This is a genomic window from Puniceicoccales bacterium (genome assembly GCA_031255005.1).
GTDB lineage: Bacteria > Verrucomicrobiota > Verrucomicrobiia > Opitutales > LL51 > JAIRTH01.
Window position 1 is genome coordinate 1 of the sequence record JAIRTH010000001.1, and the last position, 57,671, is coordinate 57,671.

Below are 57,671 nucleotides of genomic sequence, written 5' to 3' on the forward strand. Positions count from 1 at the left end.
GTAGTAGTAGTAGGGGCTGTGAATATGTTAATAAGTGTGAATTTATGAGTATATTAGCGGGGTTTAAAGGAAAGTTTTTGTTAATAACTATGTTAATAACTATGTGAATAGTGTGTGAACAAATGTGAATAAGTCAAAGTTATTCACAGGTTATTCACAGGTTATTCACAGGTCACCGTGAATAAGTGGATTAAGTTTTGTTTGATGTTTTTTATTTTTAGGTCAAATTGTGTGATATTGGGTTAGAAAGCTACAATCTATTTTTGAATAATTTTAATAATATTTTTACAAAAAAATATTGATCTTCGTTTTTATCTGTAGGTTTTCACGATGCCTTCGATCATTTTTGTCCATCCATCGACCAGTACGAACAGCATCAATTTGAATGGCAGAGAAATTGTCATCGGCGAGACCATCATCATACCCATGGCCAACAGGATGTTAGAGACAATCATGTCTATGGCAATGAACGGCAAATAGAGAAGAAAACCAATTTGGAAGGCGTCGGTGAGTTCTGAGACCACAAAGGCTGGGATTAGGACGATTAGATTGCCTTCTTCCAGTCCACTTTGCATTTCCTTAGGCCAAATTTCTTTAGCTGTATTGAGAAAAAATGCTCGACCTCTGGATTTTGTATGTCTTTTCAAGAACTTTTTTAATGGTCCGCAAGCCTTTGTCAGAGGGTCCTTTAGCGCTGCCAGGTTGTTCATATTGAATTCCATGGTTTTGGTCAGCTCGAAGGTATCCTGAATGACCGGATACATTATGTAAATTGTCAACATTATGGCGATGCCATTAAGTACCATATTTGGAGGTACTTGCTGTACGCCAAGTGCATTTCGGATGAGGGTTAGTACCACGACTATTTTGACAAAGGACGAGATCAATAGCAACACGAATGGTGCCATGGTCAGTGTTGTCAATATGATGGCTACGGTGGTTGGATCGAAGGTGATGCTGTTCATTTGTCAAAAATTTCTAATATTCTAACACCGGTTTTTCCACTAACATTCACCAGTTCGCCGCTGCCGATAGGGGTGCCATTGGCACAGATGGTAACCGGGCTTTCCGCTGGATTGTCACAGGAAAAAACGTAGCCTTTGTCGATGGTTTCCAATTCACTGATCGGTATTTTTTGGTCAAAGATTTCAAAGGTTAGGGTTACCTGATGCTTTGGTTTTTTTCCATGATATTCTTGAACTTCTTCTAATGTAGATAGTTCTGTGTCGCTCGGATTCACATGTTTGGTTTGTCTATTTTCGTCATCAATGGAAGGGGCGACAGCATGGTCTGGTTTAGCTACGGTTTCGGGCATGATTTCCGTCAGGCTGGTATCGTTTTGGCTTTTAATTTTCTCAATATTTTGTTCGATTTCTTCCAAAGAAGACGCTGATGGATTTTGGCCTGGTATTGATTGAATTGCTTCGGAGGTTTGAGATTGGCCAGAGTCTTCCGGGCTAGGCACTTGCGTGGCATCGGAAGGCGGATTGGAATTGGCTCCGTGCTCGGCTTCGGAGGTTTGAGATTGGCCAGGGTCTTCCGGGCTAGGCACTTGCGTGGCATCGGAAGGCGGATTCTTAGGCTGGTTTTGGTTTTCCATAGTATTTGCAGATTTATGTTTTTTTTTTTCAGACAACTCTGGTAGGTTACTAATAATTGGGGCAGAAGCGGATGTTTGTGGCTCATCATCCACAGCTTCGTCAAGTTTCACGGATTGTTCCGACGGAGGCAATGGTGTTTCTGGCGCTGGGTTTTCTTCGGGATTAGCCTGGAAAGCTTCGTTGACGAGATCATCTATGGTAGTGGTATCTATGTACTCGATATCATCTTCCTCGGTTTCTTCTATTTGGTTTTGCTCATCCATGGTATCGTGTTCCTAGAAAATAGGTTTTCTGTTGGCTATTACCTTTCCGTCGGCTATGGTAGCTGTAATCCCAAGGCCTTTGATCGGAATAGCTTGGCCGGAGTTTAGGTGATTAATTTCTATAAAAATTATATCGTTCTGATTAATGCTCGAATATTCCTCGTTTGTTAAGTATGTTCGGCCCACTTCGATGGAATACTCCAATGGCACCGAATTTAGTTTATGTATTTTTTTCGGCATGGTTTCCATGATCTTCTTTCGAATAAAACTCATTATCCCTGGCGTACCGGAAATATAGAGATTTGTTGCGAACGAATCATCATTGGTTTTGAAGTACATACAGATCTCATCTGGTGTCACCGCCGGATGATGCACCTTCGAAACCTTTGATAAAGTGATATGGTACCTGAAAAATGATTCGGCTTTGTTCAAGATTTCGCTGACAGCAGCTTCGATGACCAAGAGATGGATTTCTTCGGAAAGGGAATTAAGGTCAACTTCATTACTAAAGCCGTTTGATAACATAAACAACTGAGGAAAGTTACAGAACGATATACCCAGGTCCTCCATGCCTATGGACAGATCAAGCCGGACGCATTCACTGGCCACCTCGGTGGGTGTAGTTAGTCCAAAGGAAAAGACATTCCCTCCACAGAAAATTTGCCATTCCCTTTGTTTTGCGTATAACTCATTGAAAGAAAGGACGTTACTTTCTATGTCCTTAGTCATCAACACATCCATCCCCATAGCTAGATTAGTAATACTATTATTTATTTGAAGCTAAACAAGAAAAATAGATTATTAGATTTGGGGTAGAGTAAGTTTATATTTCCTGGCCGATTTCGTGTAGCATATCCATAAACCATTGATTGGTAACATCGAATGGCTTTCCACCTTTGATTCGTGAAAATTCTATGCAGCGTAATTCATTGCCATTTTGTTCATCAAATCCGACGACACCTGATTTGCGCTCGATGGCGCATCGTATTGCAACATCAACACTATCAGAGATTATCGACAGATCCCTTGGGTTTGCTGGTGCTGACCGAGCGAAGTAGCCACTTTTTTGAACGACGGTTTTTTCAGCGCCTATAAGTTTCGAAAATTCTGATGCAAGCCATTGGCCTGGATTGACTTGATCGAGCTTAACGTGCCCAAAGGCATCTCTTATCACACTGGTACCAGATTTTTCAAGTGCTTCGATGATGGTTTCGAGGCAAGCACCTTCACTTAGAAATATATTTGCGCTATCTATTTCGTCCATAATCCTGCGAAGTCTTGCAGCTTCTTTTTCTATATCTACTTGAAATTCAGGTAGATAAATGCCATGAATATCTAGCTTCTTGATGGATAATCCTGCCTCTGGCACAAATTTTTTAGCTTTAAGCGATTGCCTGTAGAGGTCGGCGGTTTTGGCAGCAAGCCATCCGCAGTGGCGTCCCATGACTTCGTGAACTATTAATATTCTTGGACTTGCGGTACATTCGTAGACCACGTTTGCAAAAAATTTTGCGCCTTGCTCGGCGGCGGTTAACGCACCTAGACTTTGAGAAATTGGGTAGACATCATTGTCTATGGTTTTTGGTAACCCTATTACTGTCAAAGAATAACCATTTTTTTTCAAAAATTCCGATAGATCCGCAGCTGCAGTGTTTGTGTCGTCTCCACCAAGGGTGTGCAATATATCTATTTTATCTGCAACTAGTTGCTGTGCGGCAACCTGTTGTGGGTTTTGACCAGTTGACACATAACCTCTTTTTAGACAATCATCTATATTTGTTAATTTAACTCGGCTATTTCCAAGAGCGCTGCCTCCATGGCCGATCAATATTTCGGCATTTTCGCGAATAGCTTGAGTCACAACTATCTTATCACCAAGAAGAAGGCCTTTATACCCATTTTTATACAGGACAATTTCAGCATCCGGAGCAATTTCAGTGTATTTTTTTATTAAATTCCCGACAGTGGCTGACAAACATGGGGCAAGCCCACCAGCAGTTAAAATCCCAACAATCATGATTAAACTCTAGGCAAATATGAACGGATAGTAAAGCATAAAACTAACAGATCCAACAACTTAACGCAATTGAGGCCAAAATATTTTCAACAATAACCTAGGTCATGGCCCTGGAAATTCATGGCCCTGGAAATAAAACTTCTGGCGACTAGCAGATCATAGCGAAACGTAACTTCAACAAAAGCCAAGGAATAGGGTGGTCAAAACATCAATCTAATACACACATCTCCGCAGGCCAAACATTTGGTCGTTTTGAGCGAGGAAGAAAAAATCAAACCACAAGCTATGCAACGAACAACATGACGCTTTGATTTACTTATGGTTGGATTACAGATATCGGAAATCGCCCAATAAAAAAATAGGGCAAAAACCAAAACAGCTATAAAAAAAACGACTATATAACATACGACCATTTTTAGGAATTGGTTTGCATTGCCGTTGCTACATCAGTGTCATCATCAACAGTGTTTTTGATCTCATCTTCCTTTGGTGTGCCGGCCAATGCCTCCGTTCCTTCCTTTTTTTCGGAAAATTTGTCAGTGGACGAACGTTTGCGTCGCCTTGAACTTTGTTTTTTATAGCCGCGATCGGCCGCATTTACCTGTTCTATTATAGCCATTTTGGCATCATCTCCTCGACGAGGCAATAGTTTATAGATCCTTGTATATCCGCCGTTTCTATTCAAAAACTCATTAACCTTTTCGTCAAACAATCTACCTATGGCATTGGTGTCGCGCACGCGGGATATGGCTAGTCTGCGTAAGTGTAACTTAACCGCTTGATCTGAAGCTACATTAGCATGTTTCGCCAATGTTATTATTTTTTCTGCAAAGGGACGCAACGCCTTAGCTTTAGCCAGGGTTGTCGTTATTTTTCCATGGGTGAAAAAAGCGCTAGCCAAATTTGCCATAAGAGCTTTTCTGTGTTCTTTCTTTCTTCCTAATAAGTACTTATGTTTACCATGACGCATTTAAGCCTCCTATTTTACATTAATATCTGAGTGGATGATCAAGTAACCTTTCGTCAATTTTCATTCCGAGAGATAGGCCTAATTCTTCCAATTTATTCTTAATCTCATTGAGAGATTTTTTTCCGAAGTTCCTGTAGCGCAACATTTCGGCTTCGCTTTTTAGAGCCAACTCGCCAACACAGGTAATGTTTGCATTATTCAGGCAATTTGCTGCTCGAACCGATAATTCTATTTCGTTGACACTCATGTTCAAAAGTATGCGTAATTTATTTTGCTCTTCGGTCGTTTCTTTGGTCACCACATTAAACTCTATTATGTCATCAGTTATCGTGTCGAAAACATCCAAGTGTTGCTTCATTATGGCAACGGAATCTTTTAGAGCTTCATCCGGCGAAATTCTTCCATCGGTCCAAATCTCTAAAACTAGTTTATCAAAATCAGTCATGTGTCCAACCCGAGTGTCTTCAACCGAATATTTCGCCAGCTTTACTGGACTAAAAAGTGAATCAATCGGAATGATGCCAATGTCCTGGTCTTGTTTTTTATTGTCATCGGCAATGGAATAACCTCGCCCAGTTTTGACCTCTATGTTCATATGCAGCTTGCGCTTATCATTAATCGTACATATGATCTGATCGAGATTTATAACCACAACCTCTGGAGGACAAACTATGTCTGATGCTAACACAGGCCCTTCTTTGTCAACATTTATATATAGCGGTGCAGGATTAGTTGTCGTGCTTTTGAGCAGTACTTTCTTCAAATTAAGCACGATATCGATCACATCTTCCACCACGCCAGGTATGCTCTGATATTCATGCCGAACGCCATCTATTCTTATCGAAGAAATGGCAGTGCCTTCAATGGAGCTTAAGAGTATCCGCCTCAAAGAGTTACCTATACTGTGGCCGTAACCAGACTCGAATGGCTCAGCCACATACATGGAGTAGGTATCAGTGGCCGTGTCATCAATTTTGTCCAATTTTTTCGGTAATTCAAATTTTCCTAAACGCTTAATCATAAATGTAAAAAATAAAAACTATCTACTATAAAACTCAACTATTAACTGGCCATTTATTTTTTTATCTAACTCTTCCGGTGATGGATCGCGCTCAACTTTTCCATTGAGCATAGTTCTATCCTGAGATAACCATGCTGGTATCATTCTATAGGTGGAATCAATAAGACTTTGAGTCGCATATCTTTTTGATGGTGATGAATTTCTGACACCAACAGCATCTCCTGTCTTGCATATATAGCTGGCAATATCAACGCATTTTCCATTAACAGTAATATGACGATGGGATACGAATTGTCGTGCAGCTCGTCTAGTTTTGGCTAAACCTAATAGATAAACAATACTATCTAACCTCATCTCTAGCAAGCGCATGAAGCATTCACTTGTGATGCCAGGCAACCCTTTGGCCATATTGAAAAAAAGCCTAAACTGCTTTTCTGTTAATCCGTACATGAATCGCAATTTTTGTTTTTCATTCAAGCCAAGAGAGTACTCGGACATTTTACGGCGTAACCGCGGCCCATGCATACCAGGCAAATACGGTTTACGTTCAACGGCTCTACATGCAGGAAATATTTCCTGATTGAAACGCCTATTTATTCTTGCTTTAGGACCAGTATAACGAGACATAACTACTTCTTTCCATTGCACTTAATTACACGCGTCTGCGCTTCGGCGGACGACAACCATTATGAGGGACCGGCGTATTATCAAGAATATTGCCCACAACCAATCCAAGGGATTGTAATGTTCTTATGGCCGAATCTCGCCCCATGCCTGGTCCTTTAACTTTCACATCAACTTCTTTAAATCCGTGCGATATAGCAACTTTACCAGCATCCTGGGTTACAATCTGTGCCGCATAGGGAGTGGATTTCCTTGAACCTTTGAAATTGCATTTTCCGGAACTTGACCAAGATATTACATTGCCATTAATGTCCGAAAAACAAACTTTAGTATTATTGAATGTGGCTAATATGCGGCAGAGTCCTTTGGTGATATTTCTGCTATTTTTTGCGCGGCGAACCTTAACTTCACCTGCATTGCCACCAAGAATGGTCGAAATAGACTCATCTGATTTTGAGTCCACATCAACCGTTTGGTCATCCTTTTTTTCTATTTCATCGCTCATATTATAAACCTACTTTTTATTACGCACAACACCAATCGTTTTTCTCGACCCTTTTCTTGTCCTTGCATTGGTCGATGTTCTTTGGCCGCGCACCGGAAGTCCGCGGTAATGTCGCAACCCTCGATAGCACTTAATTGCTTGCAGTCGTTTAAGATTTGCGACAATCTCCCTTCGCAAATCACCTTCAATTTTCCAACCATTTTCGACGATGGCCGACGATATTTTATTAATATCTTCTTCGCTCAATTCGCCAGAACGCATATTCGGATTAAGGCCAGTTTGCTCGACGATCAAATCCGCCCTAGTCGGCCCGATGCCATATATATAGCGCAGGGCAAAGGGAAGTTTTTTATTATTGGGTATATCTATTCCTAATAAACGCGGCATAATTTTACTTTCTCATGAACCAATTCTCTACACTTTTATTTCTAAAAATCATTTTTTTACTAAAGTCAAGATCTCTGGTTCATTATTTGTGATTAAAATTGTATGTTCCCAGTGAGCAGCCACAGATCCATCGACAGTTTTTATTGTCCAACCATCATCGGCCGTAAATATATGTGGTTGACCAAGAGTGAGCATCGGCTCTATGGCGATGGTCATGCCTTCTCTCAGCATTGGACCGATGTTTGGCTTTCCATAGTTAGGGACCTGCGGTTCTTCATGCATTTCTCTACCAACGCCATGGCCAACGAGTTCTTTGACGATACCATGGCCATGTATGTCAGCGCAACATTGAATTGCATAGGAAATATCGCCAATGTGATTGCCGGAAACCGCAGCGTCTATGCCTGCTTGAAGGGCCAATTTCGTTGCATTTACTAAATCTTTGGCTTTTTTATCGACATTACCCACCAGTACAGTCTGTGTATTATCTCCAACAAATCCGTCATAAGATGTTGCAATATCGATACTTATCACGTCACCATCTTTTAAAATAATCTCATCCGATGGAATTCCATGCACAACCACGTCATTTATGGAAAAACAGGCATAACCTGGAAACTCTTTATTGCCATTTTTGTAATGATAGGTGGTGCTGATTGCCTTGTGTTTTTTCATGGATTTACAGGTTAATTCGTTGAGTTCTGCTGTCGAAATGCCAATTTTTACCTGAGAAACCACCTCATCTAAAATTTCTGCTGCAACTTGTCCAGCTTTTCTCATTTTCAGTATATCAGATTTAGTTTTTATATTTATCATGGATAACACTCCTATCCCTTTCTAAGAAAGAGTGATACGAGACCTGCAAGGAGTAATACGCCGATGGCTATCCAAAATTTTTTAGTCCTTGAAGCAAAATCAGTTACATCCCGGAATGTGCCCTGTTCTCCGCCGGATGGCAACGCTCTCGTCTTGATCTTTCCTTTCGCCCAAAATCCATCATAGTTTCTTTCTATTAAATGTACCTCCATTTGTTTCATCGTTTCCAATATGACGCCAACAGAAATCAATGTTCCGGTTCCGCCAAAAAACATGGCGATCGAGTAGGGGATACCAAAGGAGAAATACAATAGATCCGGTAGTAAAGCTATTATGGTCAAGAAGATAGCGCCTGCCAAAGTAAGCCGCGTCATCACAAAATCCAAAAATTCTGCCGTTGCTGGCCCAGGGCGAATTCCTGGAATATAGCCACTATTTCTCTTTAAATCATCGGCTACTTGGGTTGGTTTAAACATTATCGAGACCCAGAAGTAGCTGAAAGCCAATATCAATGTGCCGTATATGGTATAATATACATAGGAACCATGGGACAGAATATAGGCCAGTTTTTGGAAAAATGAAATTCCTGTGGCACCGCCGATGTAGGCAAGTACTTGCTGTGGAAACATTAGTATTGTGCTCGCGAATATTACTGGCATAACTCCAGCATAGTTAACTTTCAATGGCAAAACCGACGCTTGTCCACCAATAACTTTCCTACCAATTACTTGTTTTGCATATTGTATTGGAATTTTTCTTACGGCTTGGGTAACGGCCACCATACTGCTCACCACCATAAGGAGTAAAATCGTCATCATAACCAGCTGAGGGAATCCCAAAAGAGAGCCTTCGGTGCCAAGTGGACTGTAAAGCATTTCAAATAAACGAGATATGGCCTTTGGCAAGGAAGATAAAATACCAACGGTTATCAATATCGAGACACCATTTCCTATACCAAATTGTGTGATTCTTTCTCCGAACCATGTTAAAATCATTGTGCCAGCAGTCAAAAATATTGTTGATGTCACAAAAAACATGCCTCTATGCATCACAACTATGTCGCCATACACCTCCTTATCAAACCCGATGAATAATTTTTCAGGATAATTTGCCAGGGCGAGAACTAAAAGCATGCCCTGGATTACACAAATTAACACGGTTAAATATCTGGTGTATTGAGCTATTCTTTGACGACCGCCATGTTCTCTTTGAATCCTGGCGAGCGTAGGTGCAACAGCCGTAAGAAGTTGCAGAATTATGGATGCACTTATATATGGCATAACACCTAGCCCAAAGATCGCTCCTTTCAAAAAAGCGCCACCAGTGAACATATCGTAGAGACCGACCAATCCACCCGAAGCGCTACGTTGGGCAAGAAAAAAATCATACAAAGGTTTAGGATCTAAGCCAGGAAGCGGAATGTTAGCGCCAATTCTGGCAACAAAAACCATAGATAAAGTGAAGATTATTTTCTTCCTCAATTCTGGAATTTTGATACAATTTATAAACGCTAATAACATGTAATAGTACCCATTTAATTTTCAACACCCGTAGCAGAATTTAACCTAACCACAGTTCCTCCGAGAGCTAGAATTTTTTTCTCCGCTGCAGCAGAAAAAAAATCAACTTTTACGGTGACTTTTCTTTCAAGTTCCCCTGCTCCAAGCACTTTTACGACAGCATCTGGTTTATTTATGAGGCCATATTTGAATAATATTTCTTTATCGATCACGTCCTCAATAATCCGCGCTAGTCCTGAAATATTTACAATGGCAATATTTGTTTTGAACAGAAAATTTTTAAACCCACGCTTCGGCAGTCTTCTATAATAAGGTATTCCACAACAGCAAGGTGCTGGTGAATAACCAGATCTCGCTTTGCCCCCCTTGTGCCCTCGACCGCTGGTCCCGCCTCTTCCACTGCTATCACCACGCCCTCTTCTTCGAGTGTGATCGCTGTTCCCAATTTTAACTAAATTATGCAATTTCATAACTAACCAAAAATAAATTAACAATCGCCATCGGCATGACGTATGGCCATAACTTCTTCTCGTGTACGGAGTTGCGAAAGCGCATCCAATGTTGCCCTGACCATGGCAAATGGATTATTTGATCCCATGGATTTTGTGAGTATATCTGTCACTCCAAGAACTTCCAGCACGGCACGCACACCTCCGCCAGCTATAATCCCAGTACCAGGTGCCGCCGGACGTAGCAAAACTCTACCTCCATCTGCAACACCAACAGCTATATGCGGAACGGTTGAATTACAAATGGAATAGGATCTTATATTTTTTTTAGCTTGGTCAATGGCCTTGCGAACGGCATCTGGTGTTTCTTTTGCTTTGCCGACGCCAATGCCAACGCGACCGGCCTTATCGCCGATCACTGCCAATGCAGAAAATCCAAATCTGCGGCCACCTGTAACTACTTTCGCGCAACGGTTTATGCGTACAACCTTATCAACAAATGGAGTCTCGGAACTCTCTTTTTCTCTGCTAGCTGCGCTATTTCTTAATCTCCTTCTTCCACGAAAATCAGCACCACCTCCAGAAAAACTTCTATCGCTACTCATAATGTCCTAAAAGCTTAATCCAGATTCCCTTGCTGCATTCGCAAATGATGCAATTACCCCATGATATTTTTTTGTACTTCGGTCAAACACAACCTGTTTTATGCCATAAGATAGGACGTGTTTTCCGAATTCAATGCCAAATTCACTGGCCCCATTGACGTTTGGTTTAATTTTTTTGTCCCTCAATGGCAATGCTAGGGTGGACAGCGCAGCAATGGTCAGACCTGTATCATCATCTATGCATTGGGCATAGACATGTTTAGTGCTGAAATGAACAGATAACCTTGGCCTATCTCCGGTACCATGAATCCGCCGCCTAATCCTAAGCCTTCGCCTTTCACTGGATTTCTTTTTATCTTTGTAATTCATAAATAAAACAAACAAATATTCTAAGATGCCTTTTTTCCTTCTTTTCGCCGAACATGCTCGCCGACAATCCTAACCCCTTTTCCTTTATAAGGTTCCACCGGATAAAAATGTTTTATATCCGAAGCCACTTGCCCAACCATATGTTTATCTGGACCCTCAACCAAAATTTTTGTGTTTTCTTGAACAACAATTTTTATTCCTTCTGGTATTTTGTAACGTATTGGATGTGAATAACCTAACGATAAATCCAGCAAATTGCCTGAAACAGCTGCTTTGAAGCCAACTCCATTTATTTCAAGATTTTTTGAAAAACATTTTTGAACTCCAATTACCATCGAATTTATAATCGATCTGACGGTACCATACATGGCTGCCGAATGGGAATTATTATCTTTGCGTGACACAGAAATGATTCCATCAGAAATGCTTATTTTAACCGATTTATCGAACTTTTTGCTGAGATTTCCACAGGGACCACTAACATTAATCACATCTCCATCTAAGGTAATCGTAACGGAAGCGGGTATCTCTATGGGTAATTTTCCAATTCTACTCATAACATATTCTCCTACCAGACTTTACATAATAATTCACCACCCACATTCATCCTGATAGCATCACGATTAGACATTATGCCTTTGGAGGTGCTAAGTATGGATAATCCAAGTCCGCTTATGACCGGAGGTATGGATTTTGCGCCAAAATAAATTCTACACCCAGGTTTACTGCAACGAGTAAGTTCAACTATTGCAGGCCTATTATTGACATATTTAATAAAAATTTTCAACAATGGAAAATTTTTTTCGATATCAATTTTGGAATAATCGGCAACATAACCATTGGCTTTTAGTATAGAAGCTATGGACTCTCTCATTTTAGAGTACGAAAGAATACAAGTCTCTTTGCCAGCAGAACTTGCATTTCTTATCGCGGTTAAAAAATCTCCTACAGTATCCATCAGATTGCAAATTAAATTACCAAGATGCCTTGACCAATCCCGGAATCAGTCCAGACAAAGCAAATTCTCTCAATTTAAGCCTCGAGATGCCAAATCTACCATGAAATGCACGGGGTCTTCCGGTTATGCAGCATCTATTTCTCAATCGCACCAATGATGAATTCCTTGGAAGCCTGTTTAAGTTGTACAAGGTCTTAAAAAACATATCATCATCTACATCGGGATTGCTGAGTATTTTTTTATATTCTTTTCTCTTCGCCGCGAACTTTGCAACGAGAGCCATCCTTTTTTCATTTCTTTTTATTACTGAAATTTTCGCCATAATATTACTAGGAATTAATTTTTTTCTTAAAGGGCATGCCCAGCATCCTGAGAAGATCCCATCCTTCATCGTCGGTTTTCGCCGTTGTGACAAATGATATATCCATTCCTATGGTTTTTTTCTCGCGGTCAACACTAATTTCAGGAAATATGGTATGATCGGTTACCCCAATGGTATAATTCCCGCGGCCATCCATTTTGTTTGAAACACCACGAAAATCTCTGACGATAGGAAGCGCGATACATGTAAATCTCAAGAAAAAATCGTACATGGCATCACCACGCAACGTAACTTTTATGCCATTTGGTACGCCCTTTCTAAGTTTGAAATTAGAAATACTTTTCTTAGCAGCAACCACCACAGGTTTTTGGCAGGTTATCAATCCTATATCTCTCGTAAGATCTTCAATGTAAGACTTATCGCAGCTTGAGTTTATTGCAGAATTTACGACAATTTTTTCAAGCTTTGGCACATCATGACGATTGCGATATCCGCGAACCTTCTCAAGCTCAGGAGCAATCGATTTAAGATACAAATCCTTTAATGCAGATCTAACTTTCATAACCATAACTATTATAGCACAACAACATAGAAATTAACCTTACGAAGCGTCTTTTGCTCTCTTTGAATCGTATTTCGAGGCCAACATAACATTGGAATAATGAATCGATGACTCGATTTTAATTTCACCACCCTCTGGATTGGACTGGCTCTTTTTTATGAATTGTCTTCGCAATGCAACTCCTTCCACTACAACACGACATGAATTTCGCAAAACACTAATTATTCGACCACGTTTGCCTTTATTAGTGCCCGAAATAACAACCACATCATCACCTTTTTTTATTGAATATTTCATATTACCTCCGGAGACAGCGACACTATTTTCATGAAATTTTTTTGTCTTAATTCTCGAGCCACTGGCCCAAAAATTCTAGTTCCAGACGGATTGTTTTTGTCATCTATTATCACGCAGGCATTGCTATCGAAGCGCAAATAGCTGCCATCTTCACGTCTTATCGGATAGGCTGTTCTAACTATAACTGCCTTAGCCACAGTACCTTTCTTCACGGATGCTTCCGGTATACTATCTTTTATGGCGACCACAATGACATCGCCAACCGAAGCAGTCCTTTTGTTCTGTCCGAGGCGTCGAATCATCATTGCCTTTTTGGCTCCGGTATTATCCGCTACATCTAATATGCTCTGTTGCTGTAACATATAAATCTCCTCTTATATTTATTACAAAACTGGTGCCTTTTTTACCGTGTTGACAAATCGCCAACGCTTCAATTTGCTTAATGGTCGCGTCTCTACTATTTCAACTTCATCGCCCAAAGAGCATTCATTGTTTTGATCATGGACATATACAAGTGTCCTTCGCCTAACTTCTTTTTTATAAAGAATATGTGGAATTTTATAGGAATAGGAAACTTTGATGGTTTTGTCACCACAACGTCCGATCACAACCCCGACCAATCTCTTTCTTGCATTTTTTCTACTATTATTACCGCTCTCCGACATATTACAATCCTAACATGTTAGTGTTTGACAAAACTTGCAAGCCTTTTGTCTCAAAAAAGTTTCAATTTTTGCAATTTCTTTTCTTGTTTTGGTGATAGAAGCAGAATTTTCCAACTGAGCCGATGATTTTTTCAATCGCAGCTGGAACAGTTCTTCATGCATTTTTTCCAATTTTTTCCTGAGATCAATAATAGAAAGCTCACTATAATCAATTTTATCAGTCATTTATATTCCTCCAAACTTTCACGACTAATGAATCTACAATGGATCGGCAATTTGCAATCAGCCAACCTAAGTGCTTCACGTGCTAATGTTAATGAAACGCCAGCCAATTCAAATAATATTACTCCTGGTTTTACCGCGGATGCCCAATATTCAACAGGACCTTTTCCTTTGCCCATGCGTGTTTCGGCTGGCTTTTTAGTTATTGGTTTATGTGGAAAAACTCTGACCCATAATTTGCCTTTTCTTTTTAAATGCCGAGATATGGAAACCCTCGCTGCTTCTATCTGAGACGCAGTCATACTGCATCGTTCGAGTGCTTGAATTCCAAAATCGCCAAAGGCCAAAGAATCGCCACCTTTGGTTTTCCCACGGTTTCTCCCTTTTTGTACCTTTCTATATTTGGTTCTTGCTGGTGATAATTTGCTCATTTTCTACAATTTTTATACCTTTAATTCGTCATTACGACAAATCCAACATTTAATTCCAACCTTACCATAAACTGTTCCGGCTTCGGAAAAACCGTAGTCTATATTTTCCTTAAGAGTATGCAATGGAACACGTCCGGCTCTCTGAGATTCGGTTCTAGCTATTTCAGCGCCGCCCAAACGTCCGGCACATTGAAGCCTAATTCCATCAGCTCCCAAGCCAATGGCAGTCTGAACTGCTTTTTTCATTGCCCTCCGAAATGATACGCGACGCTCCAATTGAATTGCGATATTCTCTGCCACTAATTGAGCCACCAGGTCAGGTCTTTTAATTTCTTGAATATCAACGATTGCTTCCCGGCCGGTCAATGTTTTCAAATCATCACACAATTTATCGAGCTCCTGGCCCTTTCGACCTATCACAAGGCCTGGCCGTGATGTAAATATTTTGACCCGTGCGCGATTTCCTGCCCGTTCTATGGATATCTGAGAACAAGCTGCCGGCCCTAACTTCTCCTTAAGAAATGATCTTATTTTAAAATCTTCATGTAATAGCTTTGGAAAATCTTTTTTGGTCGCATACCAATGCGAACCCCAATTTCTCCTAACTAATAAACGCAAACCAACTGGATTAACCTTTTGTCCCATAGCTACTTAATAAATTACTTGTTATCCCTTTTCATTTCAAATTATCAGTAAGAATCACTTTTATGTGGCTGGTTCGTTTTCTTATTGGATGAGCCGATCCTCTGGCCGCAGGAATGGATCTGTGAAGCGAAAACCCTTGTTCTGCAATGGCATCTTTGACATAGAGCGAAGCTGAACCTACATTTTTGCATTCAGCATTTGCCATGGCACTGGCCAAAGTTTTCGCCAATAAATAAGCAGATTTTTTGTTTATAAGTTTCAGCAGTTGCAAAGCTTTTTCCGCGGGCATGCCTACTACAGAACGGGCAACTGTATGCACCTTCTTCGGCGACATTCTTGCATATTTTATTACAGATCTTATTTCCATATCAAAAAAATAACTAACTATTTCTGAGTGTGAGGGTTGTGTGTTTTAAATGTGCGAGTAGGGGAGAATTCACCGAGTTTGTGACCTACCATATTTTCTGTTATGTGAACATCAACGAAAATTTTACCATTGTGAACTTGAAAATTTAAACCAACAAAATCGGGTGTAATAGTGGACCGTCGAGACCAAGTTTTTATCGGTTTCCTACTATCCGAACTGGCCGCAATATCCACTCGATCCAATAGCCCAGGGTCGACAAAAAATCCTTTTTTAGAAGAACGTGCCATACAATTAACCTTTTTTCACCTTTCTACCATTTCGCCTAACTATAATCATAGCATTGGTTGGTTTTGATTTTTTCCTGGTGGGCAATCCCTTAGCCAATTGTGCCCAGGGAGAAGTTGGATGTCTTCCGCCGGATGAACGACCTTCGCCACCACCCATTGGATGATCCACTGGATTCATTGCAACACCACGAACTCTTGGTCTACGTCCGAGCCAACGATTTCTGCCAGCTTTCCCAAGAGATTGCTTAAAGTGTTCGCCATTACCAACTTCGCCTATGGTCGCACGACATTTAGGATTCAATAATCTTATTTCACCGCTGGGCATTTTGACCGTTGCAAACTTACCGTCCATGGCAACCAATGTGGCCCGAGTACCGGCGCTACGAGCTAAAACCGCCCCACAGCCAGGATGTAATTCAATACAATGGATAGGAATGCCAAGCGGCATCATATTCAACGGCAACGACATACCAACACTGAAATTATCCGTTGAAGAATTTAAGCTGATCACCTTCGTGCCAATTCCAGTGTCACGAGGGCACGGAATGTAGCGTTTTTCTCCATCGCCATAAATCACCAATGCAACATCGGCTGACCTATTGGGATCATATTCAATCCTGGAAATGGTTCCAGATACATCGAGTTTATCTCTTTTAAAATCAATGACTCTATAGAGTTTTTTATGCCCGCCGCCTCGCCTGCGCGATGTTATTCTGCCATAACAATTTCTGCCACTGCTGCGAATTTTACTGACAATAAGTCTACGCTCAGGTCTATTTTTATGCAACTGGCGTCTACTCAGGTGCAAAAATCTTTGACCTGGCGTCCTTGGATTATGTTGAATAATGCTCATCTACTAAAAATTTTAAAATCAAACAACCTCTATTTTCTGTTCTTTTTTAATGCCGACTATCGCAAGCTTTTTGCAACTCGTTCTGCCATAGCACCCGCGTCGCGATCTATCTCTTTTCAATTTTCCACGCCTAATAATCGTATTGATGCTAACAACATCCACCCCAAAGGCTTTTTCAATGGCATGCTTAATAGACATCTTGTTTGCGCCTCGATGAACCTCAAATGCATATTGATTTAACATAGATGATAGACCTGTAAACTTTTCTGTACAGTAGATACGAGTCAAAATTTTGTCAATAAAAATCATAATTATTTATATTCCTGCTCTGTTTATTAAAACCTCAAAAGCTGCCTCTGAAACTAAATAGTGATCATAACGTACTAAATCCAAGGCGTTTACATAAGCTGCAGTCATCCTATATATTCTGGTGCAATTTCGTGAAGCTAAAATAAATTCCTTAGAAAATTCTGTATCTATGACGAGAATTTTATCATCATTTGGTGGATAAATTTTGTTTATAAATTCTATCAGTGCTCTAGATTTTGCATTTATTTGCGGAAATGCCTCTATGGCAGACAGTTCTGATGATAATACTCCATCGTATATGGTGCGACCCAGAGCCAATCTTTTCACTTTTTTGTTTATTTTTTTGTAATAACTGCGCGGATGTGGCCCAAAAACAATACCACCGCCGCTCCATAGAGGACTTCTAATCGACCCATGCCTAGCGTTGCCGGTGCCTTTCTGTCTATAAGGTTTTTTGCCACTGCCACTTACGGTTGAATGTGTCTTGGTTGAAGCATTGCCCTGCCTTTTATTAGAAAGAAAAACATCCAGAACAAATTTCACAGCATTGATGCCACGATCACCATCAAATGCCGTCAACTCAGCTATTTCCTTTTCGTTAGACAACTCTCCTGAAGAATTATAAATCCTTAATTTCATATCAGCAATCCTCTCAATCTTTTTTGCCACATTTCGCTTTTTGTGACTTGCGTATGGCAACTAAACAATCATTGGCACCGGGGACGCCACCTTTCACTAAAATAATACCACGATCCTGTTTTAAATCAACGATTTCGAGATTTTGAATCGTTATCCTATCGCAACCGGCATGACCGGGCATCTTTCGGCCTTTATATACATGTCCAGGCCATTGCCGTTGTCCATAGGATCCACCTCGTCTATGAAACATCGAACCATGCGACGCTGGTCCACCAGAAAAACCATATCGCTTCATAACTCCTTGAAATCCACGGCCTTTTGATGTTCCTATCACATCAACTTTTTCACCTTTGGAAAAAATTGACATATCTATGATATCTCCAATTTGATAAGCCGAATCGCCATTCGTTCTGAATTCACAAATAACACTACCGACGCTTAAATTATTTTTAGAAAAATGTCCGAGCAATGGTTTTGTGATATTCGATTGTTTTTTTTGCTCAAAAGCTATCTGAATGGCAGAATATCCATCCCTTATCTCGGTTTTTATCTGACTTACATAACATGGTCCGGCCTGAATAACCGTTACAGGAATAAGCTTCCCAGATTCGATGAATACCTGGGTCATTCCGATCTTTCTACCTAAAATTAATGTTTTATCCTTCATTTTTCTAAGAGGTAAGCGACAATTTACGCTAGGTTATTGCACTTCTTTTAACGAATGATCAATTGTCAAGAAAATAAAAAATTTTAAAAATCCCATATTATGCTTTAATACTTATCTCAACCCCTGCAGGTAAATTCAATTTTTTTAACGAATCTATAGTATTGCTTGTCGGTTCATGAATCTCGATCATCCTATCATGCGTACATAATTCATATTGATCCATTGATTTTTTGTCTTTATGGGGAGATCTATTAACCGTAAAGCGTTCTTTTCGCGTAGGTAATGGAACGGGGCCCACCACCCTTGCACCGGAACGTTTAGCAGTGTCAACAATTTCTGCCGATGACAAATCAACCAATCTATAATCAAAACTTTTCAATTTTATCCTAATTCTATGAGCCATAAAACTACCCTAAGCACGTGCGACGGCACGTATGGAATTTTCAACTATTTGCTGGAGCGAATTCGCAGGAACTTGCTCAAAATGCGACGGTGTCATGGAATAACTTGCACGCCCTTTGGTTAATGAACGAATATCTGTCGCATATCCGAACATGGTTTCAAGGGGAACAAAAGCGATCACACTAGCAAAAGCCCCCCTCGTTTCCATACTTTGAATTTGCCCACGACGCCTATTTATATCACCCATTATATCTCCTTGATATTCATCTGGTGTAGATATTTCGACCTTCATTATTGGTTCAAGCAATATGGGTGATGCCTTTTTCATCGCCTCTTTAAAGGCAAAAATGCCGGCCATCCTAAACGCCATTTCCGAAGAATCAACTTCATGAAAACTTCCATCAATTATTCTTACCTTAAAATCTATCACTTGGTATCCAGCCACCACACCATTCTTCGATCCTTCAATTATGCCATCCTGAGTCGGCTTTATATATTCCTTTGGAATAGCACCACCAACTATTTCATTGATAATTTCAATGCCTTCGCCTCGAGAAGTAGGTTCAATCTTAACAATTGCATGGCCATATTGACCGCGCCCGCCGGACTGTCTTATAAATTTACCTTCGCCGGTGGCTTCTGCTGAAATGGTTTCTTTATAGGCAATTTGCGGTCGACCAGAGGTCACATTGACGCCAAATTCCCGAAACAATCTGTCGCATATTATTTCGAGATGTAACTCACCCATGCCGGCTATTATCATCTGCCCTGTTTCGGTATTTGTAGAAACCTTAAACGTTGGATCTTCCTCAGCTAAATTTTGCAGTGCTGTGGACAATTTTTCCCTATCATCTTTTGCCTTCGGTTCGATGGACATACTTATCACTGGCTCGGGAAATGTGGGCGGTTCTAAAATTACTTCCGCATCCCGTGTACACAAAGTGTCGCCGGTGACAATGCCCTTGATGCCTATGAGAGCGCAAATATCGCCAGAATAGGCCACACTTATATCTTCGCGAGAATCAGCTTTCATGATCATTAACCTGCTGACCCTTTCGGTTTTGCCAGTGCGCGGATTGTAAACACTATCTCCTTTTTTAAGCTGACCGGCATATACTCTACAAAAAATAAGCTTTCCCACGTAGGGATCCGACATCAATTTGAAAGCCAATACCGCTGGATTTGCGCTATCATCGGGAGCAATTCCAATTTCAGAACCATCATCATTAAATGCCTTCATTGGTGGCAAATCCAATGGAGATGGCAAATATTCCACCACGGCATCGAGCAAAAACTGAACCCCTTTTTTCTTAAATGAACTGCCCGGTATAACTCCTATAAAATCCATCGATAGAGTAGCTTTTCTTATGGCAATGCGTATTTCATCGATTGATAACTCTTTGCCTTCTAAGTATTTTTCTGCAATTGTGTCATCGTAATCAGCTATGGCTTCGATTAATGCCTCTCTATGTTTTTTTGCTTCATTTAGATATTCGGCCGGTATTTCAATCGTATCATACTTAGTCCCAAGCTCATCGGATTCATCGTATACATAGGCCTTCATTTTTACCAAATCGATGAGGCCACGAAAATTTTCTTCTTGACCAAAATTCAAATATAGCGGATGGGCATTGCCACCAAGTTTGGTTCTTATATCTTCAACAGCACCGAGAAAATCTGCGCCGGTACGATCCATTTTATTTATGAACGCTATTCTTGGGACATTATACTTATCCATTTGCCTCCAAACGGTTTCCGATTGTGGTTGAACGCCGGCCACGGCACAAAATACAGCCACAGCTCCATCTAGTACCCGCAACGACCTTTCCACTTCGGCCGTAAAATCTACGTGACCAGGTGTATCGATAATATTTATTTGATGCTTTATTCCAGAAAAATTACCTTCATTTGTTTTCCATGAACAACTTATGGCAGCGGAAGTTATGGTTATTCCTCGTTCTCTTTCTTGTTCCATCCAATCGGTAACCGCGGTACCATCGTGAACTTCTCCCATTTTATGGACCACCCCGGTGTAATATAATATCCTTTCGGTGGTGGTGGTTTTTCCGGCATCTATATGAGCGGCTATGCCAATATTTCTAGTATATTCCAGCGGCGTGCTACGATCTGGAGAGTTTACCGACGAAATCTTTTTACGATCTGAAGGATTTATTGACGAAATCTTTTTAATGGCCATAATGAAAATATACAAATTTACCAGACTAGATGCGCAAAAGCCCGATTTGCTTGAGCCATTTTGTGCATTTCTGTCTTTTTTTTGACCACCGCGCCGATATTATTATAGGCATCAACTATTTCCTGGCCAAGAGCGTTGCGCATGCATTGGCCTTTTCTGCCATTCGCCATTTTGACCATCCATCTAAATACAAGACTTTGCTGCCGCACATAAGGTACTTCCATGGGAACTTGATAGGTGGCGCCGCCTATTCGACGACTCTTTACCTCAAGCTTTGGCCTAGCATTTTCAATGGCTCCCATCAGTAATTCTATGGGATCACCTTTGCTAAGTTGTTCACTGGCATACTCTATTGCCCCGTATACTATGGAGCAGGCAAGAGATTTCTTGCCACGCTCCATTACTATATTAACCAACTGACCTACCAATTGGCTATTAAACCTAGGATCCTTCGCTATTTCTCGCTTCTCTGCTCTTCTGCGCCTTGACATACCTACCTCCGCATCTCCGTTGATTACTTTTTATTAGCCTTTGGTCTTTTGACTCCATATTTGGATCTGCTGCGACGACGTTTTTCAACTCCCGTACAATCAAGTGCTCCACGAACCACGTGATACCTAACTCCAGGTAGATCTTTTACCCTTCCTCCGCGAACTAGAACGACGCTATGCTCTTGCAAACTATGTCCTTCATCAGGAATATAGGCAACTATCTCCATTTTGTTAGTTAATCGAACCTTAGTAACCTTACGAATGGCCGAATTTGGTTTTTTTGGTGTGCGCGTCATAACCTGTATACAAACACCACGCCGAAACGGATTACTCCTCAGCGCCGGAGCTTTTGATTTTACTAAACTACTAACCCTTGGGTTATTTATTAACTGATTAATTGTAGGCATCGAAACACTAATTTATTATTGTTATTAAACGAATCCGAGTAGAGGTAGAATTAAAAAACTGTGTGAATGCAAGCATTTATTTATAAAATTACACAATTTATATATATCACACATGAGTTGCGGTTAAATTTTCAATAACTTCTGGAACGAAATTATTGCCTTTAACTTCCTGTTTTTTATCATCTAAGTATATTATTTTCAGCTTTCTATATTTCGGCAATCCGGTACCAGCTGGTATCAAATGGCCCATTATAACATTTTCTTTAAATCCTTTCAATTCATCGACCTTGCACATGGTGGCTGCATCGGTCAAAACCCTCGTGGTTTCCTGAAATGAGGCTGCCGATATGAAGCTTTCTGTTTCCAACGAAGCCTTTGTCACTCCTAACAACACCGGATCTGCTTCAGCTGGTTTGCCTCCGGCTTCAATTATCTCATTATTCCGTTCCATAAACTCATCTTTATCAATCTGTTCGCCCCAGAAGAAATCTGAATCGCCAGGATCTGTGACCCGAACCTTTCGCAACATCCTTGCAACAATGAGTTCAATATGCTTGTCATTGATTGTAACGCCTTGTAACCTATAGACTTTTTGAATTTCAGCGATGAGATATTCCTGGACGCTGGAAACACCGAGAATCTCTAAAACTTCATGAGGGTCGGCAGATCCATCGGTTAAATGTTGGCCTCTACTGACAAAATCTCCTTCATGGACAACAATTTGTGTGCTATGAGGGATTAAATGTTCTTCCCTTCGGCCAGTTTCAGAATCAGTGATCCAAATCCTCTTTTTATTTCTAACAGTGCCGCCAAATGATACAACACCATCAATTTTTGCCATTTCAGCAGCTTCTTTGGGTCTTCGCGCTTCAAATAGTTCTGCCACACGGGGTAATCCACCTGTGATATCATGCGTTTTTGAAGCAGATCTTGGAGTCTTGGCAAGCAAGGCACCAGCTGAAATCATATTTTCATCATCCACAATGACCTGAGCACCGGTCGGAATTGCATAGGATGCAACTACTTTGGACTCATCACCATCGGATTCTTCCAAAATATCTATGATAGGATTCAGATCTTCTTTGTGTTCAACGACAATCGTTGTGATTTTATCACTGGCTTCGTCTATGTCTCTACGTATTGTAACTCCTTGAATCATATCGCGAAATCGAATTCGTCCAGAACATTCAGACATAATTGGCACATTATGTGGGTCCCATATGGCCAGCAATTGACCCTTTTCCACAGCGGCCTCATTGTCCGCAGTCAAAACGGCGCCGTGCACCAGACTATATCTATCGATTTCATTACCGTCCTTCGTATACAGGGCCAGATAGCCAGATTTATTTAGAACAATATTCGCACCGTCGGCAGTTTTCACAAGTCGAGTGTCTATGTATTTTATTATGCCATCTTCACAAGCTCGCAGTTCTGGAGTTTTAAGCATCTGACTAGCAACGCCTCCGATATGGAATGTACGCATCGTAAGCTGGGTGCCAGGCTCGCCTATGGATTGAGCTGCAATTATGCCCACCGCCGAGCCGCATTCCACCATGCTATTCGTAGCCGGATCGATGCCATAGGAAAGTGCAGAAATACCATTTCTTCGCATACTGGTGAGCGGCGACAAAATTTTAACCCTTTCTATACCACAATCATCAATTTTTTTCGCGATGTCTGTAGTGATCAAGCCAGCTGCATAAATTATCACCTCATCTGGTTTGAATGGATTATGAATATCGTCGGCCGCACATCGTCCAACTATACGCTCTTTCAGGCTAACCACTTCATTTTCACCGTCCATGATCGCCTGTTTCCATACGCCATTGCGCACTTCATCGTCATAGCAACTCACTATGCAATCCATCGAAACGTCGCATAATTTACGAGTCAAATAGCCTGCGTCGGCGGTTTTCAATGCCACATCTGCTAAGCCTTTACGCGCGCCATGGGTCGAGATAAAATATTCCAACACCGAAAGTCCTTCTCTAAATGAAGAAAGAATTGGCTGTTCAATTATTTCGCCGGATGGTTTGGCCATCAATCCGCGCATGCCGCATAACTGCCTGACCTGCTGCCTATTACCTCTTGCTCCGGAGTCCATCATCAAGTAGACAGGGTTTATAAAATCTCTGCCATCATTTTTTTGTAGACTTTTGAAGACATTATTGGAAATTTCATCGGTGGTATTGGTCCAAATGTCCACAATTTTATTATACCTTTCCCCGGAAGTTATTATGCCTTTTTTGAACTGATTATCAACCTCTGCGACCTTTTCTCTAGCCTTCGAGATGTCCGATGTCTTATTATTCGGAATTATCATATCCGTAACGCCGATGGATAGGCCGGCTTGCATCGCGCTGGAAAATCCTAGATTTTTTAATCGATCTAACATGGCTATGGCTTCTTTCTGGCCTGCCACTTTGTAAGTCGCTGCTATTAAATCACCTAGCAATCCTTTTCCCACGGATTCGTTGGCAAATCCAAGGCTTTTCGGAAAAATGCTATTAAATATTACCCTGCCTACGGTGGTTTCGATTATCTTTTTCTTTGGATCGCCATGCCTGGTGGCGCGATCGTAATCCGGATTTGGAATATGTACCCAATCGTGGACGGTCAGATAGCCATCTGCCTTAGCCATAAGGACTTCCTCATAGCAACTAAACAGTGGAATTCTCTTAGATTTTTCAGTTTTTTTAGGTTCATAGGTAAGATAATATACGCCCAGTATTATATCTTGGGACGGCGTCAATATGGGCTTGCCGCTGGATGGTGAAAACATGTTATTTGTGGCCATCATGAGCAACTTACATTCCATGACGGCTTCTATGGATAGAGGCACATGCACCGCCATTTGATCTCCGTCAAAATCAGCATTGAATGGAATGCATACCAATGGGTGTAACCTAATTGCTTCGCCTTCAATCAGTATTGGTTCAAATGCCTGGATCGACAATCGATGCAAAGTAGGGGCTCGATTCAATAATATGGGATGACCTCGGGTTACTTCTTCCAAAATATCCCATACCTCTGGCGATTGTTTCTCTATCATTTTCCTCGCGCTTCGTACAGTATGAACAAATCCAAAGTCCTTTAACCGCCTGATTATAAATGGTTCAAATAATACAAGTGCCATTTTCTTCGGTAGACCACATTGATGCAGTTTTAATTCTGGGCCGATGACAATGACCGAACGTCCGCTGTAATCAACACGTTTTCCAAGTAGGTTTTGCCTAAATCGACCTTGTTTCCCTTTAAGCATGTCACTCAATGACTTAAGTGGACGATTGCCTGATCCAAGAACTGCTTTACCATGCCGGCCATTGTCAAAAAGGGCATCCACGGCTTCTTGGAGCATGCGCATTTCATTATGTACAATCACGTCCGGTGTTTTCAATTGCAGTAAGCTCTTCAGCCGGTTATTTCTATTAATCACGCGTCGATACAGATCGTTAAGATCGCTGGTGGCAAATCGACCGCCATCCAAGGGAACCAATGGCCTGAGATCCGGTGGCAATATGGGTAGAGCTTCCAGAATCATCCACTCTGGTCGAGAGCCGGATTTTGAAAATCCAGATATGAGTTTTAGTCGCTTGGCTAGCTTTTTTTTCAATTGCTTAGAGTTCGTGTTGTACATGTCCTCCTGGATGTTACAAATCATATCGTCCAGATCCATCACCGATAAAATTTCTCTCAGGGCGATGGCACCCATCTTTGCAGTGAATGCATCGTCACTATATTCGGAACATAACTCGTTGTATTCCTGTTCACTTATGAGTTGTTTCTTTTTTAGCGGTGTTGTGCCGGGATCGATGACCATGTAGCTTTCATAATATATGACCTTTTCCAGTTCTCGAACCGTCATGTCTAGAAATAGGCTAAGTCTACTGGGTAGACTTTTCAAAAACCATATGTGAGCGACCGGAATTGCCAGCTCCACGTGCCCCATTCGTTCGCGCCTTGTCCTGGAAACAGTTACTTCCACGCCGCAGCGATCGCAGATGGTGCCTTTATATTTTATTCTTTTATATTTACCGCAGGCACATTCGTAATCACGAGTTGGGCCGAATATTCTTTGGCAAAACAAACCGCCAGGTTCTGGTTTGAATGTTCTGTAATTTATTGTCTCAGGGTTTTTTACCTCACCGCGTGACCAGGAACGAATGGCATCCGGCGAAGCGATAGAAATGGCAACACTATCGAAGTTATCGTCACCTTCGAACCCTAAAAACTCTCTTACCTCTTGATTGCTCATTATGAATTATAATATATATTAATCAACAAAACTGTCTTCGTTTTCGAGTCTTACATCCAGGCATAGACTTTGAATTTCCTTCATAAGTACATTAAATGACTGAGGCATACCGGCTTGCAGTGAATTATCACCTTTAACCAGTGACTCATAGGTTTTGGTCCTACCTTGGACATCATCGGATTTGACCGTTAAAAGTTCTTGCAATGTATAGGCTGCACCGTAGGCTTCCAGTGCCCAGACTTCCATTTCACCAAATCTCTGACCGCCATATTGGGCTTTGCCGCCAAGCGGTTGTTGGGTTATCAGACTGTATGGTCCCACGGCTCTGGCATGTATCTTGTTGGACACGAGGTGGTTCAATTTCATCATATATATGTATCCTACCACCACGTCTTGATCGAAGATTTCACCGGTTAGTCCGTCGAAAAGACGGGATTTACCGGTTTCGGGGAGATCTGCTTTTTTAAGAAACTCTCGAATTTTCAATTCCGGCATTCCATCAAATATGGGAGTTGCTGCTTTTAGGCCGAGCTTTTGGCAAGCCCAACCGAGATGAGTTTCTAAGACCTGACCGACATTCATTCGGCTTGGGACGCCCAGCGGATTTAGGATGATATCCACCGGTGTGCCATCGGGCAAAAATGGCATATCTTCTTGCCGCACAATGTTGGAAACAACACCTTTATTTCCGTGACGCCCAGCCATTTTATCGCCCACCTGAATCTTTCGTTTAGTGGCTATGTAGACCTTCACATTCTTTATAATGCCGCTGTCATCTATGTCACCGGATTCGATGGATTCTATTTTTTTAACCCTTTCTTGCTCAAGTTCTTCGAATCTACCTTTGTAATTTTCAACTATTTCCATGATTCGGTTTTTAACCGGCGAAGCGGCGATTTCCACCGAGTCGAAACAGGAAGCTAATTTGCGAAGCAGAGTTTTGGTTATTTTTCTATTTGCTGGTATAATTATTTCGCCATTTAAACCATTTATGACATCAAGCGGAATTTTTTCGCCGAGCAAAATACTGGATAGCGCTTCGGTCAGATCATCCTTCAATTTGTCGGATTGACTACGAAATTCCTCATTGACTTTCTTTGTTCTACGTCGCAAATCAGCCGTCGAAATATCTTCTTTTTCTCGATCAATGTGTCCGGATACCTTCACATCCATGACTATGCCAGAACATCCCGGTGGTACAGTAAGCGACGAATCTCGGACATCGTCGGCTTTTTCGCCGAAAATCGCTCGGAGTAATTTTTCTTCGGGGATCAAATCGGTTTCACTTTTGGGAGTTATTTTACCCACAAGTATATCTCCAGGTTTTACTTCTGCACCAATTTTTATTACACCGTCTCTGCCAAGATTTTTCAATGCCTCTTCGCTGACATTGGGAATATCTTTCGTTATTTCTTCGGCACCAAGTTTTGTGTCTCGGGCCACCACTTCGAATTCCTCTATGTGAATAGATGTGAACACATCGTCTTTTATCAGCCTGTCGCTCAATATAATAGCATCCTGGAAGTTGTAACCGTTCCAGGGCATGAATGCTACCAAGACATTTCGACCCAGTGCGAGTTCGCCATTGTCAGTGGCTGCGCCGTCGGCTAAAACATCTCCGGCACAGACGCTTTGACCCCTTTGGACCTCTGGTCTTTGATTAAAGCAGGTGGCGGCATTGGATCGTACAAATTTTCGCAAATTATATACCGATAAGTCCTTGTTCGCTATAGCCTTAGAGTCAATTCTTTTGGGAAGCTTACCATCTTTGGTGACTATTATGCGAGATGAATCGACCGAGGTTACGATTCCGTCAAATTTTGCAATTACCACATTTTTCGAATCGACTGCCACTCTTTTTTCTATGCCGGTACCGACGAAAGGCGCTTCCGGAGCGATTAATGGCACTCCTTGACGTTGCATGTTCGAGCCCATCAACGCTCGGGCTGGATCGTCGTGTTCGATAAAAGGGATTAATCCGGCGGCGACCGATAGAACCTGTTTTGGCGAAACATCCATGAAATTTACCTCTCGAGGATCCACTTCCAGAAATGCATCTCCCTTTCTGACTTGTACTTTGCCCACAAGATATCCATTTCCATCCACTTCAGAATTTGCCTGGGCGATGACTGCATCTTCCTCTTCGGAGGCATCCATGTACATCACTTCGTCTGTAACCTTGCCTTTTTTGACCACGCGATAGGGCGTTTCGATGAAACCAAACTCATTGATTTTGGCATAGATACTGAGCGAATTTATCAATCCAATGTTTGGACCTTCCGGTGTTTCTATGGGGCAAATTCTGCCGTAGTGAGAAGTATGCACATCCCGAACGTCAAGACCAGCTCTGTCACGGCTCAATCCTCCTGGCCCTAAAGCAGATAATCTGCGTTTGTGAGCCAGCTCAGCCAGTGGATTAATTTGATCCATAAATTGAGATAACTGACTGCGGGCGAAGAAGTCGCGAATCACGCTCATGAATATTTTTGGATTGACTAATTTTTGCGGAACAATGGCATCGACACTGTTATCAAATAATGCAATTCGTTCTTTTACAAGACGTTCCATTCTTGATAAGCCTATTCTACATTGATTCATGAGAAGCTCGCCCACATTGCGAATTCTTCTATTGCCGAGGTGGTCTATGTCGTCGATGGAATGCTCTCCTTTTTTTAGTCGACATAGCCTTTTGGTTGCTTCCACAATGTCATTGGCGTCCAGAAGCCTGTCCTCTAAATTCCTGCGCATCTTGAGCTTCTGGTTCAATTTTTTTCTACCAACCCGACCCAAATCATAGCGTTTGCGATCTCCAAATAGCCGCAACATCATTGCCTTGGCATTGGTGGTGGTGGCTGGTTCGCCGGGTCGAAGTTTTCGATACATTTCTCTCAGCGCTTCGTCTGTATTTTTTGTGGTATCTTTCTTTAGACTGCGCACGATCATACCGTCATCTAAGCTCGCATCCACCACAGAGATATGTGCAATGCCGGCATTTTTAAATGTGTCTATAATGGTTTTCGAAAGCTGTTCATGTTCCCTGGCTAATACAATTCCATCTTTTGTGTCGATAATATCTTCTACCAGAACGTAATCCGAAATGTTGTCGCATTGATCAAAAAATTCTAATGGTTTTTCTTCTAAATTATAAAATAATTTGAGTATTTCTATGTCAGATCCATGACCAAATGCACGTAACAGTGTGGTAACCAAGAACTTCCTTCGACGTCTTCGGCGATCCAAATAAACATACAGTAAATCGCTTTGGTCGAATTGAACTTCTATCCAAGTGCCGCGATCTGGAATTACTCGGAAGGAGTACAAAATTTTTCCACTGGTATGTCGAGTTCCTTCGTAGCATATGCCTGGAGATCTATGTAGTTGACTGACAACGACGCGCTCAGCACCATTTATCACAAAAGAACCACGTTCTCCCATTATTGGTAATTCTCCAAAATATATCTCCTCTTCTTTTATTTCGTTACCTTCTCGTAATCTAAGTGTCACATACAGAGAGGTCGAATAGGTAATGCCCTCACGCACGCAGTAATCTTCATGATGCCGCGGTTCACAAATTCTATAGGAAACATATTCAAGGCTGCAACGCCCATCATAGCTTCCTATGGGAAAAAATTCGCGAAGGACGCTTTCTAGCCCAACATCCATGCGATTGCTAATGGGCACATTTTTTTGAAGAAATTCGTCAAAAGAATTTACCTGAATTTCTATGAAATTTGGCGGAGCTATTACCTCTTTAAGTCGCCCGAAATCAACACGTTCTGACATAAGTTAAACACATAAATATCACACAAAAGCATGATTTTAAATAAATTGTTTGTAAAAATAAAAACAGTTGCTCAAGCCACCATGGCGATGGCTTGCGAAACAGTGAATCACTAAAATTCCAACGAGACACTGCTGTGAAAGATATTATTTCAGTTCTACCTTAGCCCCAGCATCTTCTAATTTCTTTTTTATATCTTCGGCTTCGGTTTTCGATATTCCTTCTTTCAACAACTTTGGCGCTCCCTCTACCAAATCCTTTGCTTCTTTAAGGCCGAGGCCAGTGACTGCTCGAACCTCTTTTATCACGCCGATTTTGTTTGTGCCGGCAGAGATCAAATTGACACTGAATTCAGTTTTTTCTTCGGCCACTTCAGCACTGGCTGCTGCTGGAGTAGCTGCCGAGATTGCCACAGGTGCAGAAGCACTTACGCCCCACTTGGCTTCTAAATCTTTAACCAACCCAGAAATTTCCAAAACGGACTGGGCACTTAACCATTCTACAACTTGTTCTTTTGTAATATTTGACATCTTTTTTCCTCCTAAAGCATCCTTAGCGACAAATGCCATTTAAGGGAATATCCCCCTAAGGATACAGTTAAAATTTATACTCCCTGCTTCACTTTTGCATGTAACACATTGACAACACCTTGGGGAATCGCGTTTAAAATTCTTACCAAACCGCTGGCTGGTTCATTTAGAAGCGAAAGCAATTTTGCCTGCAACACTTCTAAACTCGGCAGCTCAGCCATGGCATTTATCTCATTTGGTGACAATTTGTTAGATTTAAGTATACCTCCCTTAAACCACATTCTATTTTCATTGTCTTTGGAAAATTTTGCCAAGACCTTTGCCACAGCGGAAGGGTTGCTACCACCAACGATCATTGCCGTGTGACCAGCAAACCAAGACTTATCGAAGGAGTCAACCTTATTTTTCAGTGCTATGCGCAAAATGCTGTTTTTTACTACATGACACTCGGCGGCTTCGTTTCGTAAATTATTGCGCAGTATAGATATAGCTAAAACAGAAACACCAGTAAAATCCGATAAATAAACATAATCAGACTTACTGAGATGTTTTACGACCTCATCGACAAAAAATGCTTTTTCACTCCTCATTATCAATTCTCCTAGGCAACTTCCTTGTTATATTCTGTTGGTACAATTCTCAGACCTGGAGTCATAGTCCCACTTATCGACATTCCTTTTATGAAAGTCCCGCGAAAATTTGCAGGCCTAGCTTCATTCACCGATGCGATGACGGCTTTTATGTTTTCAATGATTTTATCATATTCAAATGACCTTTTACCTACCACAATTCCTGCATTGGCCGTCTTATCCATTTTGAATTCAACGCGGCCGGCCTTAACATCGGTGATGGCAGAGACTATGTCGTCTGATACAGTGCCGGACTTTGGATTTGGCATTAAACCTCTTGGGCCTAAAATTTTTGCAACATTTCTGACTTGTTTCATCGCCAATGTGGTTGCCACGGCCACATCAAATTCTAGCCAACCAGAACTTACTTTTTCAATCATATCCTCTAGGCCAGCAAAATCAGCCCCAGCTTTGATTGCAGTCTCTGGTGACTCGGTAAATGCGAGGACTTTGACATTTTTACCACTACCATGTGGTAATTTAACCGTGCCGCGTACCATTTGATCACTTTGCTTTGGATCAACGCCAAAATGAATAGAAATTTCGACTGTTTCATCAAATTTAGCTCGGGACATCTTATTTAGCAATACGACGGCTTCTTCTATTCCAAATGACCGACTTAAATCTGCAACTTCCTGGCTTTTTAAATGGCGTTTGCTTCGATTTTTCATAAAATTACAATTAAAATTTAAAAAACTTAAGAAATGATTTCTATCCCCATGCTTCTTGCTGTACCTTCTATCATTAATCCAGCAGCTTTTTGATTAACGGCGTTGAGATCTTTCATTTTTATTTTTACAATCTCATCTATTTGGGCCTGAGTAACTTTGCCGACTTTATCGCGATTTGGTATACCAGATCCTTTTTGAGCTCCAGCTGCTTTTCTGAGCAATACCGAGGCCGGCGGAGATTTTAGTTCAAATGAAAACGATTTATCTGCATACACTGATATGACTGCCGGAATTATCATGCCTGTTTGATCTTTCGTCCTGGCGTTGAATTCTTTGCAAAACCCCATAATGTTTACTCCGGCTGCACCCAAAGCCGGGCCAACCGGTGGCGCAGGATTTGCTGCCCCAGCAGGTAATTGCAATTTTATTTGTTTTACTACTTTTTTTGCCATAAACTTACCTATTCTTCGTTAACAATATTGGCTTGCCAAAATTCCAATTCCACCGGAGTGTCGCGACCAAACAACGAAACCGACACCTTCATTTTTCCATTCGCCACATCTATGTCCACCACATTACCAATGGATTCCATAAATGGCCCGTCATTTATCTTCACTCGATTTCCTATTTCAAACGAGACTCTTTGCACCGGAGCACTTCCGATTTTTTTGGCCTGCTCAAGAATTCTATCAACTTCGGACTGTTTTAATGGAACTGGATTATCTTTTCCGACAAAACTGACAACACCTTCGGTATTTCTCACAAACTGCCAAGGATCCTGTAGTAAATTTCCATCGTCGTCAAGCAATTTCATCTTTATAAATACATATCCTGGATAAAATTTTTTCACGCGTTGATATCTTTTGCCATTTTTTATCTCCATAACATTTTCCGATGGAACTAGAACTTCATCAATGAAATCATTTAAGCCATTTATTACCATAAACTTATCTATATATAACTTGACCTTATTCTCTTGGTTTGTTAGAACCTGTAAAGCATACCATTTGAAATCATCGACTGCAGCCATTGCCATTTTTTAACCAATGCAGCCTCTTACCCAAGAACTTACAGTATTTACGAAACCACCCAAGGCAAAATCCAATATGGACACATATATTCCCCATACTAGCATTCCAACTAATACAGCAATGGTAGATCTTCGCAATTCTTTGGCATTTGGCCATGAAGCCTTTTTCAACTCTTCAATGGTTTCGCCGCAAAATAAACTAACTCGTCTAAATGGATTCATATTCAAAACTAAAATGGCAGGAGAAGAGGGACTCGAACCCCCAACCTACGGTTTTGGAGACCGTTGCTCTGCCAATTGAGCTATTCTCCTATTTCCGAAGGTGAATACTAAAAGTGCATTTGTTGTAAAAAGTCAACACAATTTTACAATTTTTATGCAATAATTTCTGTAATCCTTCCGGCTCCTATGGTCCTTCCTCCCTCCCTTATGGCGAATCTTTGGCCTTTTTCCATCGCTATTGCCTTTTGTAGTTCCAAGCTGACGTTTAAATTATCACCGGGCATCACCATTTCAGCATTTTCTGGAAGTGTTACAATGCCGGTAACATCTGCAGTGCCAAAGAAAAATTGCGGTCTATATCCATTGACAAATGGTGTATGGCGGCCACCTTCATCTTTGGTTAGCACATATATTTCAGCCTTTGCTTTGGTGTGGGGCGTAATGCTTTTTGGTTTAGCTATGACATGACCTCTTTCCACGTCTTTCTTCTCAAGGCCGCGAAGCAAGAGTCCCACATTGTCACCAGCGCGACCTTCGTCTAGCAATTTGCGAAACATTTCCACACCAGTACATGTTGTTTTTTTCGTTTCTCCAAGTCCAACTATTTCAATCTCTTCACCGACTTTTATGATGCCTCGTTCAATGCGGCCGGTGGCAACGGTGCCGCGACCGGTAATCGAAAATACATCTTCTACAGCCATTAAAAACGGTTTATCGATATTGCGGACAGGCTCTTCGATGTCACTATCCAGGGCATCTAAAAGTTTTCCAATGGCAGCTGCACCTTCTTCTTTTCCTTCAAGGGCGGCCAAAGCTGATCCACGTATCACGGCTATTTTATCTCCATCGAACTCATATTTACTCAATAGCTCGCGAATTTCCATTTCAACCAAATCAATAAGTTCTGGGTCGTCCAGAAGATCTACTTTATTCAAAAAAACCACGATATTTGGTACACCAACCTGCCGAGCAAGTAGTATATGCTCGCGTGTTTGCGGCATGGGACCGTCGGCTGCACTCACGACTAGAATTGCACCGTCCATTTGAGCGGCTCCGGTGATCATATTTTTTACAAAATCGGCATGTCCTGGGCAATCGACATGAGCATAGTGTCGCTTTTCGCTTGAATATTCAACGTGCGATACTGCTATTGTAACTGTTTTTGTCGAATCACGGACTGTACCGCCTTTGGTCACATCTGCATAGGATTTACGCTCAGCCAAGCCTTTGTCTGCCTGGACCTTAAGCAATGCAGTTGTGAGCGTCGATTTGCCGTGATCAACATGCCCGATAGTACCGACATTTACATGCGGTTTTGTTCTAACGAATGTTTCTTTTGCCATGTTTTATTCCTATAATTCCTATATTAAAAACTAAAATAAACTTTATTATTTAACGACTTCCATGTCCGCCAATTGGAGCCCCCGAGCGGATTTGAACCGCCGACCTCATCCTTACCAAGGATGCGCTCTGCCGACTGAGCTACAAGGGCGAACAGAACCGTGGCTATGAATCTGAAAACCTGATACCTGGAGGTCAATACTAATTTTGCAATTTTGATCATTTTGTAAAAATATATACAAAAAATCATAGCTAATAAGAGATTAGCGAAGGCCAATGTTGTAATATTGTGCATTGGGTCGCGCCAACGACTAGTGCTGGTCCATGCCGATCTTATGCTGTTTTTCATTAAAATTTTTTGAATATATATATGCATCATATTTGTGTCATATTTTATTTATATATTTTGCTTTGGCCGTCAATTGCGATCAAGCGATCGATATTGAATTGCCTCCAGTAGATGTTCTTCTTTTATTTTGGTCGATAGATTTAGGTCGGCTATCGTCCTTGCTACTTTTATAATTCTAGAATGAGCTCTGGCGGAAAATGAAAACTGGGCCATGGCCGACTCGAGCAATTTTGTGCAATTTGTGTCCATTTCGCAATATTTTTTCATTTCTCCATTGCTTGCTCTGGCGTTGATTATTTTTCCTTTGTATCTTTCTTGCTGAACTGACCTTGCTGCTTCGATGCGTTTCTTTATGCTTTCCGAGGATTCGCTGGGCATGTCGTATACTAACTCGTTGGCTTGTACGGCCTTAACATTTATATGAATGTCAATTCTATCCAGCAGTGGTCCGCTGATTCTTGATCTATATTTCTGGATCCTGTCGGCAGAGCAATGACAAATGACTTTTGGATTGCCAAAATGTCCACATGGGCATGGGTTCATTGCTGCAACCAGCATGAATTCGCAGGGAAATGTTATTTTTCCGGCGCTTCGCGATATGGAAACCGTTCCGTCTTCAAGTGGTTGTCGCAGAACCTCTAAGGTGGATCTTTTGAATTCTGGGAGCTCATCGAGGAATAGTACTCCATTGTGAGCCAGTGATATTTCGCCAGGCATGGGAATTTTGCCGCCTCCGAGTAGTCCTATATCGCTTATGGTGTGATGTGGAGATCTGAATGGTCGGCAAAATATCCTCTGTTGTAGCAATGAATCCACGTCAGTAAGTGATTCTATGCGAAGGTTTTCCAGGAATTCACTGATGGTTGGATCTGGCATAATGCTTGGAATTCTCTTTGCTACCATGGATTTGCCAGATCCTGGCGAGCCTATCATCATCATATTATGACCCCCAGCCACGGCCACTTCCACTGCGCGACGCAGGGCAAATTGGCCTTTTACATCAGAAAAATCTATGTTTTGTTCGCGCATGTTTTTGCCAAAGGCCTCGTGGATATTGCTTTGTTTTGGTTCTATATTTATCATGCCGGTGAGAAATTGTACCGCATGGTCCAGCGATTTGACGCCCACTACGCTCACATCGTTGAGCAGCGAAGCTTCTTCGGCTGATGCTTCTGGTAATATTATGGATTTTCCTAGTTTTTTGGCCAAAATTCCGAGAGATATGGCGCCTCGAACCGGCAATGTTCTTCCGGATAAACTTAGTTCGCCGGCTATTAAAAATTTATCCAGGCTGTGAAAGACCGCTTGATTCATGCTCGCGATGATACCTAGTGCGATTGGTAAATCATAGAGCGGTCCTTCTTTCTTTATATTGCCTGGAGACAAATTGGCTGTGGTTCGTGTTTTTGGTGGGCAAAATCCAGAATTAGCCAGAGCGGAATATACTCTGCCTTGGGATTCTTTGACCGCCGCATCGGGCAATCCAACCAGAACAAATCTCGGTTCTCCGGCTTCGCCAGAATTTATTTCGATGTTGATCGGCAGTGCGTCTATACCAAGAATTGCCCCTGATTGTATTATTGCTAGCATCGTTGTGCATCCAACCACGATGCTTGTGATTAGTCAAGTACAAATTTCATCATAGGTTCATTGCAATTTACATTATTATAGACTTTTGTCACAAACTTGTCGCATAAGTATATATCGCTGTCATACTTAAATAAATGCGAAAATTTTGGAAAAAATGTATCCCCGGCAAAACTTCCATGCACATGGGAGATTATTAATTGGGAACATTTGGCTAACAACATGTTATATATTTCAGCGCCGCCGCAAACCCATAGCAATTTATGATTTGGTGGAGCGCTAAGCTCTTCTGGTTCATGCAGAACCGTTAGATCATCGCGAGGTTGCATCGATCTGCTAAGCACAATATTATGGCGATTTGGCAATGGTTTTCCGATGGATTCGTAGGTTTTTCTGCCCATTACCAGGCTATGGCCGGTGGTGATTTTTTTGAAAACATCAAATTCTTCTTTTATTTTCCATGGTAATTTTCCGTTGATGCCGATGGTCATATTATCGTCGATGGCCGCTATTGCTTTGAGCCATATAAGGATAGATGTATTATTGATGTTTATCATGATTGCCATTGCTAAGATGGTGCAAGGGGTTTGCAAATTTATTTACATAAGTTAAGTCTGTTATTGGCAGATTGTTAAAGTAGGACGTGCAGCTATTTGTAAAAGAAGTGTGTATAATTCAGTTGACTTTTCGATTATTGCCCACAATGCTATCCTCATAAGTGATGTTAGATATGTCGCGAAGGAGATATACATGGGCTGATTTTTTTCATTATATATCAATGGAAACAGTTAATTCGTTTAAATTGTTTGTCCTATTGGCACCAATTTTTACATGTCTCCGCGCGACATTATTTTTTTCGCATATGTATTTGTGGCAGGACAGGGAATTGTCAGGTTTGTGGGTACTGTTTCGGCATGGATTTTTGTTTGATTTGAAGATAGTTAGCGCAGTGACTTTGCCTATTTTTGTGCTGCCATTATTTTTATTTTTTTGGCGAAGAGCCGAAAATTTTTTACCAGTTTGTCGTCGGGTATATGGGTATATTTTAATAGTGTCTGCCATTGGGTTGAGTGTGATAGATTTCGTTTATTTCGAAGAATATAACGATCAATTCAATTGGTGGATTTTGAACTTTTTATTCGACGATAAAGTGGCCATACTGAAGACCATATGGAGCGATTATCCGATCGTTAAGATGGCTTTGATCACTGGATTTATATCTGGAATTCTCTGTTATCTTTATATAAAATTAGACAGGTGTCTTTGTTGCAGAAAGCTTTGCAAGGCAAGCATTTTTTGCAAATTTGCAGCCATGGTGATATTTGTGATTGGATTTGTGTTTGCGTTGCGAGGTACTTATACGCGGCGACCGCTCCAAGTACTAGATGTGGCAATAACCGGTAATACTTTTTTAAATAAACTTGTAATTAATCCGGCCTATGCACTATATTATTTGCTGTTTAGAAACTATTGGCGTAAATCTTTGGAGGAGCAAGTAAAAAATAATTTATCGGCAGATCATGTGAAGGAGTCGATGAAGTTTTTATTTGGTGATGGGATTGATACCACGAGTATTGATGCTGTTCTTGAGCGGCAAGCTTCTGGGTTTCAATTAAATCCAAAACCAAAGCATGTGTTTATTATTGTGGCAGAAAGCATGGACATTTGGCCATTTTTAGACAAATATAAACATCTTGATTTGGTGAATGATCTTCGTTCTGTGGCTGAAAATGGGCTTTTTGTGCGGACGTTTTTGCCAATGGCTGACATGACGATTGGGGCCATATCGTCACAGTTATGCAACTTTTCGTATTCACGTTTGTTTATAAACCACATGACCGTATGTCAGAAAGAGTTGCCATATTCCGTTGGCTCAATATTTTCCAGGTTAGGCTATGAAACTAACTTTTTTTATGGTGGATATATGAGTTGGCAGAATATTGGTAACTTTGCATCTGGCAATGGCTTCAAAAATGTATATGGCGGGGATGTTATGGGTGAGCTGACTGGCAAGGAATGGGGCATAGATGATGATGGACTATTCGATTTTGTTCTAAAAAAAATTCCTAAAAATATTCCTACGTTTAATTTGATTTTAAATACATCTAATCATCCTCCCTACGAAGTGGATGTGGATAGCAAAAGTATTCCACGAAAGGCACTTACGGCCGTTGTAACAGATGACAAGAAGATAAAACAGCTACGGCATGCGTGGTATGCTAACAATTGCATCGCGGATTTTGTGAAAAAAGCAGATGAAAAATTTGAAAACTGTTTATTTGTAATAACCGGCGATCATTTTTCTCGCAGGCATATAAATGATCTATCTCCATTCTATGAAAGGAGTTGTGTACCTTTGATCATTTATGGAAAAAATTACTTAACTCAGCTAAAGCTTGATTTTTCACCGGTGGGTGCTCATGTGGATATCCCTTCGACGGTGATTGAATTATGTGCAGATCCTGGGTTTAGCTATCATACTTTTGGAAAAAATATATTGGATAAAAATTCGATAAAGGAGGGCTATGGTTTTGCTGCCGTGGTATTTAGCGACGGCATATGTGATTCTGTTAATGGATCGCTTTACGGAATTCCAGATATGCCATTAGGGAACTATGATAGTGATAAAATCGATGCCGCTATAAAGAGGCAAAATGCATGGAAAGAACTTTCTCAGTGGCGGATTTTGTTTGGCAATAATGTCGAATCTATTCCTGCAAAAAAATGATATTGTTTGCTAAGTGTCTATGCAATAAAAAGATAGGTGCGAGCTTGTCGCATTAAATATCTAATGAATAAGTTTGTGAAGTTTGACGATAGAATTTTAAGTTCATCGAAGGAGAGTATTCTAGAACTTGGTGTAAACTATCGAAGAATATTAATTCGGCGAATAAGCGTTTTCCTCGTTATTTTTTTTATAGTTTTAGCTATTGGCATAAATATAATGCTTTTTCAGGAAAAAACCTACGAGGCTACAGCTACAATTCAAATTCTGCATGAATCTCCTAATGCTCTGGGGTACAAAGAGTTAGCCAAAACCGAGGTGAAAAATTTTGAAGATGTTAATACTCAACTTAACTTATTTGATAGCAACAGCTTATTTTTATTAGTTCTCAAATCTATGAGCCCTGAGGATAAAAAAAATTTACTTTCTCCCTATTTCAAAAACTGGGAAAAGCTATCCAAAGGCGAAATTCATGAATTTGTGCTGAGTCGAAGGAAGATTAACTTGTTGCGTAAGAGTTACGTTGTTGACGTTTCATTTAGTCATCGCTCGCCGGAGGTTGCTGCTATGATGGCAAATAAATTTGCGGAATTTTTCTGTGAATTTTCGCTTAAAACGGAACGAGACGTGGTTTTAAGATCCATAAATGACCTCACCAGCAAGGTCGATAATCAACGAAAAGTCATTGAAGATCAAGAGCGTAAGTTATTAAAATACCGTGAAACCTATGGTGCTATTTCATTGGATTCTAAAGATGATGTGGCTCATCAACAGTTGACTATGCTAAATAATGCATTGGTAAACAAGAAGTTAGAGTATGATTTGTTGAAAAATTCATGTTTATTGATTAAGGAATACGAGGAAAAGGGCAAGCAGTTGATAACATTGCCATTTGTCTATTCAAATGGTTATGTTGAAAATATACTTTCTAACATGTCGAGGCAAAGAGCTGAGCTCTCACTGCTGACGGAAAAATATGGAGATAAATATCCGCTAATGGTTTGTAAGAATAGCGAACTTAAGCAGTTACAGGCCGAATTAGATTCAGCTATTAAATTTGTGATCAATGGCGTGATTTCTAAAAAAACTAAATCCAAACGCGAGTATCACCTTCTCTCAGAAAAATTTAAGCAAAAAGAGGCAGAAATTATAGAGTTGAATCGGATTGCCGTCGAATATAATTCTTTGCTGAGAGATTTGGATGTCAGTCTAAATCTATACAATACAATTAATAACAGATTGCACGAGCAAATTGCGCAGCTTAATGTTTTGATGCCGAATGTGACGATTATCGATCTGGCACTTCCTTTGGACCAACATGTATGGCCAGATTTTAAGGTAGAAATTTTCGTTTTTCTGTTGCTTGGTATAATGTTTGGCATTTTATATGTAGTCATTGCAGAAATTTTTGACAATAGAATTAGATGCGAAAGTGATGTGCGTAACTTGTTCGATGATAATGTGGTTGGGTTCATTAAAACGGTGAATCAAAGTATAATTGAAAGCAATTTACACCATGTATCTGCAAAAATCAATGATGCCTTAGAAAAGTATGATTCAAGGACTATTAGTATAATTGGTCAAATTCCTGTGAATTTGATTCCATGTGTTGCGAATGGCTTTATGTCGTTGGGTTACAGTGTATTAGTAATCACTGATAGGCCGATAGTGTTTAGCGAAAAATTGGTGTCTTATAGGGAAATAGATGGCAATATGGGGCATATGGGTATCATTGATGAACGGTATGCTGTGTTAAATTTGAATCAAAAGAGCTGCAATTTCGATGAAAAGGCGTTGAAATATATTTGCGAAATAAAAGAAAAGTATGATAAAGTAATAGTAAGTCTCTCTTGGAGTGAGGCTTGTAAAACCTACAAGCTATTTGGAGATGAACTATTCTTGTTAGCCATTAGATACAATTTAACAAAAACCACCGATATTCTCCATTGCATGCAAAATACACTCACTTTACGTGAAAAAATATATTGTGTCGTGCTATTCTAAAGATGGTCTGTGTTCGTTTGAAAAAATTCAATGACCTTTGGAATTTCATTATATGTTCCGGCCAAAATCAATATGTCGTTTGCTTCCAAGACCATACTGCGTGATGGCGTAACTATTTTTTCGCCACGGCGTTGAATACCAACAATATTTACCCCAAATTTTCCGCGTAAATTTGCGTCGCCAATGGTTTGCCCAACTAGTTCATTGGTTGCTCCGATGCAAACCGTTTCTATGGCAAATTTTTGCTTCACAACTTGTTCCTTTGTAATTTCTTGTGATTTTTCTAGCAACTCAATAGCTACGTCGATTTGATGTTTTTCGCCGAGTAGCAATAATTGATCTTCGGGAAATATCGTGCTGTAAGGGTTTGGTGCATAACATGTATAGCCACCGCGCGTGACAGCTACAATCGTGGCGCCTGTTTCTTCTCTAAGTTTTGAATCAATAATTCTAATTCCTACAAATTGACTGCCTTTCTTAATTTTATGGTTTTTGATTTGCACATCCCATGGATACTTTGCTTTAATTTTCTGCAAAGTATTATCGCGCAATTCGTCATCTTTATTTTGCACTTCGCTGTTGAAAGTTTCCATGAACATAATTTCAAAGCGATTATTCGCATATATCAACTTGCTCCAGAAGAAGATACATAATGCGCCGGATAATAATACGAAAACTGCCAATGCCGTTCCTGTGGGAAGATAATTTGATGCAACTGATAAAAATATGGCTCCGAATATTAACATGGAGATCGCTAACACAATGGATTTGATGAAGTTAACAGTCCGACCACCTCTCGCCATATTGGTTTTTAACGAAAGTAAAGCTTCATGGGTGATAGAGGTGATAATTAAATTTATGTTTTTAATTGCTCCAATAAATATCGGCATGGTCACGAATGCCGCCAGTATCCAGGTGGCGATCACTGCCTGAGGTTTGTATTTTCCTAAAATTTTAATATCATTGGACTCAATGAAATGTGAAGTGTAATAAGATAAAAACATCAAGCCAGTGAGAAGAAAAAAATACCATATTATTTGTAATGCTGGCCGACGTATGATTTTTATGAGTGCACTTTTCCCGATCTCTAAGCTTATGATATGCAAAAGGTTATGATAAAAAACTCCCACGTGTTTCAAAAATTCCGGAGTCCTTTTTGAAATAGATGCATATAAGATTTCATGATGTTTTGTCATGATTGTCGATCCGATGATAGTTAGCAGTGATACGCCGACGGCTATTGATATTAGTGACGGATTTGTAACTCCTAGCGAATTGCCCATTGCAGCAATGATGAAACTGAACTCACCGATCTGAGATATATAGGTAGCCGATTGGAAGGCTATGTCTGATCTTTCGCCCGACGCGAACAACCCAAACCAACAGGCTGCTGATTTTGCTAACAAAACTATCACTGAAATTATCAAAATTTGCGGTAAATTTGAAACTATCGCTGCCGGATCGATCATCATTCCTATGGTTGCGAAAAATATGGAGCTGAATATATCGCGAAATGGCTCGATTATATGTTCAATTTGTTTTGATATGGCAGATTGCGACAATATGGACCCAGCTAAAAATGCTCCAAGCTCAACCGAAAAGTGAAATTTGTTCGCGAGCTCACCAAGGCCTAGGGCAAAACCTATTATCACAAGAACAAAAAGTTCTGGGACCGTGACCTTTTGCATGATTCTTATGAGCCTTGACGCGAAGAATTTACCTCCAACGAAAACCATTACCACAAAGACTCCGACCAAAAATGTCACTCGCCCAACGGCTTCCCATTCAAGGTAGCCGGTTATGGCAATACCGGATAATATGACCAGTAAAAGTATTGCAACAATGTCCTCCAGTATGAGAATTCCCATGGTCAATTGGGCAAAATTTTTACTCATCGCGTTCTGGCCCTTGAGCATAGGGATCGTTACCATGGTCGACGTGATTGCCAGCAGGGCGCCAAGAAACATTCCATTCAGCCCAGACCATCCAAATAATGGAGCGATCAGTATCCCTATGAGTACCATGCATATAGTTTGCGAAAGCACAGCAAGAAGTGCTGAACCGGCAGCTCGTTTTAATTTTTCCAGATCGAATTCTATTCCAACGTAAAACATCAAAAATATTACGCCAAGTTCGCTAAGTTGTTTTATCGTATATGCATCGGTTACGAATGGTGTGGATAGGAAATGTGGACCAATGATGAATCCACTAACTATGTATCCAAGCAGTAGCGGTAAGCGCAGGAAATGAAACAACATGCCTACGGTTCCTGCCGAGACAACGACAATCGCCAAATCTTTTATCAATGATCCTTCTTCCATATGTTGGACTGTGCCGCAAATGATTGGATAGAATTTTTATTCACGATCAAGTCAAACCGAGGATATATTAATAATAGACTTTGTCTAGAAATAATCCTAAGGCCGGTGCAGTTACTATTTTTTCTTTTCGTTGTTTATCTGTAAAGCATTCCAGCACATAGTTTTGTGACAATGCGCCAATGCCTACCTCTACCATGGTCCCCACTATGGTTCTGACCATTTTGTATAGATAACCACTGGCTTCGGTGGAAAGTGTTATGTAGTTTCCTTGGCGTGAAAAAGATAGCGAATGCATAGTTTTTATTGTACATTCATTTTTATCATCTTTTCGTTTGGCTCCAAAGGCTATAAAATCATGACATCCAAGCAATGCTTGACCCAATGTATTCATTTTTTGGATATCTAATTTTTTGCTTTTCAATTCCCATAAAAACTTGTACTCGAATGGGTTAGCGATACCTTCTCGTAGGCGATATACATATCTTTTTTTTATGACGGAAAACTGGGCATGAAAATTATTTTCAACTTTTTGAATAGATTTTATGCTAATATTTTTTGGGAGCTTTGAATCAAGGGCGAGCAATAATTTATTTTCACCATGTTTCCAATCTGCATCAAAATGAAAGACTTGATTGTTTGCATGCACACCGGCATCGGTTCTTCCGCTGCCAAATATCCGGATATTTTTTTTAAAAATGTAAAAAAGCCATTGTTCTATTGTATCCTGTATAGTATTTTTGTTAGGCTGACTTTGCCATCCATGAAAACCTGTTCCGTCATAAGCACATACGCAACACCATCGGGTCATTTTGCCAATCCCCAGCGATGTGTAAATGGATACATTATAATGATTGCTTGTCCTACAATTTCTTTAGATGGGACAAACCCCCAATATCGGCTATCTAGGCTATTTGGTGAGTTATCTCCCAGCGCAAAATAATTTTCCGCTGGTACGATCACTTCTCGACCTTTTGCTAAATTGCCTCTTGCCACATAGCCTGGATAGTTATTTGTTTTTAACTTATTGTTATGGAAGGCCTTAGATCCAGTTATTTCGGTGCCATTTCTCATCAAGCCAGAATTTTCTATATGCAGCGCATCATGGGGTGTACCGACCAGTCGTTTTATATAGTATTTGTCGCTGTTAAGTGCTTTTATTTTTCTGGTTTTGAAGACGATCGGATCGCCGATTTTTGGGGGCATGAAATTGTACGCGAACTTGTTGACTATAAGCATATCTCCGGTTAGTATATCAAAGGACAATACTTCTTCACCTGCGTTCTTTTTTATTTCAGTGTTAAAAAACATTCGGTCATTGATCTTTACAAAAGAATTTTTGTTATTGTTTGCAATAATATCATGATAGGTAACGTTTTTATTAAAAAGCGCTTCGAGAACGACGTCATCCAATGAGAAATCAAGTGGAACTCGCAATGAAGAGGGTTTATTTCCCACAATGAAAGTATATTCTCGCAGTTTTGTTGGTAAAAGCCCGAACCATTTTCGTGCGTTAACTATTTCATAATCAATTACTCCGCCATAGGAACTGTCATGTCTTTTGTTTTTGGATTTTTTCATTAAAGGTACATATACAGTACCCGTAGATTGGGTTTTCATCGAATAGTTAATTGCTCCAAGAAATATAAATCTCTTAAGTCGTTCTAGTTTGCTTAACTTTTTGCCAGTCAACTCGAAAGTCATTCCGGCGTAGGTTGGCAGCATGGAATTTGTCGGTATTTTGAATGGCTGAAAAAAAAATGTCCGAATTCCCAGTGATAGGATGGCTGCAAACATCAATATTTCTGCGTTTTCTGCTATAAAACTTTGGGGAAATATGTCTCCTCCGATCAACTGCAATTTTTCCCTGTATTCTTCGCACATGATATTAAGTTCAGTATTACTTTTAGTGTTCGTGAGCAACAGGTTATGTCTTATTTCTTCCAATGTTTTTAATTGATCATCCGCTAAAACATCTCGGCGGTAATTATATATTCTTTTGGCTATTCCGCGTAGAAATTTTACTGAATCGTCCAAATTTTTTCTACTGACTTTCTGCAAAGATTTCATTATAATATCCAGTCGTAGTTAAAATTTGACAGCATTTCGCAGTTAAATTCTTTAATCACAATCACATCTTCTAGTCTAACTCCGCCGATATCCCTGTAATACAAACCTGGTTCAATCGTTACGACCATGTTGTTTTGTAGTGCGACATCGAGATTTCCAATGCCTGGAAATTCATGGACGTCTAAGCCGAGTCCGTGGCCAGTGCTATGAAAAAATCCTTCTGATTTGGCGTAATCTGTATGAAATTCTAGGCTGGCAAATAACTTCAAGTTGTTATTATGTATATACTTACAAGACGCGCCGGCCTTTGCATTTTTGATGCTATCGGTCTGGGCTTTTTTTACAGCGTTGTACATTTGGATTTGCGAGTGTGATGGTGTGCCTTTAATAAAAGTCCTAGTCATGTCTCCATGATAACCGGTGGTCATGACCTTTGGAAATATGTCTATTACTATGAACTGGTTAGCGAACAGTGGGCCTTTTCCCGGATTGTGTGGTTGGGCCGAATGCTTTCCGCAGGAAACTATGGTATTTTTGGCCACGGCCCCATTTTTTGCGCAAACTATTTCGATTTCCCTTCGCAGTTGGTTGGATGTTAACATATTGCCCTTGAATATCAATATATTATTATTATCCGGCATTGAGTCGGCAATTATTGATTGCGCTACATCCAGAGCTTTGGCTGTTATTTCACAGGCTTCTTTTATGTATCTAATTTCCTCAGATGATTTTATGGTACGCTCTTCGATAAATCGTTCTTGTTCGCAAAAAGATAACCTAGTGCCTTCGGATTTAAGTTTTACCCAAAGGCCAGCTGGAAAATCATAGGGCACGGACCATTTATCCACATCATACTTAGCGCCAAGGGTTTTTATTATCTCAGCCGGATCGCGATTTTTGCAAAGTACCTCGTCTATATTAATAATGTCATGAAAAGCCGAGTTTTTTTTCATATTTTCGAGTTCTAGTGAGTTTACCACAGCAATTTTTTGGCCATTTATTTCAAATGCAATAAATGGATCAGGGATAGCTATCTTACTCCAATATAACATATTAGAATTGCATTGAGAATTAGCGAATTGCAATTTTGCTGTAAACCCCATATTTTAAGCGAATGCTATAATAATTATCATATTTCCATTTCATTTCGAGTATCTTCCGCAATGGCCTTCCAATTACTGCCGAAATTTCCTGATATCACCTGTTCCAGTGCTGCCGCAGCATTTTTTATGTCTTTATTATGTTGAAAAAATCTAGCCAAAAGCATAAGTGCTTCTGCCCGAAGGCTTGAAGGTGCAGATCCATCCTGGCTTAGTTTCAGCAAATTTTGTTTACCCAGATCGATTTTCCCTGCCTTTATCAGCGATACGCATGCTCCGATGGCAGCCCTACTTCCTGGTGGAGAATTTTTTAGACTTATTCTGGCGTTGTTGTATCTATCGGCGGCCACGTCGAAGACTCCACTTTTGTAAGCCCTATCAGCTAGTTCCATAAACACAACACCACCAAGTTGTTTTGATTTATATTTATTCGCAAAATACAGTTTCTGTTCATCGGTTTCCAGTTTCATGAAGGCATTTTTCATAGCATTAATTCCACTATTATATATAACCATAGCTAGTCCTAGAATTGCTAACAGAACGCAACATGTTGCAATGCAGAGAGTTATTTGTTTTTTGTATTTATTAATAAGCATCCATGCCCTATCGCTTAGATCTGCTGAACAAAGCACTTCATCTATCAATTCATTACTCTTTGATTTTTCCATAATCTTGCGATGGTGCTCAAGAGGGGAGTCGAACCCCTATGCCTTTCGGCACTGCCGCCTGAAGACAGCGTGTCTGCCAATTCCACCACCTGAGCGCACTAGCGGGTAAACTTGAAATAACACGCCTTTTGTCAAGAAAAGTTGATTTATTTTTGCAGATTTGTGAAAAATTTTTATTTCTTTTATTTAAATTTTGGCCAAAAGTCGCTTGACTTATGAAAATTTTTATCATAACTATCCATCATATTGGTAAATTTTAAAACATTTTATTTATAGGTAATATGGCTGACAAGACTGTGGAGCAACGAGTTAAGGAGATTATTATTAATCAGCTTGGTGTGGGTGAAGACAGAGTAGTGCCTGAGGCATCATTTCTTGATGATCTTGGGGCGGATTCTCTGGATACGGTTGAGCTAATAATGGCTTTTGAAGATGAGTTTAAAACCGAACTGCAAGGGGAAATTCCGGAGTCCGATGCAGAGGGGTTGCAAACTGTCCAGGATGTCGTAGCCTATATAGAAGGTAAGTTGGATAAAGAATAGATTTCAGGTGTCGGAGTGTGATTCGAAATCTGTTAGAGACCTGCGGGTGGTAGTGACCGGGTTGGGGGCCATTACACCGTTGGGCTTTGGTGTCGATTCGCTTTGGAATTCTTTGATTTCTGGTCGTAGTGGAATAAAGGCCATAAAATCCTTTGATACGTCGCCATTTAATTGCCGAATTGGCGGAGAGATTGTGGATTTTGATCCGACTGAATACATGGATTATAAGGATGTCAAGCGGAATGACAGGTTTGTGCATTTTGCCGTGGCTGCAGCGCACGAAGCCATAGCGGATGCTGGGTTGTCGCTGGCCGATGAAGAGAAGTTGCGCGCTGGAGTGATGATTGGATCTGGCATTGGCGGGATGACTACCATAGAGTTTCAATCTGAAAAATTTCATACGGTGGGCCAAAATAAGGTTTCGCCGTTCATGATTCCGGCATTGATATGCAACATAGCTTCAGGGGTTGTGGCCATAGAGACTGGATTTATGGGGCCAAATCTATCGGTGGTGACGGCATGTGCTTCCGGAGCCAATTCTATAGGAGAGGCTTACAGCACGATGAAACTTGGCAAGGCCGAGGTGATGCTGGCAGGAGGCAGTGAGGCGGCACTAAATGCTCTAGGGTTTGCTGGTTTTTGTTCGATGAAGGCGATGAGTACTGGATTCAATGATAATCCTGCCATGGCCAGTCGGCCCTTCGATGCCAAGCGAGACGGTTTTGTGATGGGCGAAGGTGCTGGTTTGTTAATCCTTGAGACTCTGGAACATGCGAGTGCGCGTGGGGCAAAAATATATTGTGAACTGGCCGGGTACCATTGCACCAGCGATGCTTTTCATATAACTATGCCCCATCCGAAAGGTTTTGGTCTGGCGGAATGCCTCCGGTCTGTGATGCGTGAAGCTGCTGTATCGCAAGAAGATATTGATTATATAAATGCCCACGGAACGTCGACACAGTATAACGATAAATATGAGACTGTGGCGGTAAAATCTGTTTTTGGTGACCTGGCAAGTCAAATCCCGCTGAGTTCGACCAAGAGTATGACAGGTCATTTGCTTGGGGCGTCTGGCGGGGTGGAAGCCATTGCTTGTGTAAAGGCGATCCAAACTGGCCAAATTCCTCCGACGATAAATTACGAATTTCCCGACATAGAATGTGATTTGAATTACGTTCCAAATAAAGCACTTAGCAAAGAAGTGAAGGTGGCGATAAGTGAAAATTCTGGTTTTGGCGGCCATAATGTTGCTTTATTGTTCAAAAAGTTTTCAGGCTGATGATCGTCAGATTTTTATTGGGATTTGCTGGTATTTTGTTTGCGCATCTACCGCGATGGTTTGTTTCATATATATGTTCAATTTGCGGTGGGCTTCTTTATTATTTTCACCCATCGCGGCGTAAAATTTTATTGTCAAATCTAGATCATGCGTTTCCGAAAAAAAGTTTTCAATGGAAAAAAAGCATTGCCCGAACTAGCTGTGCAAGAACTGTCGAGCTTGGGCTATTGTCCATAACCATTCCGTGGTTTTCGAGGCAAAAACTAAAAAAATTTTTTTCTGTTGATGCCTCGGTGGATGCTTTAATTTCAGATGCTGAAAATTACAGTTCAAAGAAAAACACAGCGAAAATAATACTTGTCCCACATTTCTCTTCCATGGAAGCAATGACCACATTACCAGTACATTTATCTAATATAAAATTCTCAAAAATCGGCGTGATCTATAGGCCTTTTAGCCACGTCGATGTCGAGGCATATATAAAACATGCTAGAGGAAAATTTGGATTTGCATTATTGTCAAGAAAAAATGGCCTGTTAGCTGCAAAAAAAATACTGAAAAATCGCGGCATACTTGCGTTATTGTTCGATCAAAATGCCGGAAAAAATGGCCTATTGACTACGTTTTTTGGAAGAATTGCATCCACCACAGGTCTTCCGGATATTTTTCGTACTAAATTTAATACCAAAGTTTTTGTTCTGTTTTCCAAAAGAATAGGATTTTGGAAAAGTATTAGTAGCTTTCAACAGCTTGAACTGCAAGGTGATAGCAAATATTCTGTGGCATTTGCTATGAATCGTTGGCTGGAAAAAACATTGTCATCCAGCGATGAGGTTTGTGCGGATTGGCTTTGGATGCATAACCGATGGCATTGCCAAGATGATGCCAACACTTTTTTGCATATCTCGGCCAAGAGGATCGATGATCTGCATCTGATGGAGAAGAAAACTCGAATTTTCTTGAGGTTGCCCAATTGGCTTGGTGATGTGCTGATGGTGTTGCCGGTAATAAAAGCCATATCTTGTTCGCGCAAAGACGCTTGTGTGACAATAATTGCCAAGGCGCAATTTTGCGAACTGCTCAAATATCTTTGCATTGGCGACAATCATATCCCATTGCCAAAGAAAAATTTTCTGTATTTTTATAGAATTTTTCAGCACAGAAGATTATTTCCAGACTTTTATATACTGCTCACGAATTCCTTTCGTGGAGATTTGGAGGCAAAAATAATTGGCTGTGCGAAAACCTTTGGGATGGTCGTCGGCGGTGGATTTCGTCCACTCCTAACCGATGGATGGAAGGTTCCGGAATCTCTCTCCTCGGCCAGAGTTCATCAACGGCTAGTGATCCAGAAGTTCTTCGAGGCGATGGGACTTAACGCTCATATGGATTTAGCGCCGTGGCGAAACAAACCTGAGAAAGATAAAAAAATAGCATTGATCTGTGGCAGCGAAAATTTTCCTGCTAAAAGATGGCCGGTGCAAAAATGGTGCAAATTAGTGGATGTGTTGTTGGAAAAATATTGTGGCTACGAAATTTTGTTGATCGGTACCGATGCAGATGGACAAATAGCTGGAGCTATAAAGAATGATTTCCAAAAAAATCGTGCTGTAACAAATTTAGCCGGAAAGACTTCGTTGACGGAATGTTTGGAAATATTGGCCGCCTGCGCAGTGGCCGTTGGCAACGACACCGGTGGTATTCATCTGGCCAACATGGCTGGTTGTCCGGTGGTGGTGGTCTATGGCCCGACGAATCCTTTGCGGACTGGTCCAATTTTTGCTAGCCCAATAAAAATTTTGAAAAAATCAGAAGATTTGGTAATCTCTGCAGATATATCGACGGTCGATGTCAGCGATGTCGTTGCGGCAGTTGAAGATGTGATTCATAAATGGCAATGATAATGGTTTTGATAGATTTTTATCGACAAAGCTATGTTCCAATTTAGGGTTCAGTAAAAGCGGATGCTCAGGTGGTGGAATTGGCAGACACGCCAGACTTAGGATCTGGTGCCGCAAGGCGTAAGGGTTCGAGTCCCTTTCTGAGCACCACACAGGTTTTGTTTTTAGGTTTTTTATGCTTTTTATATTTTTTACTCCAGAAATATGTTTGCAAAGAGCTAAAAATCCTTTGTAGTAATTCTGAGAATATTAGGTTTGCTGAACCGGCTTATAGATGAGGTTGTTGCAAAAATTTAAAAACAACATTGGGAGGATGCTTGGATTTCTATCCCATGACATAGGTATTGATCTTGGCACCGCTAATACCCTGGTTTTTGCCAAGGACCGCGGTATCATAATTAGAGAGCCAAGTGTTGTGGCTGTGTATACGAACTCGCGGCGGGTGCGGGCCGTTGGGCTCGATGCGAAGCGCATGTTGGGCCGAACGCCTGGTAATATTACTGCCATAAGGCCGATGAAAGATGGCGTCATTGCTGACTTCGATGTCACCGAAGCCATGCTACGCTATTTTATAAATAAGGCATCGCGCAGTGTGAAGTTTATCCCTCCGCGGGTTGTGGTTGCGGTGCCGTCGGGCATAACCGAGGTAGAGCGTCGGGCTGTGAAGGAGTCCGCCATCCATGCTGGTGCACGGGATGTTTTGTTATTGCAAGAGCCTGTGGCAGCGGCAATTGGAGTCGGTTTGCCCATAGATGAACCGGCGGCAAGCATGATCGTTGATATCGGCGGCGGCACCACCGAAGTGGCGATTCTATCGCTGAGTGGCGTTGTATTTTCCCAAAGTATCCGCATTGGCGGCGATGAAATTGACGATTCAATCATTGCCTATGTCAAAAAAATGTACAATTTGGTGATTGGCGAGAGAACGGCCGAAGATATAAAAATTCGGATTGGTTCGGCTGCGCCGCTGGACAATGAGCTTGATATGTTGATCAAGGGTCGAGATGCCATCATTGGGTTGCCGCGCACCATAAAAATAACTTCAGAAGAGGTCCGCGAAGCCATAACTGGTTCTATCCGAGGGATTGTCGAGATTGTGAAAACGGCGTTGGAAAAGTGTCCGCCGGAGTTATCGGCGGATTTGGTCGATCGAGGCATAGTTCTCGCCGGAGGTGGATCGATGATTCGGCAATTGAATAATGCGATAAGTAATGCAACCGGTTTACCTGTAGTAGTTTCCGATGATCCATTGAGTGCCGTTGCCAACGGAACAGGCACCGTGTTGCAGGATTTAGGTCTTTGGTTGGACGGAGAGTGAGATTCGCGAGGCAGTGCAGTGTCCTGGGAGTTATTGGAATGGGCTGTGTTGGTTGGTGGATCTTTTCGTCTATTATCAACTTCGATGTCAATAGTTTGCTGAACGTCAGGACCTGGTCGATTTGCCTGACATCAAAGCTGGATACACTGCTAGATCCGCTTAGAATTCGTCGATTGCCGAAGGATAAGTTGCTCAATTTAGCGTTAGATTTGTATAGTAAGGATTTGGAGAAGAATGAGTTGAGCGTTAAATGTGCCGAGCTAAAGCTAGAGAATGTCAGGTTGCGGGAGTTGCTTGGCTTGAAACCTCCATCAAAGCACAAAGTTGTTTATGCCGAAGTGATTCGCCGCGACGCTTCGGCCTGGTGGGATCGACTGTGGATAAATAAAGGCAAAGCTGATGGACTAAGCATCGGCGATGGAGTGGGTTACATCGGCGGCATTGGTGGAAAAATTTCAGAAATTTTCGAGACCAAGGCAGTGGTTGAACTTTTGACCAGTCCAAACTTTAGGATAGCTGTTCAGCTGGCCGGAGATTCCAGGCCGTTTATTTACTGTGGGACGAAGCATGTTAGGTTTAAAAGAGTTGGGAAACTTTCTGATCTGCCTCAGGATTTGTTTGACATCAAAGAGACAAAAGTTGTCAGCAGTGAAATGAGCTCGAAGTTTCCTGGAAATTTGTTTGTTGGGCGACTGACGAAAAAAATTCATGGCAATGGCATTTATTTTGATGCTGAATGCGAGATTCCTAACTCATTGAAGGACTTGCGTGAAGTAATGATTTTTGTAAACCCAAAATAATATGCTAGGTCCTAGGCAGGGAAATTTTCTTCCGCTTTACGGTGGGTCAGGTGCGAAAAATGGCAAAGTTAAGCAGCATTTGTCGATGCTATTTTTTGCTCTGTGGGCAGAAATTTTAGCAAATTTTATGGGGCATAGATTTGGCCTCAGGGCATTTATATTTTGCCCATGGGCCTTTCAATCTGCCTTCGAAATCTTTGGAAAACCCATAGGAATCCTTACGGCGACGTTGGTCTGTGGTCTCTATGCCAAGGCCATCGGTTTCACCTTCTGGATCGATCACTATCTTGCTTCATTACTTACCAATTTATTGTTTCTTATGTGCCCTGTTAGGAAGATGTTAGTGTTTGTTTATATGGTCGCACTTTATCTATTTTCTGGGCCCTGCGATGGCTGGCTGTTTTTCCTGGATAGCATTTATTCATTTGCAATATTTTCTTTGGTTATGAAACTCGAGAAATCATGAATGTTGCTCTGGAAGAGATTGTAAGTTATTGTAATAAAAGGCTTAGCATCGATGGTATGTTCGACTATCCCAATGCATTTAATGGTTTGCAGTTCGGGAATTCAGGGAAAATTTCTAAAGTGGCATCCGCTGTCGATGGCTCGTTGGAATCGATTCGCCTGGCCAGAGATGTCGGAGCAAACCTATTAATGGTGCACCACGGGCTATTCTGGGGTAAATCCATACCGGTGATTGATGAGGTTTATGTCAAATATAAGGTCTTAATGGACAATGATATAGCTGTTTATAGTGCTCATTTACCGCTGGATGCTCACCAGGAGATTGGCAATAACGTCCTACTGGCCAATGAACTAGGCCTGAAAGTTTCAAGCTTCGAGAATCTAGGTTTTCATGATGTGAAAATTGCTGCTGTTGTAAATGAACAAATTGATCGAGAAGAGCTTGCGCATAGGCTGGCAAATAAATTTAAATCGATGGTTAGCCTGGAATTTGGGCCGAAGACAGTGAGGAAATTGGCGATAATTTCCGGTGGCGGAGGTCAGGCTATCCCGTCTTTGCGCAGTCTAGGCATCGACACATTTATCACTGGAGAATGTAGACAACACAGCTATTCTGAGGCCTATGAGCACGACTTAAATGTTTATGTATGTGGACATTACGCTACAGAACGATGGGGGATTATAGCCCTGGCCGATGAGCTATGCAGTGCATTTTCTCTGCCCCATGTTTTTGTGGAAACTTCCTGTCCGCTGTGAAATCTAATTATATGTGAATGTGTTTTGTTTCTTATTTCTCAGCAAAAAATTCCTTATGGTCGTCATTCCCAAAGCCTTAGAGTCTTCTAACACGTAGTGACCGCAGTCATTTAATTTTATCACATGAGGATCCTCAAACGCATCTATCCAGGTTTGTAAAAAGGATTCGGTGAAACAGAAATCTTGCAGGCCCCATAGGATAAGCGATTTCTTTTTTCGTAGTAAATGAAGATTTTGGCTTATTTTCATCAATGTGGCCCAGGATCTGTGGTTAGGATCCATTGGTATGTCTTGCACAAACCGCAACGTGGCAATCCGATTGGCTTTGGAATTATATGGATAGAGATAACATTTGCGGACTTCGCTGGTTACCGGATACCTAAGAGACATATAGCTTGATCCAATGGCAAATAGGTTAAACCTAAGTATGAGAAATTTTGCGAGCCATGATGTTCTGCAAAAATTTATTCTTTTCGGTATCTCCTTGGACGGGAACGCTGCTCCATTCATTATTGTGATGGTTTCAATGCGTTCTGGCCATCTTTCAGCAATCGCCATGCCTATGGCACAACCCCAATCATGCATCACCAAATGAAATTTATCAAAATTTAGACTTTCCGTAAGATCGCAGGCATTGCGTATGTGATTATCTAAGCAATAGTCATATTTTTGTGGCTTATCGGATAATCCGCAGCCCAGGTGATCAAAGGCAACGCACCGAAAGCTACTATGCATGGTTTTTACTAACTCTCGGAAATAGAAAGACCAAGTAGGATTTCCATGGAGCATCAATACTCCCTCACCTCGGCCCTCATCCACATAGTGCAGTCTGTGTCCATTCTCATTGACAAAAAAATTATTATAAAAGGGATATTCCTCTTTTAAATACTTTGGTAAATTTAATTCAAACATTTTCATAATTTATGTAATTAACCAGTGAAATAAAATAATATATCTCCGGCAAAACCGACGATCATACTGCTTATATAAATAATGTGCCAAAATATGTAATTTATGATATGGCCGAAAAGAATACGAAACTGTTGCATGTTCACCAATATAAACAAGGCCAAGTAAGACCAGTGAGCTACAATAATAAATGTTTCTTCTCGCATATTTATTAGATATCTAAGTAAATGTGAACCATCCAGTGGTGGCAAGGGTAAAAGATTAAAAACTGCTATGGATATGTTGATTATAATGGCAAACTCGAGTAATTCTCCAAGATTGGAATTGTACCTCATCATAGGCAAACAGCTGATAATCGCGAGAAAAATGGCAGTAATGAGGTTAGACAATGGTCCGGCCAAGCTGGTGCATATATCCCCCAATGCTCGGTGTTTAAAGTTATAAATATTTACTGGCACCGCTTTTCCCCAACCAATGATAGATATGCCGTTGGGAACCATCACCATGAGCAATGGGATGAAAACACTGCCAATCCAGTCCAGGTGTGCAATTGGATTTAATGTAAGCCGACCATAGTCCTTAGCTGTGTGGTCACCAAACAAATAGGCAACCAAAGCATGAGAAAATTCATGAATACTATTGGATAAAATAAACAGCAAATAACAGGCGATTGATTGCTGTATAGAAAAATTCATCTATTCCTATGGAACTGATGATTCATTAAAAATCAACAATAACTTACAGTTTTGGTCTTTTAATGTAAAAAATTCTACGAATAGGTGTTATTTTTCTGGTAATCAATCATTGTTATCCTCATTCTCAGAGACACTATCGGTTGAATCTTTTTTCTTTGTAAATATCTGAAATGATGGCTAGTTATTTATTGTACATTTAGAGCTATCTTTACAGCTATCATCGGTATAGATATTTGGTGATTCCTCTTCGTCATTGCCTTCCATGTAGTTGCTATCTTCATCGCCGAAATTCTCATCGGATGTGCTATTATTGGCACTGCCTTCGCTATCTTCGGCATTCAGCCATTGGGTAATCTTATTAATGGCACAATTAAAGATTTCTTGAACATCAGCATTTGTAGTGGAAGGTAGACAGAGTATAAGATCATAGAGTTCATAATGAACGATAATACTAATTATTTTTCCAATAAATTTCACCAATACACCTATGTCCGGCGCTTCAGAAAAATTTAGTATATCAATGGAATTTGGCGTTTCGGCAGAATTTGGCGTTTCGGCAGAATTTATGGCATAAACAATCTGATAAATTGACCATGTAATCACTGCAGGACATCTATATTCTGGATCAAATATTCCGAGCGTTCCTGTATCCTCGCCTTCGGTTTCATTACTCGATAGATTGATCAATTGTGATCTTAATAATGCTGCAGGTATATGTAATTTATTCATAAAACGATTCATAAAATTTTTCCATTTTTCAGATATTAAATTATATTCTTCGATTAACCAGTTTGTTACATTAGGATCATAGCGACAGCAAATTTCGTTCCATATGTAAAAAAGACGCAGCACATCTTTACAAATTGCAGTATCATTACTGACTAAGGTAGTGCTATTAATGCTATTGTTAATATTATTTTCTATTTTATCGAATAAGTTTTTGAGGAAACCAATATTTCGTGAATTTAAGGCGGATTTGGTAATACTTTTTATAATGATTTCGAGAGAAATATATTCATTGTCATGGGATAAATAGAACTGCTGGTGGCCGATGGGGATATTATATTTTTGCTTATCCAGTAAATTTTCGAAAATGGACAATTCGGTTGTCGCAGTTTCTTGTTCCTGAGATTCTCCTTTGTCATCGGCATTATCGCCACCATGACTATTAATAAACAAGCCGCCAAATAAAATTTGGCAGCTAAGAACACTAGTTAAAACTATTTTTTTCACGATAATTTATTAATCCTGAGGCCCATCAGCTTGAATGGAACTATTTTCAAGCGAAGTATCTTTCAAATCATTATATATTTCATAAAATGTTTTTCCAGAATCGGTTTTTTTGGCTTCGATAAAGAATGCTTTATTTTTAGCTGACTTTTCGATTTTTTCGTGTATTTCTTCCATATTTTGTAATATTTTACATAAATCTTCATCTGATGCATTTTTATTATAGGTAAATTTATTCAACCAATCTATACAATACAACAGCATCTGATTATCGTTTAAAGAAGTTGTTTCATTGGCAGCTTTATTCAGCCAGAATGATATGAGCTCAAAGATGGAAACTAATTTGTTTTTAGGATCTGATAAAAATTCATTCAATATTGGTATAATATTTTTGCACGTATCTTTAAAATTATCATCAGCATATTTGATTACATTGGCACCATTTATTAAATCCATTATTAAACATGCATAGCCACCAATTTTAGCTATCTGCCCATCGTCTAAATTCTCCATTGTGCATAGTTTTTCTAATTTTTGGAGCACATCGAGAATGATATGTAACACACTTAGTACCACATTTTTATCCGAATTTTTGTCGTCTATTTTATTTTTAATTTCTTCCACGAGA

General features: G+C 40.6%; 63 protein-coding genes and 4 tRNA genes (1 of these 67 running past the window's edge). 10 read left to right on the forward strand and 57 right to left on the reverse strand.

All coding sequences use genetic code 11. The annotated features are described in order from the left end of the window. Positions 1–311 precede the first annotated feature (311 nt). The 47 genes from sctR to LBH49_00235 all read right to left on the reverse strand — a co-directional run bounded on the left by sctR (position 312) and on the right by LBH49_00235 (position 36,829). Positions 312–965: a type III secretion system export apparatus subunit SctR gene (gene sctR, locus LBH49_00005; GenBank protein ID MDR0351028.1), complete on the reverse strand. Its 654-nt coding sequence runs from the start codon at positions 963–965 to the stop codon at positions 312–314. Then, positions 962–1,864 (reverse strand): FliM/FliN family flagellar motor switch protein, encoded by a 903-nt coding sequence (locus tag LBH49_00010; GenBank protein ID MDR0351029.1) that lies wholly within the window; start codon positions 1,862–1,864, stop codon positions 962–964. Before LBH49_00010 ends, sctR begins: the two co-directional genes overlap by 4 nt. A gap of 12 nt (positions 1,865–1,876) precedes the next feature. Beyond that, complete coding sequence (locus LBH49_00015) at positions 1,877–2,605, reverse strand: hypothetical protein (protein ID MDR0351030.1); 729 nt, start codon at positions 2,603–2,605, stop codon at positions 1,877–1,879. Between the two features lie 82 nt (positions 2,606–2,687). Next, positions 2,688–3,881, reverse strand: coding sequence for a pyrophosphate--fructose-6-phosphate 1-phosphotransferase (locus LBH49_00020; protein ID MDR0351031.1), 1,194 nt, complete (start codon positions 3,879–3,881; stop codon positions 2,688–2,690). 415 nt (positions 3,882–4,296) lie between these two features. Then, the gene (gene rplQ / locus LBH49_00025) at positions 4,297–4,851 is read right to left on the reverse strand and encodes a 50S ribosomal protein L17 (protein ID MDR0351032.1); all 555 of its coding nucleotides are present in this window, start codon (positions 4,849–4,851) and stop codon (positions 4,297–4,299) included. A 19-nt stretch (positions 4,852–4,870) separates the two neighbouring features. After that, positions 4,871–5,872, reverse strand: a complete 1,002-nt coding sequence (locus tag LBH49_00030; GenBank protein MDR0351033.1) for a DNA-directed RNA polymerase subunit alpha — start codon at positions 5,870–5,872, stop codon at positions 4,871–4,873. An 18-nt stretch (positions 5,873–5,890) separates the two neighbouring features. Then, a complete protein-coding gene (rpsD, locus tag LBH49_00035) occupies positions 5,891–6,499 on the reverse strand; it encodes a 30S ribosomal protein S4 (GenBank protein ID MDR0351034.1) in 609 nt (202 codons plus the stop codon). Between the two features lie 25 nt (positions 6,500–6,524). Beyond that, complete coding sequence (gene rpsK, locus LBH49_00040) at positions 6,525–7,001, reverse strand: 30S ribosomal protein S11 (protein MDR0351035.1); 477 nt, start codon at positions 6,999–7,001, stop codon at positions 6,525–6,527. Between the two features lie 9 nt (positions 7,002–7,010). Next, positions 7,011–7,388, reverse strand: coding sequence for a 30S ribosomal protein S13 (gene rpsM / locus LBH49_00045; GenBank protein MDR0351036.1), 378 nt, complete (start codon positions 7,386–7,388; stop codon positions 7,011–7,013). A 48-nt stretch (positions 7,389–7,436) separates the two neighbouring features. Next, on the reverse strand, positions 7,437–8,204 hold the full coding sequence (gene map, locus LBH49_00050) for a type I methionyl aminopeptidase (GenBank protein ID MDR0351037.1): 768 nt from the start codon (positions 8,202–8,204) through the stop codon (positions 7,437–7,439). Positions 8,205–8,215: 11 nt separating this feature from the next. After that, on the reverse strand, positions 8,216–9,724 hold the full coding sequence (gene secY, locus LBH49_00055; protein MDR0351038.1) for a preprotein translocase subunit SecY: 1,509 nt from the start codon (positions 9,722–9,724) through the stop codon (positions 8,216–8,218). Between the two features lie 14 nt (positions 9,725–9,738). Then, positions 9,739–10,194 carry a 50S ribosomal protein L15 gene (gene rplO / locus LBH49_00060; GenBank protein ID MDR0351039.1) on the reverse strand — a complete coding sequence of 152 codons (456 nt, stop codon included), beginning with the start codon at positions 10,192–10,194 and terminating at the stop codon, positions 9,739–9,741. A gap of 17 nt (positions 10,195–10,211) precedes the next feature. Beyond that, positions 10,212–10,778, reverse strand: coding sequence for a 30S ribosomal protein S5 (rpsE, locus tag LBH49_00065; protein ID MDR0351040.1), 567 nt, complete (start codon positions 10,776–10,778; stop codon positions 10,212–10,214). 6 nt (positions 10,779–10,784) lie between these two features. Next, positions 10,785–11,147, reverse strand: coding sequence for a 50S ribosomal protein L18 (rplR, locus tag LBH49_00070; protein ID MDR0351041.1), 363 nt, complete (start codon positions 11,145–11,147; stop codon positions 10,785–10,787). A gap of 20 nt (positions 11,148–11,167) precedes the next feature. Next, positions 11,168–11,704, reverse strand: coding sequence for a 50S ribosomal protein L6 (gene rplF / locus LBH49_00075; protein ID MDR0351042.1), 537 nt, complete (start codon positions 11,702–11,704; stop codon positions 11,168–11,170). 11 nt (positions 11,705–11,715) lie between these two features. After that, positions 11,716–12,105, reverse strand: coding sequence for a 30S ribosomal protein S8 (rpsH, locus tag LBH49_00080; GenBank protein MDR0351043.1), 390 nt, complete (start codon positions 12,103–12,105; stop codon positions 11,716–11,718). A gap of 16 nt (positions 12,106–12,121) precedes the next feature. Beyond that, complete coding sequence (rpsN, locus tag LBH49_00085) at positions 12,122–12,427, reverse strand: 30S ribosomal protein S14 (protein MDR0351044.1); 306 nt, start codon at positions 12,425–12,427, stop codon at positions 12,122–12,124. Between the two features lie 7 nt (positions 12,428–12,434). Further along, positions 12,435–12,989 carry a 50S ribosomal protein L5 gene (rplE, locus tag LBH49_00090; protein ID MDR0351045.1) on the reverse strand — a complete coding sequence of 185 codons (555 nt, stop codon included), beginning with the start codon at positions 12,987–12,989 and terminating at the stop codon, positions 12,435–12,437. A 39-nt stretch (positions 12,990–13,028) separates the two neighbouring features. After that, on the reverse strand, positions 13,029–13,286 hold the full coding sequence (gene rplX, locus LBH49_00095) for a 50S ribosomal protein L24 (protein ID MDR0351046.1): 258 nt from the start codon (positions 13,284–13,286) through the stop codon (positions 13,029–13,031). Next, positions 13,283–13,648 (reverse strand): 50S ribosomal protein L14, encoded by a 366-nt coding sequence (gene rplN / locus LBH49_00100; GenBank protein ID MDR0351047.1) that lies wholly within the window; start codon positions 13,646–13,648, stop codon positions 13,283–13,285. Before rplN ends, rplX begins: the two co-directional genes overlap by 4 nt. A gap of 21 nt (positions 13,649–13,669) precedes the next feature. Next, on the reverse strand, positions 13,670–13,951 hold the full coding sequence (rpsQ, locus tag LBH49_00105) for a 30S ribosomal protein S17 (GenBank protein ID MDR0351048.1): 282 nt from the start codon (positions 13,949–13,951) through the stop codon (positions 13,670–13,672). 9 nt (positions 13,952–13,960) lie between these two features. Continuing rightward, a complete protein-coding gene (rpmC, locus tag LBH49_00110) occupies positions 13,961–14,176 on the reverse strand; it encodes a 50S ribosomal protein L29 (GenBank protein ID MDR0351049.1) in 216 nt (71 codons plus the stop codon). Then, a complete protein-coding gene (gene rplP / locus LBH49_00115; protein ID MDR0351050.1) occupies positions 14,173–14,604 on the reverse strand; it encodes a 50S ribosomal protein L16 in 432 nt (143 codons plus the stop codon). Before rplP ends, rpmC begins: the two co-directional genes overlap by 4 nt. A 12-nt stretch (positions 14,605–14,616) precedes the next feature. After that, positions 14,617–15,249, reverse strand: a complete 633-nt coding sequence (gene rpsC / locus LBH49_00120) for a 30S ribosomal protein S3 (GenBank protein ID MDR0351051.1) — start codon at positions 15,247–15,249, stop codon at positions 14,617–14,619. A gap of 31 nt (positions 15,250–15,280) precedes the next feature. Continuing rightward, positions 15,281–15,616, reverse strand: a complete 336-nt coding sequence (rplV, locus tag LBH49_00125) for a 50S ribosomal protein L22 (protein MDR0351052.1) — start codon at positions 15,614–15,616, stop codon at positions 15,281–15,283. Between the two features lie 17 nt (positions 15,617–15,633). Further along, complete coding sequence (rpsS, locus tag LBH49_00130) at positions 15,634–15,903, reverse strand: 30S ribosomal protein S19 (protein ID MDR0351053.1); 270 nt, start codon at positions 15,901–15,903, stop codon at positions 15,634–15,636. A gap of 4 nt (positions 15,904–15,907) precedes the next feature. Beyond that, on the reverse strand, positions 15,908–16,756 hold the full coding sequence (gene rplB, locus LBH49_00135; GenBank protein ID MDR0351054.1) for a 50S ribosomal protein L2: 849 nt from the start codon (positions 16,754–16,756) through the stop codon (positions 15,908–15,910). A gap of 18 nt (positions 16,757–16,774) precedes the next feature. Continuing rightward, positions 16,775–17,065 carry a 50S ribosomal protein L23 gene (rplW, locus tag LBH49_00140; protein MDR0351055.1) on the reverse strand — a complete coding sequence of 97 codons (291 nt, stop codon included), beginning with the start codon at positions 17,063–17,065 and terminating at the stop codon, positions 16,775–16,777. A gap of 6 nt (positions 17,066–17,071) precedes the next feature. Further along, the gene (rplD, locus tag LBH49_00145; GenBank protein MDR0351056.1) at positions 17,072–17,734 is read right to left on the reverse strand and encodes a 50S ribosomal protein L4; all 663 of its coding nucleotides are present in this window, start codon (positions 17,732–17,734) and stop codon (positions 17,072–17,074) included. Beyond that, the gene (rplC, locus tag LBH49_00150; protein ID MDR0351057.1) at positions 17,718–18,371 is read right to left on the reverse strand and encodes a 50S ribosomal protein L3; all 654 of its coding nucleotides are present in this window, start codon (positions 18,369–18,371) and stop codon (positions 17,718–17,720) included. The genes rplD and rplC overlap by 17 nt, the downstream gene beginning before the upstream one ends. 97 nt (positions 18,372–18,468) lie before the next feature. Beyond that, the gene (gene rpsJ / locus LBH49_00155) at positions 18,469–18,774 is read right to left on the reverse strand and encodes a 30S ribosomal protein S10 (GenBank protein MDR0351058.1); all 306 of its coding nucleotides are present in this window, start codon (positions 18,772–18,774) and stop codon (positions 18,469–18,471) included. Positions 18,775–18,783: 9 nt separating this feature from the next. Next, positions 18,784–20,970 carry an elongation factor G gene (gene fusA, locus LBH49_00160; GenBank protein ID MDR0351059.1) on the reverse strand — a complete coding sequence of 729 codons (2,187 nt, stop codon included), beginning with the start codon at positions 20,968–20,970 and terminating at the stop codon, positions 18,784–18,786. A 17-nt stretch (positions 20,971–20,987) separates the two neighbouring features. Beyond that, positions 20,988–21,461: a 30S ribosomal protein S7 gene (gene rpsG, locus LBH49_00165; GenBank protein MDR0351060.1), complete on the reverse strand. Its 474-nt coding sequence runs from the start codon at positions 21,459–21,461 to the stop codon at positions 20,988–20,990. 23 nt (positions 21,462–21,484) lie between these two features. After that, positions 21,485–21,868 carry a 30S ribosomal protein S12 gene (rpsL, locus tag LBH49_00170; protein MDR0351061.1) on the reverse strand — a complete coding sequence of 128 codons (384 nt, stop codon included), beginning with the start codon at positions 21,866–21,868 and terminating at the stop codon, positions 21,485–21,487. A 106-nt stretch (positions 21,869–21,974) separates the two neighbouring features. Continuing rightward, a complete protein-coding gene (gene rpoC, locus LBH49_00175) occupies positions 21,975–26,123 on the reverse strand; it encodes a DNA-directed RNA polymerase subunit beta' (protein MDR0351062.1) in 4,149 nt (1,382 codons plus the stop codon). An 18-nt stretch (positions 26,124–26,141) separates the two neighbouring features. Next, positions 26,142–29,906 (reverse strand): DNA-directed RNA polymerase subunit beta, encoded by a 3,765-nt coding sequence (gene rpoB, locus LBH49_00180; GenBank protein MDR0351063.1) that lies wholly within the window; start codon positions 29,904–29,906, stop codon positions 26,142–26,144. Positions 29,907–30,050: 144 nt separating this feature from the next. Continuing rightward, positions 30,051–30,434 (reverse strand): 50S ribosomal protein L7/L12, encoded by a 384-nt coding sequence (rplL, locus tag LBH49_00185; protein MDR0351064.1) that lies wholly within the window; start codon positions 30,432–30,434, stop codon positions 30,051–30,053. A gap of 74 nt (positions 30,435–30,508) precedes the next feature. Further along, positions 30,509–31,024, reverse strand: a complete 516-nt coding sequence (gene rplJ, locus LBH49_00190) for a 50S ribosomal protein L10 (protein ID MDR0351065.1) — start codon at positions 31,022–31,024, stop codon at positions 30,509–30,511. A gap of 11 nt (positions 31,025–31,035) precedes the next feature. Continuing rightward, positions 31,036–31,734 (reverse strand): 50S ribosomal protein L1, encoded by a 699-nt coding sequence (gene rplA / locus LBH49_00195; GenBank protein ID MDR0351066.1) that lies wholly within the window; start codon positions 31,732–31,734, stop codon positions 31,036–31,038. Between the two features lie 26 nt (positions 31,735–31,760). Next, entirely contained in the window at positions 31,761–32,186 is a 426-nt protein-coding gene (rplK, locus tag LBH49_00200; protein ID MDR0351067.1) for a 50S ribosomal protein L11, read from the reverse strand. 8 nt (positions 32,187–32,194) lie between these two features. After that, on the reverse strand, positions 32,195–32,770 hold the full coding sequence (gene nusG, locus LBH49_00205; protein ID MDR0351068.1) for a transcription termination/antitermination protein NusG: 576 nt from the start codon (positions 32,768–32,770) through the stop codon (positions 32,195–32,197). Positions 32,771–32,773: 3 nt separating this feature from the next. After that, a complete protein-coding gene (secE, locus tag LBH49_00210) occupies positions 32,774–32,986 on the reverse strand; it encodes a preprotein translocase subunit SecE (GenBank protein ID MDR0351069.1) in 213 nt (70 codons plus the stop codon). Positions 32,987–33,000: 14 nt separating this feature from the next. Further along, positions 33,001–33,076, reverse strand: a tRNA-Trp gene (locus LBH49_00215). A 62-nt stretch (positions 33,077–33,138) separates the two neighbouring features. After that, entirely contained in the window at positions 33,139–34,329 is a 1,191-nt protein-coding gene (gene tuf, locus LBH49_00220; protein MDR0351070.1) for an elongation factor Tu, read from the reverse strand. A gap of 73 nt (positions 34,330–34,402) precedes the next feature. Further along, a tRNA-Thr gene (locus LBH49_00225) sits at positions 34,403–34,478 on the reverse strand. A 267-nt stretch (positions 34,479–34,745) separates the two neighbouring features. Continuing rightward, positions 34,746–36,266 (reverse strand): YifB family Mg chelatase-like AAA ATPase, encoded by a 1,521-nt coding sequence (locus LBH49_00230; protein MDR0351071.1) that lies wholly within the window; start codon positions 36,264–36,266, stop codon positions 34,746–34,748. Positions 36,267–36,295: 29 nt separating this feature from the next. Next, on the reverse strand, positions 36,296–36,829 hold the full coding sequence (locus tag LBH49_00235) for a dihydrofolate reductase (GenBank protein MDR0351072.1): 534 nt from the start codon (positions 36,827–36,829) through the stop codon (positions 36,296–36,298). 296 nt (positions 36,830–37,125) lie between these two features. On the opposite strand from LBH49_00235, the gene LBH49_00240 reads away from it, so the two are divergent. Further along, positions 37,126–38,991: an LTA synthase family protein gene (locus LBH49_00240; protein MDR0351073.1), complete on the forward strand. Its 1,866-nt coding sequence runs from the start codon at positions 37,126–37,128 to the stop codon at positions 38,989–38,991. A 63-nt stretch (positions 38,992–39,054) separates the two neighbouring features. Next, on the forward strand, positions 39,055–40,992 hold the full coding sequence (locus LBH49_00245) for a GumC family protein (GenBank protein MDR0351074.1): 1,938 nt from the start codon (positions 39,055–39,057) through the stop codon (positions 40,990–40,992). On the opposite strand, the gene LBH49_00250 is transcribed toward LBH49_00245, so the two are convergent. From LBH49_00250 to LBH49_00275, 6 genes are all read right to left on the reverse strand, one after another. Then, complete coding sequence (locus LBH49_00250; protein ID MDR0351075.1) at positions 40,989–43,313, reverse strand: cation:proton antiporter; 2,325 nt, start codon at positions 43,311–43,313, stop codon at positions 40,989–40,991. The two genes, LBH49_00245 and LBH49_00250, sit on opposite strands and share 4 nt — an antisense overlap. Positions 43,314–43,380: 67 nt before the next feature. Beyond that, positions 43,381–44,121 carry a tRNA pseudouridine(38-40) synthase TruA gene (gene truA / locus LBH49_00255; GenBank protein MDR0351076.1) on the reverse strand — a complete coding sequence of 247 codons (741 nt, stop codon included), beginning with the start codon at positions 44,119–44,121 and terminating at the stop codon, positions 43,381–43,383. Beyond that, a complete protein-coding gene (lepB, locus tag LBH49_00260; protein MDR0351077.1) occupies positions 44,118–45,380 on the reverse strand; it encodes a signal peptidase I in 1,263 nt (420 codons plus the stop codon). The genes truA and lepB overlap by 4 nt, the downstream gene beginning before the upstream one ends. Beyond that, positions 45,380–46,483 (reverse strand): Xaa-Pro peptidase family protein, encoded by a 1,104-nt coding sequence (locus tag LBH49_00265; GenBank protein ID MDR0351078.1) that lies wholly within the window; start codon positions 46,481–46,483, stop codon positions 45,380–45,382. Before LBH49_00265 ends, lepB begins: the two co-directional genes overlap by 1 nt. Before the next feature lie 26 nt (positions 46,484–46,509). After that, the gene (locus LBH49_00270; GenBank protein MDR0351079.1) at positions 46,510–47,148 is read right to left on the reverse strand and encodes a hypothetical protein; all 639 of its coding nucleotides are present in this window, start codon (positions 47,146–47,148) and stop codon (positions 46,510–46,512) included. 10 nt (positions 47,149–47,158) lie between these two features. Beyond that, positions 47,159–47,243: transfer RNA gene (locus tag LBH49_00275), tRNA-Leu, on the reverse strand. Between the two features lie 186 nt (positions 47,244–47,429). Here LBH49_00275 and LBH49_00280 point away from each other — a divergent pair. The 8 genes from LBH49_00280 (at position 47,430) to LBH49_00315 (ending at position 54,209) form a co-directional block, all read left to right on the forward strand. Further along, positions 47,430–47,690, forward strand: a complete 261-nt coding sequence (locus tag LBH49_00280) for an acyl carrier protein (protein ID MDR0351080.1) — start codon at positions 47,430–47,432, stop codon at positions 47,688–47,690. 7 nt (positions 47,691–47,697) lie between these two features. Beyond that, entirely contained in the window at positions 47,698–48,969 is a 1,272-nt protein-coding gene (gene fabF / locus LBH49_00285; protein ID MDR0351081.1) for a beta-ketoacyl-ACP synthase II, read from the forward strand. Further along, entirely contained in the window at positions 48,969–50,870 is a 1,902-nt protein-coding gene (locus LBH49_00290; GenBank protein MDR0351082.1) for a hypothetical protein, read from the forward strand. The genes fabF and LBH49_00290 overlap by 1 nt, the downstream gene beginning before the upstream one ends. A 65-nt stretch (positions 50,871–50,935) precedes the next feature. Further along, positions 50,936–51,020: transfer RNA gene (locus LBH49_00295), tRNA-Leu, on the forward strand. A gap of 163 nt (positions 51,021–51,183) precedes the next feature. Then, on the forward strand, positions 51,184–52,188 hold the full coding sequence (locus LBH49_00300) for a rod shape-determining protein (protein ID MDR0351083.1): 1,005 nt from the start codon (positions 51,184–51,186) through the stop codon (positions 52,186–52,188). A 38-nt stretch (positions 52,189–52,226) separates the two neighbouring features. After that, the gene (locus LBH49_00305; GenBank protein ID MDR0351084.1) at positions 52,227–52,988 is read left to right on the forward strand and encodes a rod shape-determining protein MreC; all 762 of its coding nucleotides are present in this window, start codon (positions 52,227–52,229) and stop codon (positions 52,986–52,988) included. A 1-nt stretch (position 52,989) separates the two neighbouring features. Then, a complete protein-coding gene (locus tag LBH49_00310; protein ID MDR0351085.1) occupies positions 52,990–53,454 on the forward strand; it encodes a hypothetical protein in 465 nt (154 codons plus the stop codon). Next, a complete protein-coding gene (locus tag LBH49_00315; protein MDR0351086.1) occupies positions 53,451–54,209 on the forward strand; it encodes a Nif3-like dinuclear metal center hexameric protein in 759 nt (252 codons plus the stop codon). The genes LBH49_00310 and LBH49_00315 overlap by 4 nt, the downstream gene beginning before the upstream one ends. Before the next feature lie 3 nt (positions 54,210–54,212). Here LBH49_00315 and LBH49_00320 read toward each other — a convergent pair whose 3' ends face one another. The 4 genes from LBH49_00320 to LBH49_00335 all read right to left on the reverse strand — a co-directional run. After that, positions 54,213–55,127 carry an alpha/beta fold hydrolase gene (locus LBH49_00320; GenBank protein MDR0351087.1) on the reverse strand — a complete coding sequence of 305 codons (915 nt, stop codon included), beginning with the start codon at positions 55,125–55,127 and terminating at the stop codon, positions 54,213–54,215. Between the two features lie 11 nt (positions 55,128–55,138). Then, positions 55,139–55,813 (reverse strand): site-2 protease family protein, encoded by a 675-nt coding sequence (locus LBH49_00325; GenBank protein MDR0351088.1) that lies wholly within the window; start codon positions 55,811–55,813, stop codon positions 55,139–55,141. Between the two features lie 177 nt (positions 55,814–55,990). Continuing rightward, positions 55,991–57,046, reverse strand: coding sequence for a hypothetical protein (locus LBH49_00330; GenBank protein MDR0351089.1), 1,056 nt, complete (start codon positions 57,044–57,046; stop codon positions 55,991–55,993). 9 nt (positions 57,047–57,055) lie between these two features. After that, positions 57,056–57,671, reverse strand: partial view of a hypothetical protein gene (locus tag LBH49_00335; GenBank protein ID MDR0351090.1) — the 3' portion only. Its footprint extends 410 nt past the window's final position; only the last 616 of its 1,026 coding nucleotides appear in the window; the start codon falls outside the window, past its right edge — the gene reads right to left on this strand; it ends in the stop codon at positions 57,056–57,058.

Excerpts from the sequence above, each read along its gene's own strand:
- rpsK (MDR0351035.1), bottom strand. The coding sequence starts at position 7,001 with ATGAGCGATGAAATAGAAAAAAAGGATGACCAAACGGTTGATGTGGAC.
- LBH49_00305 (MDR0351084.1), top strand. The coding sequence starts at position 52,227 with ATGGGCTGTGTTGGTTGGTGGATCTTTTCGTCTATTATCAACTTCGAT.
- rpsQ (MDR0351048.1), bottom strand. The coding sequence starts at position 13,951 with ATGTCGGAGAGCGGTAATAATAGTAGAAAAAATGCAAGAAAGAGATTG.
- rplF (MDR0351042.1), bottom strand. The coding sequence starts at position 11,704 with ATGAGTAGAATTGGAAAATTACCCATAGAGATACCCGCTTCCGTTACG.
- rplO (MDR0351039.1), bottom strand. The coding sequence starts at position 10,194 with ATGAAATTGCATAATTTAGTTAAAATTGGGAACAGCGATCACACTCGA.
- rplN (MDR0351047.1), bottom strand. The coding sequence starts at position 13,648 with ATGTTACAGCAACAGAGCATATTAGATGTAGCGGATAATACCGGAGCC.
- LBH49_00320 (MDR0351087.1), bottom strand. The coding sequence starts at position 55,127 with ATGAAAATGTTTGAATTAAATTTACCAAAGTATTTAAAAGAGGAATAT.
- LBH49_00310 (MDR0351085.1), top strand. The coding sequence starts at position 52,990 with ATGCTAGGTCCTAGGCAGGGAAATTTTCTTCCGCTTTACGGTGGGTCA.
- rpsJ (MDR0351058.1), bottom strand. The coding sequence starts at position 18,774 with ATGGCTCATAGAATTAGGATAAAATTGAAAAGTTTTGATTATAGATTG.
- LBH49_00020 (MDR0351031.1), bottom strand. The coding sequence starts at position 3,881 with ATGATTGTTGGGATTTTAACTGCTGGTGGGCTTGCCCCATGTTTGTCA.
- LBH49_00250 (MDR0351075.1), bottom strand. The coding sequence starts at position 43,313 with ATGGAAGAAGGATCATTGATAAAAGATTTGGCGATTGTCGTTGTCTCG.
- rpsN (MDR0351044.1), bottom strand. The coding sequence starts at position 12,427 with ATGGCGAAAATTTCAGTAATAAAAAGAAATGAAAAAAGGATGGCTCTC.
- LBH49_00240 (MDR0351073.1), top strand. The coding sequence starts at position 37,126 with ATGTATTTGTGGCAGGACAGGGAATTGTCAGGTTTGTGGGTACTGTTT.
- LBH49_00265 (MDR0351078.1), bottom strand. The coding sequence starts at position 46,483 with ATGGGGTTTACAGCAAAATTGCAATTCGCTAATTCTCAATGCAATTCT.
- rplJ (MDR0351065.1), bottom strand. The coding sequence starts at position 31,024 with ATGAGGAGTGAAAAAGCATTTTTTGTCGATGAGGTCGTAAAACATCTC.
- rpsM (MDR0351036.1), bottom strand. The coding sequence starts at position 7,388 with ATGCCGCGTTTATTAGGAATAGATATACCCAATAATAAAAAACTTCCC.
- rpoC (MDR0351062.1), bottom strand. The coding sequence starts at position 26,123 with ATGAGCAATCAAGAGGTAAGAGAGTTTTTAGGGTTCGAAGGTGACGAT.
- rpsE (MDR0351040.1), bottom strand. The coding sequence starts at position 10,778 with ATGAGTAGCGATAGAAGTTTTTCTGGAGGTGGTGCTGATTTTCGTGGA.
- rpsG (MDR0351060.1), bottom strand. The coding sequence starts at position 21,461 with ATGTCAAGGCGCAGAAGAGCAGAGAAGCGAGAAATAGCGAAGGATCCT.
- fusA (MDR0351059.1), bottom strand. The coding sequence starts at position 20,970 with ATGGCCATTAAAAAGATTTCGTCAATAAATCCTTCAGATCGTAAAAAG.
- rplX (MDR0351046.1), bottom strand. The coding sequence starts at position 13,286 with ATGAAATATTCAATAAAAAAAGGTGATGATGTGGTTGTTATTTCGGGC.
- secY (MDR0351038.1), bottom strand. The coding sequence starts at position 9,724 with ATGTTATTAGCGTTTATAAATTGTATCAAAATTCCAGAATTGAGGAAG.
- LBH49_00010 (MDR0351029.1), bottom strand. The coding sequence starts at position 1,864 with ATGGATGAGCAAAACCAAATAGAAGAAACCGAGGAAGATGATATCGAG.
- rplR (MDR0351041.1), bottom strand. The coding sequence starts at position 11,147 with ATGAATTACAAAGATAAAAAGAAATCCAGTGAAAGGCGAAGGCTTAGG.
- rplB (MDR0351054.1), bottom strand. The coding sequence starts at position 16,756 with ATGAGCATTATTCAACATAATCCAAGGACGCCAGGTCAAAGATTTTTG.
- LBH49_00280 (MDR0351080.1), top strand. The coding sequence starts at position 47,430 with ATGGCTGACAAGACTGTGGAGCAACGAGTTAAGGAGATTATTATTAAT.
- rpsS (MDR0351053.1), bottom strand. The coding sequence starts at position 15,903 with ATGGCACGTTCTTCTAAAAAAGGATTTTTTGTCGACCCTGGGCTATTG.
- LBH49_00030 (MDR0351033.1), bottom strand. The coding sequence starts at position 5,872 with ATGATTAAGCGTTTAGGAAAATTTGAATTACCGAAAAAATTGGACAAA.
- tuf (MDR0351070.1), bottom strand. The coding sequence starts at position 34,329 with ATGGCAAAAGAAACATTCGTTAGAACAAAACCGCATGTAAATGTCGGT.
- map (MDR0351037.1), bottom strand. The coding sequence starts at position 8,204 with ATGATAAATATAAAAACTAAATCTGATATACTGAAAATGAGAAAAGCT.
- truA (MDR0351076.1), bottom strand. The coding sequence starts at position 44,121 with ATGACCCGATGGTGTTGCGTATGTGCTTATGACGGAACAGGTTTTCAT.
- LBH49_00325 (MDR0351088.1), bottom strand. The coding sequence starts at position 55,813 with ATGAATTTTTCTATACAGCAATCAATCGCCTGTTATTTGCTGTTTATT.
- rplK (MDR0351067.1), bottom strand. The coding sequence starts at position 32,186 with ATGGCAAAAAAAGTAGTAAAACAAATAAAATTGCAATTACCTGCTGGG.
- rplE (MDR0351045.1), bottom strand. The coding sequence starts at position 12,989 with ATGAAAGTTAGATCTGCATTAAAGGATTTGTATCTTAAATCGATTGCT.
- LBH49_00270 (MDR0351079.1), bottom strand. The coding sequence starts at position 47,148 with ATGGAAAAATCAAAGAGTAATGAATTGATAGATGAAGTGCTTTGTTCA.
- LBH49_00245 (MDR0351074.1), top strand. The coding sequence starts at position 39,055 with ATGAATAAGTTTGTGAAGTTTGACGATAGAATTTTAAGTTCATCGAAG.
- LBH49_00300 (MDR0351083.1), top strand. The coding sequence starts at position 51,184 with ATGCTTGGATTTCTATCCCATGACATAGGTATTGATCTTGGCACCGCT.
- LBH49_00290 (MDR0351082.1), top strand. The coding sequence starts at position 48,969 with ATGATCGTCAGATTTTTATTGGGATTTGCTGGTATTTTGTTTGCGCAT.
- LBH49_00315 (MDR0351086.1), top strand. The coding sequence starts at position 53,451 with ATGAATGTTGCTCTGGAAGAGATTGTAAGTTATTGTAATAAAAGGCTT.
- secE (MDR0351069.1), bottom strand. The coding sequence starts at position 32,986 with ATGAATCCATTTAGACGAGTTAGTTTATTTTGCGGCGAAACCATTGAA.
- rpoB (MDR0351063.1), bottom strand. The coding sequence starts at position 29,906 with ATGTCAGAACGTGTTGATTTCGGGCGACTTAAAGAGGTAATAGCTCCG.
- rplL (MDR0351064.1), bottom strand. The coding sequence starts at position 30,434 with ATGTCAAATATTACAAAAGAACAAGTTGTAGAATGGTTAAGTGCCCAG.
- rpsH (MDR0351043.1), bottom strand. The coding sequence starts at position 12,105 with ATGGATACTGTAGGAGATTTTTTAACCGCGATAAGAAATGCAAGTTCT.
- rplW (MDR0351055.1), bottom strand. The coding sequence starts at position 17,065 with ATGATTTTTATTGACAAAATTTTGACTCGTATCTACTGTACAGAAAAG.
- rplQ (MDR0351032.1), bottom strand. The coding sequence starts at position 4,851 with ATGCGTCATGGTAAACATAAGTACTTATTAGGAAGAAAGAAAGAACAC.
- sctR (MDR0351028.1), bottom strand. The coding sequence starts at position 965 with ATGAACAGCATCACCTTCGATCCAACCACCGTAGCCATCATATTGACA.
- LBH49_00230 (MDR0351071.1), bottom strand. The coding sequence starts at position 36,266 with ATGCTAGCAATAATACAATCAGGGGCAATTCTTGGTATAGACGCACTG.
- LBH49_00235 (MDR0351072.1), bottom strand. The coding sequence starts at position 36,829 with ATGGCAATCATGATAAACATCAATAATACATCTATCCTTATATGGCTC.
- rpsL (MDR0351061.1), bottom strand. The coding sequence starts at position 21,868 with ATGCCTACAATTAATCAGTTAATAAATAACCCAAGGGTTAGTAGTTTA.
- nusG (MDR0351068.1), bottom strand. The coding sequence starts at position 32,770 with ATGGCAATGGCTGCAGTCGATGATTTCAAATGGTATGCTTTACAGGTT.
- rplC (MDR0351057.1), bottom strand. The coding sequence starts at position 18,371 with ATGAAGGATAAAACATTAATTTTAGGTAGAAAGATCGGAATGACCCAG.
- rpsD (MDR0351034.1), bottom strand. The coding sequence starts at position 6,499 with ATGTCTCGTTATACTGGTCCTAAAGCAAGAATAAATAGGCGTTTCAAT.
- rpmC (MDR0351049.1), bottom strand. The coding sequence starts at position 14,176 with ATGACTGATAAAATTGATTATAGTGAGCTTTCTATTATTGATCTCAGG.
- rplP (MDR0351050.1), bottom strand. The coding sequence starts at position 14,604 with ATGAGCAAATTATCACCAGCAAGAACCAAATATAGAAAGGTACAAAAA.
- rpsC (MDR0351051.1), bottom strand. The coding sequence starts at position 15,249 with ATGGGACAAAAGGTTAATCCAGTTGGTTTGCGTTTATTAGTTAGGAGA.
- lepB (MDR0351077.1), bottom strand. The coding sequence starts at position 45,380 with ATGAAATCTTTGCAGAAAGTCAGTAGAAAAAATTTGGACGATTCAGTA.
- rplA (MDR0351066.1), bottom strand. The coding sequence starts at position 31,734 with ATGAAAAATCGAAGCAAACGCCATTTAAAAAGCCAGGAAGTTGCAGAT.
- LBH49_00015 (MDR0351030.1), bottom strand. The coding sequence starts at position 2,605 with ATGGATGTGTTGATGACTAAGGACATAGAAAGTAACGTCCTTTCTTTC.
- rplV (MDR0351052.1), bottom strand. The coding sequence starts at position 15,616 with ATGGAAATAAGATCTGTAATAAAATATGCAAGAATGTCGCCGAAGAAG.